The 55,313-nt window shown below is 52.3% G+C and carries 68 protein-coding genes and 2 tRNA genes (1 of these 70 running past the window's edge); 67 read left to right on the top strand and 3 right to left on the bottom strand.

Features of this window, described 5'->3' with window-relative positions:
• From WMO44_RS08985 to WMO44_RS08695, 60 genes are all read left to right on the top strand, one after another.
• Positions 1–173: the final stretch of a SprT-like domain-containing protein gene (locus WMO44_RS08985; protein WP_349152362.1), read on the top strand. 352 nt of this gene lie to the left of the window's left edge; the window shows 173 of its 525 coding nt (coding positions 353–525); its start codon lies beyond the left edge, outside the window; it ends in the stop codon at positions 171–173.
• A gap of 103 nt (positions 174–276) precedes the next feature.
• A complete protein-coding gene (locus tag WMO44_RS08980) occupies positions 277–1,122 on the top strand; it encodes a phosphoadenosine phosphosulfate reductase domain-containing protein (protein WP_349136505.1) in 846 nt (281 codons plus the stop codon).
• 14 nt (positions 1,123–1,136) lie between these two features.
• Positions 1,137–1,565, top strand: coding sequence for a helix-turn-helix domain-containing protein (locus WMO44_RS08975; protein WP_187031804.1), 429 nt, complete (start codon positions 1,137–1,139; stop codon positions 1,563–1,565).
• Positions 1,566–1,588: 23 nt separating this feature from the next.
• Positions 1,589–1,957 (top strand): hypothetical protein, encoded by a 369-nt coding sequence (locus WMO44_RS08970; protein ID WP_349136504.1) that lies wholly within the window; start codon positions 1,589–1,591, stop codon positions 1,955–1,957.
• On the top strand, positions 1,954–3,312 hold the full coding sequence (locus WMO44_RS08965; protein WP_349136503.1) for an SNF2-related protein: 1,359 nt from the start codon (positions 1,954–1,956) through the stop codon (positions 3,310–3,312). Before WMO44_RS08970 ends, WMO44_RS08965 begins: the two co-directional genes overlap by 4 nt.
• On the top strand, positions 3,260–3,841 hold the full coding sequence (locus tag WMO44_RS08960; RefSeq protein ID WP_349136502.1) for a 3D domain-containing protein: 582 nt from the start codon (positions 3,260–3,262) through the stop codon (positions 3,839–3,841). Before WMO44_RS08965 ends, WMO44_RS08960 begins: the two co-directional genes overlap by 53 nt.
• Positions 3,838–4,284 (top strand): siphovirus Gp157 family protein, encoded by a 447-nt coding sequence (locus tag WMO44_RS08955; RefSeq protein ID WP_349136501.1) that lies wholly within the window; start codon positions 3,838–3,840, stop codon positions 4,282–4,284. Before WMO44_RS08960 ends, WMO44_RS08955 begins: the two co-directional genes overlap by 4 nt.
• Complete coding sequence (locus tag WMO44_RS08950) at positions 4,281–4,688, top strand: hypothetical protein (protein ID WP_349136500.1); 408 nt, start codon at positions 4,281–4,283, stop codon at positions 4,686–4,688. Before WMO44_RS08955 ends, WMO44_RS08950 begins: the two co-directional genes overlap by 4 nt.
• Complete coding sequence (locus tag WMO44_RS08945) at positions 4,675–4,950, top strand: hypothetical protein (RefSeq protein WP_349136499.1); 276 nt, start codon at positions 4,675–4,677, stop codon at positions 4,948–4,950. The genes WMO44_RS08950 and WMO44_RS08945 overlap by 14 nt, the downstream gene beginning before the upstream one ends.
• Positions 4,951–4,954: 4 nt before the next feature.
• Positions 4,955–5,371 carry a VRR-NUC domain-containing protein gene (locus WMO44_RS08940; RefSeq protein WP_349136498.1) on the top strand — a complete coding sequence of 139 codons (417 nt, stop codon included), beginning with the start codon at positions 4,955–4,957 and terminating at the stop codon, positions 5,369–5,371.
• Complete coding sequence (locus tag WMO44_RS08935) at positions 5,293–7,278, top strand: AAA family ATPase (RefSeq protein ID WP_349136497.1); 1,986 nt, start codon at positions 5,293–5,295, stop codon at positions 7,276–7,278. The genes WMO44_RS08940 and WMO44_RS08935 overlap by 79 nt, the downstream gene beginning before the upstream one ends.
• Positions 7,278–7,613, top strand: coding sequence for a hypothetical protein (locus tag WMO44_RS08930; RefSeq protein WP_187031822.1), 336 nt, complete (start codon positions 7,278–7,280; stop codon positions 7,611–7,613). Before WMO44_RS08935 ends, WMO44_RS08930 begins: the two co-directional genes overlap by 1 nt.
• 13 nt (positions 7,614–7,626) lie before the next feature.
• Positions 7,627–8,013 (top strand): hypothetical protein, encoded by a 387-nt coding sequence (locus WMO44_RS08925; protein ID WP_187031824.1) that lies wholly within the window; start codon positions 7,627–7,629, stop codon positions 8,011–8,013.
• A 28-nt stretch (positions 8,014–8,041) separates the two neighbouring features.
• Positions 8,042–8,512, top strand: coding sequence for a DUF669 domain-containing protein (locus WMO44_RS08920; protein ID WP_349136496.1), 471 nt, complete (start codon positions 8,042–8,044; stop codon positions 8,510–8,512).
• A 172-nt stretch (positions 8,513–8,684) separates the two neighbouring features.
• On the top strand, positions 8,685–10,487 hold the full coding sequence (locus WMO44_RS08915; RefSeq protein WP_349136495.1) for a hypothetical protein: 1,803 nt from the start codon (positions 8,685–8,687) through the stop codon (positions 10,485–10,487).
• Between the two features lie 36 nt (positions 10,488–10,523).
• Complete coding sequence (locus WMO44_RS08910; protein WP_349136494.1) at positions 10,524–12,413, top strand: phage/plasmid primase, P4 family; 1,890 nt, start codon at positions 10,524–10,526, stop codon at positions 12,411–12,413.
• A gap of 3 nt (positions 12,414–12,416) precedes the next feature.
• Positions 12,417–13,199 carry a DNA-methyltransferase gene (locus WMO44_RS08905; protein ID WP_349136493.1) on the top strand — a complete coding sequence of 261 codons (783 nt, stop codon included), beginning with the start codon at positions 12,417–12,419 and terminating at the stop codon, positions 13,197–13,199.
• Positions 13,189–13,494 carry a DUF1599 domain-containing protein gene (locus WMO44_RS08900; RefSeq protein ID WP_349136492.1) on the top strand — a complete coding sequence of 102 codons (306 nt, stop codon included), beginning with the start codon at positions 13,189–13,191 and terminating at the stop codon, positions 13,492–13,494. The genes WMO44_RS08905 and WMO44_RS08900 overlap by 11 nt, the downstream gene beginning before the upstream one ends.
• Positions 13,484–13,816, top strand: a complete 333-nt coding sequence (locus WMO44_RS08895; protein WP_349136491.1) for a nucleoside triphosphate pyrophosphohydrolase family protein — start codon at positions 13,484–13,486, stop codon at positions 13,814–13,816. The genes WMO44_RS08900 and WMO44_RS08895 overlap by 11 nt, the downstream gene beginning before the upstream one ends.
• 5 nt (positions 13,817–13,821) lie before the next feature.
• The gene (gene thyX, locus WMO44_RS08890) at positions 13,822–14,463 is read left to right on the top strand and encodes an FAD-dependent thymidylate synthase (protein ID WP_349136490.1); all 642 of its coding nucleotides are present in this window, start codon (positions 13,822–13,824) and stop codon (positions 14,461–14,463) included.
• The gene (locus WMO44_RS08885; RefSeq protein ID WP_349136489.1) at positions 14,450–14,797 is read left to right on the top strand and encodes a hypothetical protein; all 348 of its coding nucleotides are present in this window, start codon (positions 14,450–14,452) and stop codon (positions 14,795–14,797) included. Before thyX ends, WMO44_RS08885 begins: the two co-directional genes overlap by 14 nt.
• Positions 14,790–14,996: a hypothetical protein gene (locus WMO44_RS08880; protein ID WP_216572464.1), complete on the top strand. Its 207-nt coding sequence runs from the start codon at positions 14,790–14,792 to the stop codon at positions 14,994–14,996. The genes WMO44_RS08885 and WMO44_RS08880 overlap by 8 nt, the downstream gene beginning before the upstream one ends.
• Positions 14,993–15,181, top strand: a complete 189-nt coding sequence (locus WMO44_RS08875; RefSeq protein WP_097791508.1) for a hypothetical protein — start codon at positions 14,993–14,995, stop codon at positions 15,179–15,181. Before WMO44_RS08880 ends, WMO44_RS08875 begins: the two co-directional genes overlap by 4 nt.
• Before the next feature lie 290 nt (positions 15,182–15,471).
• A complete protein-coding gene (locus WMO44_RS08870; protein ID WP_179859467.1) occupies positions 15,472–15,969 on the top strand; it encodes a DUF1492 domain-containing protein in 498 nt (165 codons plus the stop codon).
• 69 nt (positions 15,970–16,038) lie between these two features.
• Entirely contained in the window at positions 16,039–16,461 is a 423-nt protein-coding gene (locus WMO44_RS08865; protein WP_097791510.1) for a terminase small subunit, read from the top strand.
• Positions 16,442–17,773, top strand: a complete 1,332-nt coding sequence (locus tag WMO44_RS08860) for a PBSX family phage terminase large subunit (RefSeq protein ID WP_178849064.1) — start codon at positions 16,442–16,444, stop codon at positions 17,771–17,773. The genes WMO44_RS08865 and WMO44_RS08860 overlap by 20 nt, the downstream gene beginning before the upstream one ends.
• An 87-nt stretch (positions 17,774–17,860) precedes the next feature.
• Positions 17,861–19,345 (top strand): phage portal protein, encoded by a 1,485-nt coding sequence (locus WMO44_RS08855; protein ID WP_349136488.1) that lies wholly within the window; start codon positions 17,861–17,863, stop codon positions 19,343–19,345.
• Between the two features lie 102 nt (positions 19,346–19,447).
• Positions 19,448–19,522: transfer RNA gene (locus tag WMO44_RS08850), tRNA-Glu, on the top strand.
• Positions 19,523–19,589: 67 nt separating this feature from the next.
• Positions 19,590–19,675: transfer RNA gene (locus tag WMO44_RS08845), tRNA-Leu, on the top strand.
• A 25-nt stretch (positions 19,676–19,700) separates the two neighbouring features.
• Positions 19,701–21,590, top strand: coding sequence for a minor capsid protein (locus WMO44_RS08840; protein WP_349136487.1), 1,890 nt, complete (start codon positions 19,701–19,703; stop codon positions 21,588–21,590).
• A 14-nt stretch (positions 21,591–21,604) separates the two neighbouring features.
• Positions 21,605–21,769 (top strand): hypothetical protein, encoded by a 165-nt coding sequence (locus WMO44_RS08835; RefSeq protein ID WP_349136486.1) that lies wholly within the window; start codon positions 21,605–21,607, stop codon positions 21,767–21,769.
• 138 nt (positions 21,770–21,907) lie between these two features.
• A complete protein-coding gene (locus WMO44_RS08830) occupies positions 21,908–22,534 on the top strand; it encodes a phage scaffolding protein (protein ID WP_349136485.1) in 627 nt (208 codons plus the stop codon).
• The gene (locus tag WMO44_RS08825; protein WP_349136484.1) at positions 22,534–23,454 is read left to right on the top strand and encodes a hypothetical protein; all 921 of its coding nucleotides are present in this window, start codon (positions 22,534–22,536) and stop codon (positions 23,452–23,454) included. Before WMO44_RS08830 ends, WMO44_RS08825 begins: the two co-directional genes overlap by 1 nt.
• 18 nt (positions 23,455–23,472) lie before the next feature.
• Positions 23,473–23,853 carry a head-tail connector protein gene (locus WMO44_RS08820; protein ID WP_349136483.1) on the top strand — a complete coding sequence of 127 codons (381 nt, stop codon included), beginning with the start codon at positions 23,473–23,475 and terminating at the stop codon, positions 23,851–23,853.
• Positions 23,847–24,218, top strand: a complete 372-nt coding sequence (locus WMO44_RS08815; protein WP_349136482.1) for a hypothetical protein — start codon at positions 23,847–23,849, stop codon at positions 24,216–24,218. The genes WMO44_RS08820 and WMO44_RS08815 overlap by 7 nt, the downstream gene beginning before the upstream one ends.
• Positions 24,218–24,712: an HK97 gp10 family phage protein gene (locus tag WMO44_RS08810; RefSeq protein WP_349136481.1), complete on the top strand. Its 495-nt coding sequence runs from the start codon at positions 24,218–24,220 to the stop codon at positions 24,710–24,712. The genes WMO44_RS08815 and WMO44_RS08810 overlap by 1 nt, the downstream gene beginning before the upstream one ends.
• Positions 24,709–25,137: a phage tail terminator family protein gene (locus WMO44_RS08805; protein WP_349136480.1), complete on the top strand. Its 429-nt coding sequence runs from the start codon at positions 24,709–24,711 to the stop codon at positions 25,135–25,137. Before WMO44_RS08810 ends, WMO44_RS08805 begins: the two co-directional genes overlap by 4 nt.
• A gap of 4 nt (positions 25,138–25,141) precedes the next feature.
• Positions 25,142–25,336 (top strand): hypothetical protein, encoded by a 195-nt coding sequence (locus WMO44_RS08800; RefSeq protein WP_349136479.1) that lies wholly within the window; start codon positions 25,142–25,144, stop codon positions 25,334–25,336.
• Positions 25,337–25,347: 11 nt separating this feature from the next.
• Complete coding sequence (locus tag WMO44_RS08795) at positions 25,348–26,664, top strand: phage tail sheath C-terminal domain-containing protein (protein WP_349136478.1); 1,317 nt, start codon at positions 25,348–25,350, stop codon at positions 26,662–26,664.
• A 15-nt stretch (positions 26,665–26,679) separates the two neighbouring features.
• On the top strand, positions 26,680–27,156 hold the full coding sequence (locus WMO44_RS08790) for a phage tail tube protein (protein WP_187031852.1): 477 nt from the start codon (positions 26,680–26,682) through the stop codon (positions 27,154–27,156).
• A 72-nt stretch (positions 27,157–27,228) separates the two neighbouring features.
• A complete protein-coding gene (locus WMO44_RS08785; protein WP_097791524.1) occupies positions 27,229–27,654 on the top strand; it encodes a phage tail assembly chaperone in 426 nt (141 codons plus the stop codon).
• Positions 27,655–27,884: 230 nt separating this feature from the next.
• The gene (locus WMO44_RS08780) at positions 27,885–30,017 is read left to right on the top strand and encodes a tape measure protein (RefSeq protein WP_349136477.1); all 2,133 of its coding nucleotides are present in this window, start codon (positions 27,885–27,887) and stop codon (positions 30,015–30,017) included.
• Positions 30,017–30,688, top strand: coding sequence for a LysM peptidoglycan-binding domain-containing protein (locus WMO44_RS08775; protein ID WP_349136476.1), 672 nt, complete (start codon positions 30,017–30,019; stop codon positions 30,686–30,688). The genes WMO44_RS08780 and WMO44_RS08775 overlap by 1 nt, the downstream gene beginning before the upstream one ends.
• Positions 30,689–30,703: 15 nt before the next feature.
• Entirely contained in the window at positions 30,704–31,663 is a 960-nt protein-coding gene (locus WMO44_RS08770) for an XkdQ/YqbQ family protein (RefSeq protein WP_349136475.1), read from the top strand.
• Positions 31,656–32,036: a DUF2577 domain-containing protein gene (locus WMO44_RS08765; protein ID WP_349136474.1), complete on the top strand. Its 381-nt coding sequence runs from the start codon at positions 31,656–31,658 to the stop codon at positions 32,034–32,036. The genes WMO44_RS08770 and WMO44_RS08765 overlap by 8 nt, the downstream gene beginning before the upstream one ends.
• Positions 32,036–32,440, top strand: a complete 405-nt coding sequence (locus WMO44_RS08760; RefSeq protein ID WP_349136473.1) for a DUF2634 domain-containing protein — start codon at positions 32,036–32,038, stop codon at positions 32,438–32,440. The genes WMO44_RS08765 and WMO44_RS08760 overlap by 1 nt, the downstream gene beginning before the upstream one ends.
• Complete coding sequence (locus WMO44_RS08755; protein ID WP_349152361.1) at positions 32,440–33,672, top strand: baseplate J/gp47 family protein; 1,233 nt, start codon at positions 32,440–32,442, stop codon at positions 33,670–33,672. The genes WMO44_RS08760 and WMO44_RS08755 overlap by 1 nt, the downstream gene beginning before the upstream one ends.
• A gap of 13 nt (positions 33,673–33,685) precedes the next feature.
• Positions 33,686–34,237: a putative phage tail protein gene (locus WMO44_RS08750; protein ID WP_187031862.1), complete on the top strand. Its 552-nt coding sequence runs from the start codon at positions 33,686–33,688 to the stop codon at positions 34,235–34,237.
• Positions 34,227–36,077 (top strand): DUF6273 domain-containing protein, encoded by a 1,851-nt coding sequence (locus tag WMO44_RS08745; protein ID WP_349152360.1) that lies wholly within the window; start codon positions 34,227–34,229, stop codon positions 36,075–36,077. The genes WMO44_RS08750 and WMO44_RS08745 overlap by 11 nt, the downstream gene beginning before the upstream one ends.
• A gap of 219 nt (positions 36,078–36,296) precedes the next feature.
• Positions 36,297–36,485 carry a hypothetical protein gene (locus WMO44_RS08740; protein WP_349136470.1) on the top strand — a complete coding sequence of 63 codons (189 nt, stop codon included), beginning with the start codon at positions 36,297–36,299 and terminating at the stop codon, positions 36,483–36,485.
• Positions 36,486–36,491: 6 nt separating this feature from the next.
• Complete coding sequence (locus WMO44_RS08735) at positions 36,492–36,953, top strand: hypothetical protein (RefSeq protein ID WP_097791535.1); 462 nt, start codon at positions 36,492–36,494, stop codon at positions 36,951–36,953.
• 25 nt (positions 36,954–36,978) lie between these two features.
• The gene (locus tag WMO44_RS15115) at positions 36,979–37,167 is read left to right on the top strand and encodes a DUF6273 domain-containing protein (protein WP_353963853.1); all 189 of its coding nucleotides are present in this window, start codon (positions 36,979–36,981) and stop codon (positions 37,165–37,167) included.
• A gap of 186 nt (positions 37,168–37,353) precedes the next feature.
• Positions 37,354–38,526, top strand: coding sequence for a reverse transcriptase domain-containing protein (locus WMO44_RS08730; protein ID WP_349136469.1), 1,173 nt, complete (start codon positions 37,354–37,356; stop codon positions 38,524–38,526).
• Positions 38,487–39,104 carry a carbohydrate-binding protein gene (locus WMO44_RS08725; RefSeq protein ID WP_349136468.1) on the top strand — a complete coding sequence of 206 codons (618 nt, stop codon included), beginning with the start codon at positions 38,487–38,489 and terminating at the stop codon, positions 39,102–39,104. Before WMO44_RS08730 ends, WMO44_RS08725 begins: the two co-directional genes overlap by 40 nt.
• The gene (locus WMO44_RS08720; RefSeq protein ID WP_349136467.1) at positions 39,094–39,492 is read left to right on the top strand and encodes an isoaspartyl peptidase; all 399 of its coding nucleotides are present in this window, start codon (positions 39,094–39,096) and stop codon (positions 39,490–39,492) included. Before WMO44_RS08725 ends, WMO44_RS08720 begins: the two co-directional genes overlap by 11 nt.
• Before the next feature lie 12 nt (positions 39,493–39,504).
• A complete protein-coding gene (locus WMO44_RS08715) occupies positions 39,505–39,801 on the top strand; it encodes a hypothetical protein (protein ID WP_097791539.1) in 297 nt (98 codons plus the stop codon).
• Positions 39,798–40,070 (top strand): hypothetical protein, encoded by a 273-nt coding sequence (locus WMO44_RS08710; RefSeq protein WP_097791540.1) that lies wholly within the window; start codon positions 39,798–39,800, stop codon positions 40,068–40,070. The genes WMO44_RS08715 and WMO44_RS08710 overlap by 4 nt, the downstream gene beginning before the upstream one ends.
• Before the next feature lie 3 nt (positions 40,071–40,073).
• Positions 40,074–40,457 (top strand): hypothetical protein, encoded by a 384-nt coding sequence (locus WMO44_RS08705; protein ID WP_349136466.1) that lies wholly within the window; start codon positions 40,074–40,076, stop codon positions 40,455–40,457.
• Positions 40,450–41,253 carry an N-acetylmuramoyl-L-alanine amidase gene (locus WMO44_RS08700; protein ID WP_349136465.1) on the top strand — a complete coding sequence of 268 codons (804 nt, stop codon included), beginning with the start codon at positions 40,450–40,452 and terminating at the stop codon, positions 41,251–41,253. Before WMO44_RS08705 ends, WMO44_RS08700 begins: the two co-directional genes overlap by 8 nt.
• A 206-nt stretch (positions 41,254–41,459) precedes the next feature.
• Positions 41,460–42,608: an acyltransferase family protein gene (locus tag WMO44_RS08695; protein ID WP_349152359.1), complete on the top strand. Its 1,149-nt coding sequence runs from the start codon at positions 41,460–41,462 to the stop codon at positions 42,606–42,608.
• 90 nt (positions 42,609–42,698) lie between these two features.
• Here WMO44_RS08695 and WMO44_RS08690 read toward each other — a convergent pair whose 3' ends face one another.
• The 3 genes from WMO44_RS08690 to WMO44_RS08680 form a co-directional block, all read right to left on the bottom strand.
• A complete protein-coding gene (locus WMO44_RS08690; RefSeq protein WP_349152358.1) occupies positions 42,699–43,283 on the bottom strand; it encodes a flavin reductase family protein in 585 nt (194 codons plus the stop codon).
• The gene (locus tag WMO44_RS08685) at positions 43,280–44,260 is read right to left on the bottom strand and encodes a glycosyltransferase family 2 protein (RefSeq protein WP_055186158.1); all 981 of its coding nucleotides are present in this window, start codon (positions 44,258–44,260) and stop codon (positions 43,280–43,282) included. Before WMO44_RS08685 ends, WMO44_RS08690 begins: the two co-directional genes overlap by 4 nt.
• 189 nt (positions 44,261–44,449) lie before the next feature.
• The gene (locus WMO44_RS08680) at positions 44,450–45,130 is read right to left on the bottom strand and encodes a Crp/Fnr family transcriptional regulator (protein WP_349152357.1); all 681 of its coding nucleotides are present in this window, start codon (positions 45,128–45,130) and stop codon (positions 44,450–44,452) included.
• Positions 45,131–45,317: 187 nt separating this feature from the next.
• Between WMO44_RS08680 and WMO44_RS08675 the strand changes: the two genes are divergently transcribed.
• From WMO44_RS08675 to WMO44_RS08645, 7 genes are all read left to right on the top strand, one after another.
• A complete protein-coding gene (locus tag WMO44_RS08675) occupies positions 45,318–46,370 on the top strand; it encodes an ABC transporter substrate-binding protein (protein ID WP_349152356.1) in 1,053 nt (350 codons plus the stop codon).
• 132 nt (positions 46,371–46,502) lie between these two features.
• A complete protein-coding gene (locus WMO44_RS08670; RefSeq protein ID WP_349152355.1) occupies positions 46,503–47,987 on the top strand; it encodes a C69 family dipeptidase in 1,485 nt (494 codons plus the stop codon).
• Between the two features lie 285 nt (positions 47,988–48,272).
• Positions 48,273–49,028 (top strand): DeoR/GlpR family DNA-binding transcription regulator, encoded by a 756-nt coding sequence (locus WMO44_RS08665; protein WP_349152354.1) that lies wholly within the window; start codon positions 48,273–48,275, stop codon positions 49,026–49,028.
• Positions 49,025–49,930: a 1-phosphofructokinase gene (gene pfkB / locus WMO44_RS08660; RefSeq protein ID WP_349152353.1), complete on the top strand. Its 906-nt coding sequence runs from the start codon at positions 49,025–49,027 to the stop codon at positions 49,928–49,930. The genes WMO44_RS08665 and pfkB overlap by 4 nt, the downstream gene beginning before the upstream one ends.
• Before the next feature lie 30 nt (positions 49,931–49,960).
• The gene (locus tag WMO44_RS08655; protein WP_349152352.1) at positions 49,961–51,889 is read left to right on the top strand and encodes a PTS fructose transporter subunit IIABC; all 1,929 of its coding nucleotides are present in this window, start codon (positions 49,961–49,963) and stop codon (positions 51,887–51,889) included.
• Positions 51,890–52,104: 215 nt separating this feature from the next.
• Positions 52,105–53,601, top strand: coding sequence for an MFS transporter (locus WMO44_RS08650; RefSeq protein ID WP_349152351.1), 1,497 nt, complete (start codon positions 52,105–52,107; stop codon positions 53,599–53,601).
• Positions 53,602–53,780: 179 nt separating this feature from the next.
• On the top strand, positions 53,781–55,274 hold the full coding sequence (locus tag WMO44_RS08645; RefSeq protein WP_349152350.1) for a DUF1846 domain-containing protein: 1,494 nt from the start codon (positions 53,781–53,783) through the stop codon (positions 55,272–55,274).
• Positions 55,275–55,313: the final 39 nt, after the last annotated feature.

Raw genomic sequence — 55,313 nt, 5'->3', positions numbered from 1 at the left:
CCCACGGGCTGACCGTGGAGAAAGGCGAAAAGTATGGATGGCACAAAACCACCCTAAACCCGCAAGCTGAAGCCTTTGTGAAATCCCTTGGTAAGTCCGGGTTCTGTCTGGTTCGGCCCCGTACCAATCCGCTGAAGGGTTCCCGAAAGGGGGGGGGGATCAAGTTCCCGTAAGTATGTTTGCCCCTGTTGCGGAACCATCATCCGGGCCACCAAGGAAGTTCATGTTCTCTGTGGAGAATGTGAAGTGGCCTTTGAAGAACAGGAGTGATAACCAATGAATGAAATAAACCCGAAACCCGAATATTGGGTTCTATCCCTTTCGGGTGGTAAGGATTCCACCGCCCTTGGCCTTGAATGGCTGGCCCGACACAAGACCGATCCTGTCACATATCCCCTTCATGAAGTGGTGTACTGTGACACATGGATGGAGTTCCCGGCCATGATGGAGCATATCAACCAGCTTGAAAAAATCTTCATGGATGCGGGAATCAAGTTCACACGGGTTCAAAATCCAAAATCTTTTGATTGGTTTATGTTTGAATACCAACCCAAGCGCCACAACCCTGAATTGCAAGATAAAAAAGGTCAAAGCTGGCCGGGGCCGCAAGCCCGTTGGTGTACTGCTGAATTGAAAACCAGAATCATCAATAGGTATCTCGCCCATCTTCGTGAAGAATACACCGTTATTCAGTTGATTGGCCTTGCGGCTGATGAAGAATACCGGTTGGAACGGGAACACAATCAGAACCCCGAACACCGTCACCCATTGGCGGAATGGGGTTGGACGGAAGCCGATTGTTTGAAATACTGCTATTCCCACGGTTTTGATTGGGGTGGCTTGTATGAGATTTTCCACCGGGTTTCCTGTTGGTGCTGTCCGTTGCAGAGCCTTGAAGAATTACGGAACTTGCGAAAACATTTTCCCGATCTGTGGGCAAAGCTGTTGGACATGGAACACCGGACTTGGCGAACCTTCCGGGCTGATTATTCAGTTGATCAACTGGAAATCCGTTTTGCTTTTGAAGATGAACGCCTTGCCGCTGGCCTTCCGATCAACCGAACCCGTGAATTTATGACCGAACTTCGGAAGCGGCTTGCAGAAGCCGAACCACAAAAATGAAAGGAGTACGCACAATGACCACCTTTGCAGAGCGTTTGAAGAACGCCATGGAACAGGCCAATATGAGCCAATCCGCCCTGTCTGAACAGGCCGGGGCTTCCAAGGCCGCTATCAGCCAATACCTTTCCGGGAAGAACACCCCCGGCCCTGACCGTATCAAGGCCCTTGCCGATGCAACCGGCGTTTCCTTTGATTACCTGATGGGTTATGGAGCCGCCCCGGTTGCGGAACCGCCCATCAAGAAGATCAGCGTGAAGGAAGCCGCCCGGTGCATGGGCAAATCTGATCAGTTTGTCAGAATCGGCCTTCAGCGTGGCCTTCTTCCCTTCGGGAACGCTGTTCCCGGAACCGGCGCTTGCTGGAATTACTACATCAACCCCACCAAGTTCCGTGATTATGTGGGTGCTGATCAGTTCAATTCTTTCTTCGGCCTTACGGCCTGATTTTTAGAAAAGGAGTAAAAGCAATGAAAACCAGATTTGATGGAACCTTGTGGATTGGAGCCGGTGGACAGGCTTTCCGCCCCGCAGAAATGGGAACCGATCACCTGTTGAACACGGTGAAGATGCTGAAGAACCGCCCCGGCGTGGTGGTGGCTATGGTGGTTCGTGACATTGAAGCCACCCCTGACTGTTGCCCTTTTGACCCCTTCGGTGGCGGTCATTCCGAGTTGGTGAAACAGTCCTTGTTTAACATCACTTCCCTTTCCCCGGAGCAGGTGAGTGATTACGCCCTGAACAGCCCCTTGGGAATGGCTATGAAGGCCGAACTTCTTTCCCGTGGTGTGAATGTGGAAAATTACCTTTCCATGATTGAAGGCCCTGAAACCCTATGATCACGCTGTTCCAGCACCAACAACAGGCCCTTGACGAAACCGAGGGGAAGAACCGGGTGGCCTATTACCTTGATATGGGCCTTGGGAAAACCTTTGTTGGTTCCGAAAAAATGATGAAGCTGAACAAGCGGATCAATCTGGTGGTGTGTCAATGTTCAAAGGTTCAAGACTGGATTGAACATTTTCAAGATTACTACACCCGGAATTGTGTATTCGATCTGACCAACCCCAAAACCTTCAAATGGTTCTTTGAACAGGTTCAGCATGAAGTTCCAACCCTGATGATTGGCGTGATCAACTACGAACTGACTTTCAGGCGGAATGTGCTGAAAACCCTGACCGGCTTCACGCTGATGTTGGATGAAAGTTCCCTGATCCAGAACGAGAACGCCAAACGGTCAAAGTTCATTCTTGGGCTGAAACCGGATAATGTGATCCTTCTGTCAGGCACCCCCACGGGCGGCAAGTATGAAAACCTGTGGAGCCAATGCCAACTGTTGGGGTGGAAGATTTCAAAGGAACTGTTCTGGAAGCAGTACATTCAAACGGAATGGGTTGAAACCGATGGATTTTGGCGGCAACAGATTACCGGCTATAAGAATGTTGACCGGCTGAAGATGAAGCTGGCCGAACATGGGGCCGTTTTCATGACTACCGAACAGGCCGGGATCAGCCTTCCAAAACGGAACTGGATCAAGGTCAAAACCCGCCCTTCACCCCTTTATTGGAAGTTCTGGAATGATCGCTATATTGCGATTGACAGCGCCAACCTTGGTGAATTTGAACTGGATGCGGATTTCTACGGTTCCAATGCCCATTGTGAACGGGAATTGATCGGTGATACCAGTTTGACCCGCCGCCTTTACGCCCGTCAGCTTTGCGGCCTATATAACCCGGCCCGTTATGAAGCCTTCCGGGATTTGGTGAACAGCACGGAAGATCGCTTGATTGTGTTCTATAACTTCACGGAAGAAATGGAACGCCTGAAGGGGATTGCCAAGGGCCTGAACCGGCCTGTGTCTGTTCTTTCCGGTGAAGAAAAGAACTTGGATGCTTACCGCTACCAGCACAACAGCATTACCTTCATTCAGTATCAGGCCGGTGCAATGGGCGGCAACTTCCAGCTTGCCAACAAAATCATTTATTTCAGCCTTCCCCAAGGTTCGGAACTGTGGGAGCAATCCCAAAAGCGTATTCACCGCCTTGGGCAAGAACGGCCCTGCTTCTATTACCTGATGATCTGTCCGGGAACGGTTGAAGAAGATATTCTTTCTACTTTGGAAATGAGAAAGGACTATACCGATGAACTATTCAGAAAGTATGAGCAAGCGGCAACAGCGCCGCAAAGCCCTTAACCAGCGGTTCAGGCGGATGTTCCTTGTGGCCCTTCTGATGGGCCTTGCAATGGGGTTTGTATTTGGGCGCTGTTCTGCTGTCAACAGCAAGGCCCCGGATGCCCCCATTGAACCGGATCAGCTTACCGCCGTGATCCCGGATGTGACCTTGGAGCCGGTGGAAACCCCGCTGGTGGAAGAACCCGCCGAACCTGAACCGGTGCTGTTGGGCAGTTTCAGAATTACCGCCTATTGTTCCTGTGAAAAGTGTTGCGGCGAATGGGCCAAGAACCGGCCCAACGGCATTGTGTATGGTGCCGCTGGTGTGGAACTGAAGGCTGGTGTTTCCTGTGCTTCCCCGCTTCCTTTGGGAACCGTGGTGGAAGTGGAAGGCTTGGGTGAATACATCGTTCAGGATCGCCCCGCCCAATGGGTGATTGACAAATACGGTGAAAACCAGATCGACATTTATTTTGACAACCATGAAGCCGCTTCCGCTTTCGGCCTGAAGCAGTTGAATGTTTATCTGAAAGGAGAACCCGAAAAATGATCAAATGTGAAAATGCTTGCCCCCGTGGAAAATTTGATGGGTGTTGCCACAAATGCCCGGAGTTCCACACTTGCCCTGATTCCTGTCAGGAAAACCCGAACGCCTGTGGTTCGGCCACCTTCGATGAAGAAACGGCCCTTCAGGAGTTCAAGAACACCCAGCTTGCCACCCTGAACGCCATTGCTTCCTTGACCGCCCACAAGAAGGCCATTGAGGATCAGGAAAAGGAAATGAAGGCCAAGCTGTATGAAGCAATGGTGAAGTTCGGCGTGGATAAGTTTGAATCCGATGTTCTGAACCTTACCCTTGTGAAGCCCACCAATGCCACCAGCATTGATTCCGCCAAGCTGAAGAAGAAATACCCGGACATTGCTTCCGAGTGTTCCAAGACCACCGCCAAGGCCGGTTATGTGAAGATCACCCTGAAAGGGGATAAGTCATGAGTTGCCGGGGCTTTGAACCTGTTTGCACCAATAATGAACTTCGGGAGTATTTCAGCGCCAAGGGCCTGACCTATGACGGCATTGATGAAGGTGATATTTTGATCCTTTGTATGATGCTTCAGAAGGAATTGAAGAAATCCAATAAGGCCGGTGAAACTTCCGTCACCATGACTTTGAGCAAACGGGTTGACATGAAGAAGGCCACCAACGGCCACATTACCGAGTGTTACATCTACATGAACGCCCACTATTTCACCCGGCGTGAATGTATCAGCTTCAACCGGGATGGGTGGATTGGCTTTGCAGGATGGGCCGATGATGGCAACACTAACCCGTTGCGCCGTGCCTTCCTTGCATGGTGTGACTATTTGGCGGAAGGTGGTGGGGCCGATGGCAAGGGATGAAGTGTGGGATGCCCTAAAAAATCATGCCAAACAGGTTCATTCAGAACGGGTTGCAAAGAACCCCGACCGGATCGCCTATGCCATTCAGCAGTTTGAAGCCCACGGCATTGAATATCAACTGAAGAATGAGCAAACCGGACATTTCCATTGTTGGCGGAAGTCTGATGATAAACTGTTCCAATTCTACGCTGGAACGGGTAAAATTCAGGGCTTCACCCAAGTCAGAGGTATTCACAGCCTGATTCAGATGTTGGAGGGGTGAGCCGATGGCCGGTGAAAAAAACTTTGAAAATCGCCTGAAGAAATGGCTGGAAGCTGAAGGGATATATCCCTTGGGTGAACCTGTTGACCGCATGAGCGCCCCGCCCTGTGGCTTCTATGAAAAGCGTTGGGGTGGAAGCCGGTATGTGAAAAGCGGCCTTCCCGATATGCGGATCACCGTGAAGGGCATTGCCCTTGAAGTGGAGCTGAAGGCCACCGATGGAACCCCATCTGTGCTTCAGAAGCGTAATTTGGCCCAAATCAACGGTTCACAGGGGTTCGGGTTCATCCTTTACCCGGAAGGCTTTGAAGCCTTCAAGACTATTGTGAAAGGGGTGAAACAATGCGAGTTTCCCACAGCCGGGTTGAAGTCTTTGATAGATGCCCATACAAATACCGCTTGCGATATGTGGAAGGGATAGACACGATCCCGAACACGGATGCAGACAACGCCCTGATCCTTGGCACCGCCCTTCACACCGGCATTGAAGAAGGGGTTGAACAAGCCCTTGACTTCTACAAGAACAGCTTCCCGGTTCTGACGGATGATCACATTCATGAAATGATGAAGCTGGAAGCAATGATCCCCAAGGCAAAGGCCATGTTGCCACCGGGCGGAACCTTTGAATTGCCTATTGGGAACGCTGATTTCATCGGCTTCATGGATTATCTGGTTCCCGTGGGGAAGGGCCTGAAGCTGGATGGGCTGATCACCGGTGAAGATTTGGATGAATTTGAAGCGTTTGATTTGTACGATTTCAAGTATTCTAACAACGCCAAGAACTACGCCGTTTCCGGTCAGCTTCACGAATACAAGTATTGGTATGAACTGACCCATCCCGGCCACCGGATCAGAAATATGTATTTCCTGATTGTTCCAAAGCCCAAGATCAGGCAGAAAAGCACCGAAACCCTTTCCCAATTCCGTGACCGCTTGCAAGCGGCCTTGAAAGATGCTGAACCAACGCTGATGCCGGTTCAGTACAACCCCATGAAGATTGTGGACTTCCTGACCGATGTGAAGCACATGGTTGAAGCCACAGACTTTCCCAAGAACCCAAACCATTTTTGTGGATGGTGTGAGTATGAAGAATATTGTCAGAAAGGATGGGATTATATGTTACTTCCCAAGAATGAACGCCGTGATCTGAACGCCACCAAGAAGAAGGTTGTGTGGCTTTACGGCGCACCCTTCAGCGGCAAAACCTTCTTTGCCAATCAGTTCCCCGATCCCCTGATGTTGAACACGGATGGCAACATCAAGTTTGTGGATGCCCCCTATATCGCCATTCGTGACACCGTTACGGTGGAAGGCCGTATCACCAAGCGCAAGTTGGCCTATGAAGTGTTCATGGATGCCGTGGCCGAACTGGAAAAGAAACAGAACGATTTCCGAACCATCGTGGTTGACCTTCTGGAAGATGTTTATGAATCGTGCCGGGTTTACATCTGTGACCGTCAGGGCTGGAAGCATGAATCTGATGATTCCTTCCGTGCGTGGGATATGGTCAGAAGTGAGTTCCTGAACACCCTGAAGCGGCTTGTGAATCTGGACTATGAAAACATCATCCTGATCAGCCATGAGGACAGAAGCCGTGACCTGACCCGCAAGGGCGGCGATAAGATCAGTTCCATCAAGCCGAACCTTCAGGATAAGGTGGCAAACAAGGTGGCCGGTATGGTTGATCTGGTGGCCCGTATCGTGGCGGACGATGATGAACGGGTGCTGTCTTTCAAGACTTCTGAAGTGATCTTCGGCGGTGGCCGTTTGACTGTCCGTGATAAGGAAATCCCGCTGACCTATGACGCTTTCTGTGAAGTCTACGAGGAAGCCAACCAGAAGGCCGCAGGAGCCGTGAAGCGTGGCGGCAATACCCCGGCTACCCCCGCACCTGAAATCACCGACACGCCCACCACAGCGCCCAGCAGAAGGGGCAGAAAGGTCAAGACTGTAACCCCGCCTCCGGCTGGTAACTATGATCCGGCTGAAGATGCGGCAAAGGCGGCTTGTGGTGATCCTGATGGAACTTGGACACCGGGCGGCGGTGAAAAGGATGATTCTGTTCCTGTTGATGAACCGGCCACCGGTGACACCCCGCCTTGGAACGATCTTCCCAAATGCCCGGACGGTGAACGCATTTTCAGACAGCACGATCAGAACCCGGAAATCCCCCTTTGTCCGTCCATTGACGCTGGCCACCGTTGCCACAAGGAAGGCGGCCCCGATGGTTGCCCCCTGTGGGATCGCCCCAAGGCACAGGCAGAGGAACCCGCACCCAAGACGGATGCTAACCCGCCCCGCCGTACCCGGAAGAAGCGTGAAGAATAATGGCTGATGTGCTGATGATTGCCGGGAAGCCTGAAACCATCTTCAAGGCCCGTGATTTTGAATATCTGGTTGAAAAATACATGGGTTATGAAGCGGCCAAGTATTTCCGGGAATACGCTGAAAAGGCTGATGAAGAAGTCAGATCGGCCAAGGCCGGTGAGAACACAGACCTTGCTTCCTATGAAGCTGACCTTGAAAGCAATCACAGAGCCTTTCAGGACATTCAGACGGAAGCCGCAGTTATCACGGGTGTTCTTCAAGAAAAACGGATAAACCGTGAGAAGATCGCCCATGCAGTCAGGGAAATTGGAAAGATAATTTCCAACCAAATATAAGGAGGAACCCAAAATGAAAAACGATGCCCTGAACCATTTCAAAGAGGAAATGAACAAGCGTGGCCTGTTCCGCAAGATTCAGGTGTGCGCCAACCTGATCCCCCCCCCGCCCGGTGCTGATGGTGAAGCCCTGATCGAACTTCATCGTTCCGCCGCCAAGATCGCCATTCGGAATTACGCTGAACATCATGAAGATTTTTGTGATGTGATGGCGGATGCGGCCCTTGATCATCTGCTGAACACCGTTCTTCCTGATGATCTGTTCATTCCTGATGGTGGTTTTTCCCCTACGAAAGAAGAAGTTGACAACATGAACAGGGCCAAGGAAACGGCTGACAAAGCGGCCAAGGTGCTTGATACCCTGTTTGGTGGGTTGGCTGATCTTCTGAAAACCATTTAATAAATACATTTTTTGGAGGTAAAAAACTATGGCTATTGATTTTGACAAGATTGATCGTTCTGTTGATCTGAAGGGCCTTCAGGCTGATGTGGAGGATGCCAAGAAGAATGGCGGCGGTGATTTCCCCACCATCCCCGCTGGCAAGTATGAAGTGAAGCTGGAAAGCATGGAGATCAAAGGCACCAAGGCCGATCCCAACCGTCCCATGCTGGCCGTGTCCTTCAAAATCCTGTCCGGTGAGTTCAAGAACCAGCGCCTTTTCATGAACCGTGTCCTTTACGGCACCAAGAATGACAAAAACATGATCGCTTCCGCTATGGGCTTCCTTGAAAAGCTGGATTCCGGTGTTCCTGTCAGCTTCACCAGCTACAAGCAGTTTTCCCAGCTTGTTCTTGATGTGGCGGAAGCCATTGATGGAAACTTGGAATATGCGGTGGACTACGATGATTCCCGCTTCAATTCCATCACCGTTGAAGAAGTTTTCGAGGTTGAAAACTGACCCAAAATTTTTTACAATGGAAGTGTCTTTTAGGACACCAACCATTTTTGAAAGTTCACTTTCAAGCCGGGGCGAAAGCCCCGGAGTGGCCCCAAGTGAAAGCCTTCCCGTGGCGGGGCTGATAAGGCGGAAACGCTGACCGATTTCACAAAAGCTGAAAGGATGTGAGTTGATGATCTTCTATGATTTTGAGGTTTTCCGGTATGACTGGCTGGTTGTCCTGATCGACCTGAACGCCCGAAAAGAAACCGTGATTATCAACGATCCCGACAAGCTGAAACGCTTCTATGAGGAACACAAGGGTGTGATTTGGGCCGGTTACAATTCCCGGAACTATGATCAGTACATCCTGAAGGCCATTCTGTGTGGGTTTGATCCAAAGCCTGTGAATGATTGGATCATTGCAGAGGATAAACCCGGTTACAGATATTCAAGCCTGTTCAGGGAATACCCGCTGATCAATTATGATGTGATGCCGAACCCGCCAATCAGCCTAAAGGCGCTGGAAGCGTTCATGGGCCATTCCATTAAAGAAACTTCTGTTCCCTTCGACATTGACCGGCCTTTGACTGAAGCAGAGTTGGCCGAAACGGTCAAATATTGCCGCCATGATGTGGAACAGACGGTGGAAGTGTGGTTACGGCGGAAGGAAGATGAATTTGATGCCCAAATGTCACTTGTGAAGGCGTTCCACCTTCCCATTTCTGACATTGGCCGCACCAAAGCACAGCTTTCCGCCAAAATCCTTGGGGCCGTTCAACGGGAACACAATGATGAATTTGAAATTGAGTTCCCGCCCAGCTTGCGGATCGAAAAATACACGGAAGTTTTGAATTGGTACAAGAACCCCTTGAACCGTGATTATTCCAAAACCCTTGAACTGGATGTGGCCGGGGTTCCCCATGTGTTCGCTTGGGGTGGCCTTCACGGGGCCATTCCCAAATATCACGGGGAAGGTTGGTTTGTCAATGTGGATGTGGCTTCCTATTACCCGTCTTTGATGCTGGTTTATAAGTGGCTTTCCCGCAATGTTCACGATCCTTCCAAGTATGCGGAAATCTACCACACCCGCCTGAAGCTGAAGGCGGAAAAGAACCCCATGCAACAGCCTTACAAGATTGTTCTGAACAGCACCTATGGAGCTATGAAGGATAAGCACAATGCCATGTATGACCCCCGGCAAGCCAACAATGTTTGTGTGGGCGGTCAGCTTCTTCTTCTGGATTTGATTGAACGGCTGGAAGATCATTGTGAAATCATCCAGAGCAACACGGATGGTATTTTGGTCAAACTTCGCCGGTATGAAGATTTTGAAATGCTGGACGATCTGTGTTGGGAGTGGGAGCAAAGAACCGGGATGCGCCTTGAATTTGATGAATTTCAAAAGGTGTATCAGAAGGATGTGAACAATTACATCATTGTTCCTTCCGGGCCGCTTCGTGACGAAAAAGGGAAACCCCGCTGGAAGTGCAAGGGTGCCTATGTCAAAAAGCTGTCTGATCTGGATTATGACCTTCCCATTGTCAACCGGGCCATTGTGAACTATTTCCTTCAGGGGATCAGCCCGGAAACAACCATCATGGAATGTTCCGATCTTCGAGATTTTCAGAAGGTTGTGAAGGTGTCCAGCAAGTACAAATATGCCCTTTATTCCCCGGTGATTACGGAAGCCAAGATCAGGGATGAAAAAGGCCGTTCCAAGAAAATTACCCGCTTCAGCGGCGGTGAGGTTCAGACGGATAAAACCTTCCGGGTGTTCGCTTCCAAAGATCAGAGCAAGGGCGGAATCTTCAAGGTTTCCGGGAAAATCGTCAAGGGCCGGGAAAAGAACCCTGAAAAGTTCGGCAACACCCCGGATCATTGTTTCTTCATCAATGATGATGTGACCAACCTTCCTATCCCGGATGAACTGGACAAGCAATATTACATTGATGTTGCTTGGGATCGGTTGAAAGATTTCGGGGTGGAGCGATGAACAATAAAACCTTTCAGGGGGGGGGAGCGTTGAAGCATGGAACTGTTTAGGGGCTATGTGCCTACCAGAAACAAACAATGCCTTGAAAAGTTCAAAGGCGTTGAAAAACTGAAAACCCGTTCTGAAGTCCAAAACCTTGATGAATACGCCGGTATTCTTGGGGAAGAAACCATCCTGATTGATGTGGACGATGCGGAAACATCTGAACTTTTGTTCAGAATTGTTCAGGATTTAGAACTGAAGTGCAGAGTGTACGCCACCACACGGGGAAAACACTTCTTGTTCAAGAACTGTGGTGTTAAAAAAAGCTGGACGAAATGCACCTTGGCCGTGGGTATCACCACGGATGGAAAGGTTGGAGCCAATAACAGCTATGAAATCTTGAAGTCCGGTGGCGTGGAACGGCCCATTCTGTATGACTTCCCTGAAGGGGAGATTCAGGAACTTCCCAAGTGGCTGACCCCAGTGAAAAGCAACTATGATTTCCCGAACCTTGGGGAAGGTGATGGGCGGAACCAAACCCTGTTCAACTACATTCTGACCCTTCAGAGTGACGATTTCACCAAGGAAGAAGCCCGTGAATGTATCAGGCTGATTAACCGTTATGTGCTGAAGAAGCCCCTTTCCGACAAGGAACTTGATGTGATCCTTCGGGATGATGCTTTCAAGAAAACATCCTTCTTCCGGGATAAAACCTTCCTGTTTGATAAGTTCGCCACCTACCTGAAGAACAACAACCATATTGTGAAGATCAATAACCAGCTTCACATTTACAAGGATGGTATCTATGTTTCCGGTGCCGGTGAGATTGAAGGGGCCATGATCAAGTTGATCAGCAACCTGAAACGGGCATGGCGTTCGGAAGTCCTGTCCTATCTGGAAATCATGATTGAGGAAAACACCAAGGCCACCAACCCGAATATCATTGCTTTCAGCAACGGCCTTTACAATATCCGGGATGGTTCCTTCAAAGAGTTCACCCCGGATGTGGTCATTACAAACAAAATCCCGTGGCCGTACAACCCCGCCGCCCATGATGATCTGTTGGATCATACCCTGAACCGGCTGGCCTGTGATGATCCTGAAGTTCGGGCCTTGCTGGAAGAAATGGTGGGCTATTGTATGTACCGCCGCAACGAACTTGGCAAAGCCTTCATCCTGATTGGCGATAAGAGCAACGGCAAATCCACCTTCCTTCATGTGGTGAAGAACCTTCTTGGAGATCAGAACATTGCTTCCCTTGACCTGAAGGAATTGGGTGATAGGTTCAAAACCGCTGAACTGTTCGGCAAGCTGGCGAACATCGGTGATGATATTGGTGATGAATTTATTGCCAATGCTTCTGTGTTCAAAAAACTGGTCACAGGTGATCGGGTGAATGTGGAGCGCAAGGGCCAAGACCCCTTTGAGTTCAACAATTATTCCAAGTTCCTGTTCAGCGCCAACAATATTCCCCGTATCAAGGACAAAACCGGAGCCGTTCAGCGGCGTTTGGTGATTGTTCCCTTCGATGCCAAGTTTACCCCCAACGATGCTGACTTCCGCCCGTTCATCAAGGATGAACTGTGTGAACAGGGTTCAATGGAATATCTGGCCTTGCTTGGCCTTCAGGGGTTGAAGCGGGTTCTTGGGAACGCACAGTTCACCACATCCAGCAGAGTTCAGGGGCAGTTGGACGAATACGAGGAAAACAACAATCCCATTATTGGGTTCATCAAAGAAATTGGGCTGGATTGCATTGTGAATGAGCCTACCAAGACGGTTTACCGGAAGTATAAGGAATATTGCATTGCAAACAACTTCCAAGCCCTTTCCAACATCGAGTTTTCCAGACAGATCACCAAGCGTTGTGGGTTGGTGATTGTGGATAAGTGGATCAGCCGCCTTGGGAAATGCCGGGTGTTTGTAGAAGAAAGTGAGGAATAACCAATGGATACTAAAATTGAACTGTACCATGATAATTTTCAAAATTTCAAAAGGTACAATATTCCCAAAGCCCAACTTGTCATTGCTGATATTCCCTATAATATCGGGGTTGATGCTTACGCAAGTAATCCTATGTGGTATCAGGGCGGCGACAACAAGAACGGGGAAAGTAAGTTGGCAAAATCCAGCTTCTTTCATACGGATGGCACCTTCAAGATTGCGGAATATATGCACTTCTGCAACCGCCTTCTTCGGAAGGAACCAAAGGAGAAAGGACAGGCCCCGGCTATGATTGTGTTCTGTGCCTTTGAGCAGATGCAAACCGTCATTGACTACGGGAAGAAATATGGGTTTGAAAAGTCTTACCCGCTGTTCTTTACAAAGAACTATTCCGCCCAAGTTCTGAAGGCCAACATGAAGATTGTTGGTGCCACAGAATTTGCGGTGGTGCTGTATCGGGATAAACTTCCCAAGTTCCGAAACATTGGCCCTGACGGAAACAAGCACATGGTTTTCAACTGGTTCACTTGGGAACGGGACAACCGGAAGGAGTATCCCAAAATCCACCCCACCCAAAAGCCGGTTGGTGTGCTGAAGCGGTTGATTGAAGTGTTTACCGATCCGGGGGATGTGGTTATTGATCCTGTTGCCGGAAGCGGAACAACCCTTCGTGCCGCTTATGAATTAGGCCGAAACGCCTATGGGTTTGAAGTGGATAAAAACTTCTACATAGCCGCCAAGGAAAAAATGATTCCGAACAGAAAGGATGATTTCAATGTTACCTAAAACCAAAACGGAACGCCATGCCGATATTTGCAAGGAAATCAATGCCTTGTATGCCATGAAAAATCATGACTATGGCGATAGCTTTCACCAGACCTTCACGGAAGAAGGAATGGCAATGCCCCGGATCAGACTTGGGGATAAGCTGGCCCGGTTTAAGAGCCTGACCAAATCCGGGGTTCAGGAAGTAAAGGATGAATCTATCCGTGATACCCTGATTGACCTTGCCAATTACGCCATTATGACCGTTCTTGAATTGGACGATCAGAAAGCGGAGGAACACGCCGATGAACGCTAACCGTTATATGCGGGATTCCTTGCGAACCGCTGACCGTTCCAACATGGATCGGCTGAAGCTGGAATGTGCCTTGGGCCTTTGCGGTGAAGCCGGTGAAGTGGCCGAACAGGTGAAGAAGCATTTCTTCCACGGCCATGAACTGGATAAGCGCCACATGATTGAAGAACTTGGTGATGTGGCTTGGTATTTGGCCGTTCTGTGTGATGCTATTGGTTCTGACCTTGATACGGTCATGGAAGAAAACTTGAAAAAGCTGGAACAGCGTTACCCTGAAGGGTTCGATCCTTACCGGTCACAGCACCGGAATGAATTGGGAGGTTGAAGAAAATGAAAATTATCAAGCCTGATGTGCAGTTCATCACCCCGATTGATGGGGCCACTATTCTGAAGCGGCTGGAACAATGTGGCCGTGTCTGCTACAAGTCCGAGGACAAAATCACGGAAGGTTCCGCTGAAAAGTTCGTTGCCGGGATCATCAAGCGTGGGCATGAAGCGGTTTTGGAACATTGTTCCTTCACGGTGAAGTTCATTTGTGATCGTGGGGTTTCTCATGAGATCGTCCGCCACCGGATGGCTTCTTACTGTCAGGAATCCACCCGCTATTGCAACTACGGCAAGGGCAAGTTCGGTGAGGAAATCACGGTGATTGAACCTTGCTTCTGGCCTGAAGGTTCTGATTTGTATTGGGCATGGAAAAACGCTTGTCTGATCTCTGAACAATGCTATTTTTCTTTGTTGAAATCAGGAGCCACCCCGCAAGAAGCCCGTTCCGTTCTGCCCAACAGCCTGAAAACGGAAGTGGTCATGACGGCCAACATTCGTGAATGGCGGCATTTCCTGAAGTTGCGCTGTTCACCCGCCGCACACCCGCAGATGCGGGAAGTGGCCCTGATCCTGTTGGACAAGGTTCACGCCCTGATTCCGGTTTGCTTCGATGATATTTGGAGTGAATACCATGCCGATGTTTAAGAAGTCCGGTGGTAAAATCTTCGCCGTTCAGTTCAACAAAGCTGAAGAACGGGCCTTGGATCAGGAAATCAAGAAACAGATTGTGGAAAATGATCGGGCCTTTGACATGGACAAAGAATCATCCATCCTGTGGATGCTTCACACCCAATTTGGCTTTGGCCCAAAGCGCCTGAAGCTGGCGTGGAAGCTGTTCTATGCCGAAACCTTGAAGCTACGGGAACATTACCTGATGGAACAAGCCGATGATGGGTGGTTGGCCCGTAAAAAGCTGAAGGACATTGGGTGTGACATTGAAGAATGGTACAGAGAAGAAGGAGGGAAAACCGATGCCTAAACCTTGGGAAAATGCTGAAGGGTATCACGATCCGACAGCCTACCACGGCACAAAGAATATCATCCGTGACGAGGATGAACAGCAGAAGCGGGTGAACACCCTGATCTTCGTCCTGAAGTACATCACCCGTTTGGCGGGGTTTGAACTTCTGAACCGCATTGAAATCAAAGACCGTAAGACCGGGAGGGAATACCGATGAAAAATAAGCCGTGTCCTTTTTGCGGGGCTGATTTGGTTCAGGAAAACCGGCTGAACCCGCTTGCAAAGAAATATGCGGATATTCCGTTCAGAACTTTCTATGTTCACCCTAAGAACGGTTGCTTCTTGGAAGCGTTGGCGTTGAGGGGTGAGCAGTTGGAGAAGTGGAACAACCGGAACGCCTGAACAGGTGCTTCTTCAGTAGGGGTTGGAATAGCGGCCTTCAATAATATGTGGAATGATGTTGAAGGCCCTGAAACCCTTGCAATACCTTGATTTTCTGTGAAATCCTTCAACATTCAACATTCAACAGATTACTTCAATTATTTAGAAGAAAAAATATATAGTATATGAAGAATGTAATAATAGTGAAGAAGGCATTTCTGATCTTGAATGTTGAAGGATTTTCCGAAAGCCCTTGAAATACCGGCGTTTGATGCCCTTCAACATTTATTCCAGAAAGGATGTGTTACATAGTGAATGACAAAGACCTTTCCCAACAGGCCAAAGAATACTTTGCCCAAATCAGGAAAACGGATCGTTTGATCCATCGGCTTGATAGTACCATTGCAACCTTGCGTTCCAGCTTGACTTCTACCGGAAGCCAACTGAAACAGGACAAGGTTCAGACTTCAGGCCCCAAGAATACCCTTGAAGAAACCATCACCAAGATTATTGATCTTGAAGCCAAGATCAATGCCCGGATTGATGAACTTGTGAGCATGAAACAGGAAGCGTTCACCATGATCAACCGGATTCCTGACCTTGATCAGCAAAATATTCTGATCGGGCGCTATATTCAGTTGAAAAAATGGGAAGATATTTCTGAAGAACTGAATTATTCTATGCAATGGGTTTTTGAACTTCACGGAAAGGGTTTACTTGCTTTTGCCAAGGCAAACAGCGACTTTCTAAACAACCGAGAAAACCAGAGTGCCACCGGTTCCAAACAGAGTAAAGAATCGGTAGAATAGTAAATAAGAAATTGCGCCTACGGGAAACCGGGGCGCTTTTTCTATGCCTGATGAAAGGGGTGAATACCTGTGACACCAAGACAGCGGAAGTTCTGTGATGAATACCTGATCAGCGGCAATGCTACGGATGCGGCAATCAAGGCGGGGTATTCGCCCAAGACCGCAAAGCAAACGGGTTCTGAAAACCTTGCAAAACCTGACTTGAAAGCGTACATCGAAACTGAACTTGAAAAACTTCATTCGGCCAAGATCGCTGACGCTGAAGAAGTCATGAAATACCTGACTTCGGTGATGCGGGGTGAACATACTGAAGAAATCCCGATTCTTTGCGGTGACGGTTGCCAAGAGTTGACACAGAAAGAGGTTGGAGCCAAGGAAAGGCTGAAGGCCGCTGAACTGATTGGCAAGCGTTATGGTATGTTCACGGACAAGGTAGGTGTGGAAAGGGCCGTTCCGGTGATTATCACGGGGGATGATCAACTTGAAGATTAGCCCACAGGCCAAGCGGGTTCACCTTCCTGAAGTGGTTGGTAAGGGTTACGGAACCTTCTGGAACTTCAAAGGCCGTTACCGGGTGTGTAAGGGAAGCCGTGCTTCCAAGAAATCCAAGACAACGGCCCTGAACATCATCAAACGGATGATGCAATACCCGGAAGCCAATACCCTTGTGGTTCGCAAGGTGTTCAGAACCTTGAAAGATTCCTGTTTCACCGAACTGAAATGGGCAATCAACCGCCTTGGGGTTTCAGCCTATTGGGAAATCAAAGAAAGCCCCCTTGAAATGACCTACCTTCCCACCGGTCAGAAGATTTACTTTCGGGGCCTTGATGATCCCCTGAAGGTTACTTCAATTACGGTTGAAATAGGGTTTTTGTGCTGGTGCTGGATTGAAGAAGCATACGAAATCATGAATGAAGCTGATTTTGATATGCTGGATGAATCCATTCGTGGTGCTATCCCGGAAGAAACCGGCCTGTTCAAGCAAATCACGCTGACATTCAACCCGTGGAACGAAAAGCATTGGATCAGGAAACGCTTCTTCGGGGAGATCACCGGCAAGGATGCCCAAGGGAACCCCACATACAAGTTTCATGATAGCTGGATCAGCCCGGATGGGCAGATTTACGCCACAACCACCAATTACCTGTGTAATGAATGGCTGGACACGGCGGATTTGAAGGTGTTCAACACCATGAAGGAAAACAACCCCCGCCGTTACAAGGTGGCTGGCCTTGGGGGTTGGGGCATTGTGGATGGCCTGATTTTCGATAATTGGCGGGAAGAAGCCTTTGATTATCTGGCTATTTCCAAGAAGCCTGATGTGAAAAGCGCCTTCGGCCTTGACTTCGGTTATACCAACGATCCCACGGCCCTGTTCTGTGGGCTGGTGAGTGAGAAGGAAAGAACCATTTGGGTTTTTGATGAACTGTATGAAAAGGCTCTGACAAACCGGGCAATCTGTGACCGGATCACCGGCATGGGCTACGGCAAGGAACGGATCAAGGCCGATTGTGCCGAACCCAAGAGCATTGATGAATTGCGGGATGCTGGCCTTCATCGTATCAGAGCCGCCCGGAAGGGCAAGGACAGCGTGAACAACGGAATCCAGTACATTCAGGGTTACACCATCATTGTTCATCCCCGATGCGTGAACTTCATCACAGAGATTTCAAACTACACATGGGCAGAAGATAAGTTCGGGGCCAAGATCAATGTTCCCATTGATGATTTCAACCACCTTATGGACGCTATGCGTTACGGGCTGGAAGATATGTTGGTTGGCCCCGCCTTCAGCTTCGACTAATAACATGATAGTAACAAAACACACGAAAAACGCACGGTTTCCGTGTGTTTGCGTTTATTAAGCAATGAAGAAAGGCGGTAAGTGAATATGTTTCTGGATAACGCTATGGAGCGTATCAACCGCCTGATCCTTCAGGGTGGGCGAACCGGCATGACTGAAAATCAGTTCTTCGCCGCTGAAATCAAGGAATGGAAGAATAGTCAGCGCCGCAAGGATCAGGTTATAGGTGATCTGTACTATGAAGGACAGCATGACATTCTTCAGCGTCAGCGCACAATCATTGGTGAAAACGGTCAACTTCAGGTGGTGACGAACCTTCCGAACAACCGCCTGATTGATAACCAATATGCCCTGATGGTGGATCAGAAAACCAACTACCTTGTGGGCAAGCCCTTCACCCTGAACTGTCAGGATAAGGGTTACACGGATGCTTTGGGCAAGGTTTTCAACAAACGGTTTTACCGGCTTCTGAAATATGTTTGTGAAGATGCCCTGAACGGTGGCCTTGGTTGGCTTTATCCTTACTACAATGAAGCTGGTGAATTGTCCTTCAAGCATTTCCCGGCCTATGACATTCTTCCTTTTTGGGCTGACGATGATCACACCATCCTTGATTGTGCGATTCGTTACTACACCCAAGAAGTGTGGAACGGCTACCAGAAGGAAAAGGTGGAGAAGGTGGAAATCTTCAAAGCCGATGGCATTTACCGGTATATCTATCAAAATGATATGCTGATTGCCGATGTGGAAGCCGGTGAACACGAAAACTATTTCATGGTTGAGGAAGAAGGCCAAGAACCCAAGGGGTTCAACTGGACAAGGATTCCGCTGGTTCCCTTCAAGTATAACAAACAGGAAATCCCCCTGATCCGCCGTGTGAAAACCCTTCAGGACGGAATCAACACCATGATTTCCGACTTTGAAAACAATATGCAAGAGGACGCACGGAACACCATTCTGGTTCTGAAGAACTATGATGGTGAAAATCTTGGTGAGTTCCGCCACAACCTTTCCACCTATGGAGCCGTGAAGGTTCGTGAGGATGGCGGGGTTGAAACCCTTCAGGTTGAAATCAATGCAGAGAACTACAAGGGCATTTTGGAACTTCTGAAGAAGTCCTTGATTGAAAATGCCCGTGGTTACGATGCCAAGGATGATCGTTTGAGTGGCAACCCCAATCAAATGAACATTCAATCCATGTATTCTGACATTGACCTTGACGCAAACGGCATGGAAACCGAGTTCCAAGCGGCCTTTGAAGAACTGTTGTGGTTCATCAATCAGGATTTCAGCAACAGGGGCTTGGGCGATTATGAAGGCGCTGAACTTCAGATCGTGTTCAACCGTGACATTCTAATCAATGAAACGGAATCCATTGAAAACTGTTCCAAGTCCGTTGGTATTCTGTCCACGGAAACCATTGTGGAACAGCACCCGTGGGTTACGGATGTTGAAGTGGAGCTGGCCCGGTTGCGTAAGGAAAAGGATGAAGCAATGGAACAGGCACAGGAATACGCCGGGGCCTTCCAGACCGACAACCAGAACAAAGGTGACAATGGCGAGGGTGAATAACCCCCGCCGTTTCACAATATATGCCGGGGCAGACCTTGAGTGTGGCGGGGTGCTATTACTCCTACCCGCCAAAGGGTGAAATTCCCTTCCCCGGCCCATCATGGCCCGTTAGTCAAGCGGTTAAGACACCGCCCTTTCACGGCGGTAACGCCGGTTCGATCCCGGCACGGGCTACCATGCTTCCCTGTTGGACTTGGCTGAAAATGCTTGCGGGGCCTTCAGCCCTGATGGGGAAGTCTTATTTGCTGAAGTGGATGGAATAGGCAGACACGGCGGATTCAAAATCCGTTGCCGCAAGGCGTGTGGGTTCAAATCCCACCTTCAGCACCATTTTTCAGGATTGGAGGAACGGCCCATGAGAAATGCGGATTATTGGCGTGGGCGGTTTTCCATCTTGGAGGACAGCGCCCACAGAGAAGCCCAAAAGACTATTCAGGGCATGGAAGAATTGTATTTGGATGCACAGCGTTCCGTTCAGAAGGAAATTGAAAGCTGGTATGCCCGTTTTGCGGTGAACAACCAAATCAGCCTGACCGATGCCCGGAAATGGCTGACCGCTGGACAGCTTGAAGAATTTCATTGGAGCGTTGAACAGTATATCAAGATCGGTGAACAGGCCGGGTTGGATGCGGCATGGCTGAAGAAGCTGGAAAATGCGTCTGCCCGGTTCCACATTTCCCGCCTTGAAGCTGTTCAGACAGGTATTCAGCAACAGCTTGAATTGCTGTACGGCAATCAGGTTGATAGTCTGGATGCCCTATTGAAGAAGGTTGTGGGCAATGGCTATACCCACACGGCTTTTGAGGTTCAGAAGGGTGTGGGCCTTGGTTGGGATATTACCGGGCTGGATCAGAAGAAACTTGAAACCTTGCTTTCAAAGCCTTGGACAACGGACGGGCGAACCTTCCGGGATCGCTGTTGGCTGAACAAGAATGATCTGGTGGGTTCGGTCAGTAAGAGCCTGACGCAAGGGCTTCTTCGGGGTGATTCCCCATCCAAGATCACCACAGCCATTCAGAAGCAGTTCGGGGTTCATCGGTATAAGGCGGGGCGGTTGGTTAATACTGAAACCACCTATTTCAACGCCGTTGCCACCAAGGAATGTTACAAGGATTTGGATGTTGAAATGGTGGAAATCATTGAAACGCTGGATTCCCATACCTGTTCCATTTGTGGTGGGCTTGATGGTAAGGTGATCCCCATTTCCCAATATGAACCCGGTGTGACCGTGCCGCCGTTCCATCCCAACTGTCGAGGAACTACGGCCCCGGCCATTGATCCCAAGTATGCCGGAGAAAGAGCCGCCCGGAACGCTGATGGGGATGTGTACTATGTTCCCGCCAACATGAAATATGCTGATTGGGTTCAGACCTTCGTGAACGGCGGTTCCAAGGCTGGCTTGACCGTTGCAACCGGGGCCGGTGTTGCCAAAACGCTTCGTGACTACAACACCGAGTTTGGAAAGAAGTTCGGCAAAGACCATTATGATCAGATTCGTGATCGTGTGGACGCTTGCCAAAGTTCTGACCTTCAGGCCGCTTGGGATAAGTATGAAAACCAAATCAAGGTTGCAAAGGCTGACCATCAAGGCGGCGCATATTGCCAAGGCAAAAATATTTATGTGAATATTGATGCCGATTCTAAAGGCCGTTCTTGGAGCGCCCCTTACGCAACCACCTTCCATGAAAGCGGCCATGCTATTGATGGGCTTGCGGCACAGCTTGGAACCCCGAATGGTCAATGGCATTTTTCTTCTACTTACAAGGGCGGGGCTTTTCCCCAAACCATCAAGGATGAAGTGAATGATTGGGTGGATCGGGTTCTTGCTGACATGAAGGCCCATAAAGATGATTTCCCGTATTGGGTACAAAAAGGCTGGATGTCGCAAACTACCGCTGATTATTACATCAAGTATGGTGGGTTCAAGGCAAAAAAATCTTATGCCTATGCCGCCGTTCAAGCGGAAGTGAAGGCATTGACCCCATTGCAGTACGGTGATCTTTCTGATATATTGGAAGGGGCCACCCGTGGAAAAATCCGCTGTGGCATTGGTCATGGTGGTGGTTCCTACTGGACAACCCGAACTTACAACGGGATTGATTGGGGCCTTGGAACTGAAGCCTTTGCGGAAATGACTTCCGCAACCATGACTTCCCCGGAAAGTTTGGCAACAATCAAGAAATATCTTCCCAAGTCCTATGCCATGTATGAAGATATGTTGAAGGTGATTGCAAATCAGCCGTGAAAGGGGTGTTGAAAATGGCTGAACTGATTGAACAATATCTTGAACGATTTCATGAGAACTTCCCCCTGTTCGCCCTGATGGGTGTCGAGGAAGCGGAAGTGGAAGCCATTATTCAAGATTGTTTGGATAAGGGAACCCCTTACCGACCACCTGAACTGGATGAAAAATCCCTATATTGATGATCTGACCACCCCGGCCTTTGGCCGGTGGTGGTTTTTTCATACCATCGCCGTTTTGGATTTGTGGGCGGTAAACAGAAATCTAAATGAAATCGTGGTTCCTAACCCACGGTAAAAAAGGATTTGGAGGTTATCACTATGACAAAGGAAAAACTGCTGGAATGGGGCTTGACCGAGGAACAGGCCAACAAGGTCATGGAGGGCCTAAACGGTTCCTTCGTCACCAAAAGCCGCTTCAATGAGGTCAACACCGAACTGACCAACGCAAAGAACACGATCAAAGAGCGTGACACCCAGCTTGAAACGCTGAAGAAGTCCACAGGCGACACCAAGGCGCTTCAGGATCAGATTACCCAGCTTCAGACCGATAACGCCAACCAGAAGAAGGCCCATGAAGCCGAAATGAAGGCATTGAAGATTGGCAACGCCGTTGATATGGCATTGACCGGAGCCAAGGCCAAGAACAACACCGCTGTTAAGGCGCTGTTGGTTGATTTCATCGGTAAGGCTGAATTGGCGGAGGATGGAACCGTCAAGGGCCTTGATGATGAAGTCAAGAAGCTGGTGGAAGGCAAGGACACGGCTTTTCTTTTTGAGAAGTCCACCGGCACCAAGTTCAAGGGGGCCAAATCCGCTGAAAAGGGTGATGGCGCTGAAGGCGGCATGACCCTTGAAAAGCTGAAGGCCATGACCCCTATTGACCGCTACAATTATTCCGTCAACCATCCTGACGAATACAAAGAACTTTATGGAGGTAATGAGTAATGGCAAACACTTGCTACGATAACTTTTTCCTGTCCAACGAAATTGAAGATCAGTACCAGAGCCACCTTGATCTTCAGCAGTTTTGCACCGTGGACAACAACCTGACCGGCGTTGCTGGTATGGTTCGCAAGATTCACAAGTACAAGGCCACCGATGGCACCGAAAAGCTGGCTATGGGTGTTGGCAACACCAAGACCATTGAAGCCGGTTACACCGAAAAGGAATACCGGATTCAGATGGCACAGAACCGCTTCCAGTATTATGACGAGGAAGCCATGACCGATCCCATGGTGATCACCACCGGCACCCGTCACGCTGGTACGGATATGTTCAACACCGTGAACGCTGACATTTTCGGCGCTTTCAACGAGGCCACCATGACCATCGTGACCACCGCCCTTGGCTTTGATGCCTTTGTGGATGGTGCGGCCATGCTGAATCTGGAAAACCTTGAAGGTGTGACCATCTTCGGCTTCGTCAACCCCGCTGATATGGCGAAACTTCGTAAGGCCCTGAAGGACGATCTGAAGTATGTGGAAGCATACGCCAAGCAGGGCTATGTTGGCACCGTGGGCGGTATCAACATCTACACCAAGAAGAACGCCGAAACCGGCAAGGTGGTCATTGCCACCAAGGAAGCTGTTACCCTGTTCAATAAGAAGGGTACGGAAGTGGAACAGGAGCGTGAAGGCAACATCCGCCGCAACACGGTTTATTCCCGCAAGTATTACCTTGCGGCTATGACCAATGAAGCCAAGGCGGTGAAGATCATCACCGGTTCCGCCGCTGTCACCGCTGACACCACGGTTTCCAGCGACAAGACCTATTACGCCGCTTCCGGTATCGGCTATGTGAAGGTCACGCCCGGTTCCGGTGACAACCCCAAGACCAAGGGTTGGTACGAAATCACGGCGGCGTAAGAAAGGCGGTGAACCCCGTTGCGTGATAAAGCGGTTGCAATGCTAACGGCCCTTGGCGTGGCGGGGGCCGCTGATGATCCGTTGTTGGATATGGTTTTGACCAATGTTCAATGGCGGATCAAAAATCTTTCCAACCTTTCCGAAATCCCGGAGGGGTTGGAAAGTCTGGCCGTTTCTATGGCCGTGGGCGAATACCTGAACATGAAGAAGTGTTCTGGACAGCTTGAAGGGTTTGATTTGGATGCGGCGGTGAAATCCATTCAGGAAGGTGACACCAACATTACCTTTGCCCTTGGTGAAGGTAGTTCAACCCCTGAACAGAGGTTGAACAGCCTGATTGATTATCTGATCAACGGGCGCATTGGTGAAATCTACCGTTATAGGCGGTTGGTATGGTGAATAAGGCCGTGCGAACCGCCTTGGAACGGTTGTGGAAGGATCGGTGTTCTATCTTCATTCGTGAGGAAGTCACCGATCCTGTCACCCACCTGACGGATTCTGAAGAAAAGCCGCTTCTTCAGGATCAGCCGTGCAAGTTGTCTTTTGAAACATTAACTTCAACCAATGGGGATGAAGTGGCAACCGCCCAACAGGTGGTGAAGCTGTTCCTTTCCCCGGATGTGAAGGTTCCCGCAGGATGCAAGATCATTGTCACCCGGCCAAATGATGTGGAACGAACCTTCACCTATTCCCGTTCCGGTGAACCGGGCGTTTTCTCCAACCATCAAGAAATCATGCTTGAACCCTTCAGGGGGTGGGCTTGATGGCAAGATGGGGCCGGTGTGATTACCGGGAACTGAAGAAGCTGGATGAACGCCTTCAACAGCTTTCGGAAGTTGACATGGATCGGCTTTGCCGGGATGCCGCCAAGAAGGTTGCCCAAATTCTTCTGAACAAGGTGAAGAAAAGAACCCCGGTTGGCGTGGTTCCGTCCTATGCCACGGATGAAGCCAAGCAGGAATATTGGGCCGGTTACAGCGGGGGTTCCTTGCGTGATGCGTGGACGATCCTTCCCATTGAAAAACATGGGGATCAGTACACCGTGACCATCATCAACAACTTGGAATATGCGTCCTATGTGGAATACGGCCACCGGCAAACGCCGGGGCGCTATGTTCCCGCCTTGGGTAAGACCCTGAAGGCAAGTTGGGTGAAGGGGCGGTTCATGCTGACGATTTCCGAACAGGAAGTGAAAACCTTGGCCCCGTCCATCCTGAATGATATGTTGTATGAAGCCTTGAAGGGGGTGTTCAGTTGATCAATGAAATCATCAAAGGTGTTTCCATGAAGCTGAACGCCACCTTTGGGGCCGGGTACAAAATCTATCAGAATGATGTGGAACAGGGCTTCAAAGAACCCTGTTTTTTCATTGCCGTTCTGAAGCCTGACATTTCCCCGTTGCAAAAGAACCGGTTCATGAACCGGAATCCGCTGGATGTTCACTATTTTCCCACCAGCGGGAGAAACAACGCTGAATTGTTCACTATGGCCGGGAATTTGATGGAATGTTTGGAGTTCATCACCCTTCCCAATGGGGATGTGCTTCACGGAACTTCCATGAGTTATGAAGTTGAAGATGGGGTTCTTCACTTCTTCGTCAACTTCAATCTGACACTATCCCGCCCGTCCGAGGAAACCCCAATGGAAACCTTGGATGTGGATGTGGAGCCAAAGAAAGGGTGATTGAATGGCTACCAGAAAGAAAGCCACCACCGCACAGGAACCGCCCATCACGGCCCCGGTGGTATTCCCCAAAGAAAAAGTGTTGACCTTCAGGCGTTACGCCAACCGGCGTGATCTGCTGTCTATCCTTTTGGAAGATGGGAAGGAATACACCCATGATCAGATTGATGGGCTGATCAAAGATTTTTATGAAAGGTAAGGTGAACTAATATGGCCCTTGGCGGCGGCACCTTCTTGGTGCAGAACAAGGTTCTGCCCGGTGCATATATCAACTTCATTTCTGTGGCGCAGGCAAGCGCCACCCTTTCTGACCGTGGCATTGTCACCATCCCCCTTGCCATGAATTGGGGGCCTGAAGGCAAGATTTTCACGGTGGAACAGGCTGACTTCATCAAGAACAGTCAGAAGATTTTCGGCTATGCGTACACGGCGGATGAACTGAAGCCCATGCGTGAAATCTTCCTTCACGCCAAGACCGTTCATTTCTTCCGCCTTGGTTCCAGCGGCGTGAAAGCGTCCAACACCTACGCAACGGCCAAATACCCCGGCACCCGTGGCAATGATCTTCGGGTTGTGATCACGGCCAATGAAAACAGCACCGAACAGAAGCCCCTGTTCGATGTGGAAACCTTCTTGGGAACCGTTCAGGTTGATCTTCAGGAAGGTGTGGCCGCTATCACCGGCCTGAAGGCCAATGACTATCTGGATTGGAAGTCCAGCGGAACCCTTTCCTTGACCGCTTCCTTGCCCCTGACGGGCGGCACCAATGGCACCGTGGCCGATTCCGACTATCAGACCTATCTTGATCAGGCGGAAGCGTACACCTTCAACGCTATGGGTTGCACCGAGAGCAAGGCCACCATCACCGCCCTGTTTGCGGCTTTCGCAAAGCGTATGCGTGATGATGTGGGCAAGAAGTTTCAGGTGGTTCTTTTCCGCAAGCTGGCCGACTATGAAGGCGTTGTGAGCGTCAAGAACGGCCTGACTTCCGACAAGACTTCCACCGCCCTGATCCCTTGGGTTACGGGTGTGATCGGCGGCACGGCGGTCAATAAGAGCGCCACCAACATGACCTATGATGGTGAATACGATGTGGACACCGATTTCACGCAGACCCAGCTTGAAAACGGGATCAAGGAAGGTTCCTTCATGTTCCATCGTGTGGATGAAGCGGTGTGTGTCCTGACTGACATTAACAGCTTCATTTCCATCACGGATGAAAAGTCCAGCGATTTTTCCAGCAACCAGACGATCCGAGTTTTGGATCAGATCGCCAATGATATTGCCGTTCTGTTCGGCAAGAAGTATCTTGGCAAGGTTCCCAATGATGCCGCTGGCCGGATTTCCCTTTGGAACGATATTGTGAAGCACCACACGGAACTTCAGGATATTCGGGCCATTGAGAACTTCAGCGGCGAAAATGTGACGGTTGAAAAGGGCGATACCAAGAAATCCGTGGTGGTTACTGATTATGTGACCCCCGTGAACGCTATGGAACAGCTTTATATGACCGTCTATGTTCAGTAAGGAGGTACAACCATCATGGCAGATAGAACCATCATGAACGCCAAGGATGCTGTTTCCGCTTCCTTGGCTGAATGTTTCGTGACCATCGGGGATAACCGTTACAACTTCATGCAGGCTATCAACCTTGAAGCCAACTTTGAGAAGAACAAAACGGAAGTTCCCATTTTGGGCAAGACCGGCAAGGGCAATAAGGCCACCGGCTGGAAGGGTACGGGTTCCGCCACCTTCCACTATAACACTTCCATCTTCCGTGAGCTGATGAAGCGTTATAAGGACACCGGCGAGGATGTCTATTTTGACATTCAGGTGACAAATGAAGATCCCACTTCTTCCGTGGGCCGTCAGACCGTGATCCTGAAGGATTGCAATATGGATGGCGGCTTGCTTGCCAAGTTTGATGCTGATGCGGAATACTTGGATGAAGATATGGACTTCACCTTTGAAGATTTCGAGATGCCCGAAACCTTCAGCCTTTTGGCCGGTATGCAGTAAGCAGAGCGCCCCGGCCTTACTTCGGTAGGGGCCGGGGCCTTTTTTCGTATCAAAATATAGGAGGAAAAAACAATGAGCCTGTCCGCTTTTTTGGCTGAAAACGCCGTTCCCGTTGAGAACATCAAGTTTGTTGCTTCCAAACGCTTCTTGGGTGAGGATGGCAACCCCATTCCTTGGGAGATCAAGACCATCACCGGCACTGAGGATGAAGCCCTTCGGAAGTCCTGTGCCAAGCGTGTTCCGGTTCCCGGCAAGAAGAACCAGTATCAGAAGGAAACCGACTATGATCTTTACCTTGGCAAGCTGGCCGTGGCTTGTACCGTGTTCCCCAATCTGAATGATAAGGAACTTCAGGACAGCTACAAGGTCATGGGCGCTGATGCCCTTCTGAAAACCATGCTGACCCCCGGCGAATATGCCGAATACCTGACCAAGATTCAGGAAGTGTGTGGTTTTGATACCACCATGCAGGATGAGGTTGATGAAGCAAAAAACTAATCTGTGAAGGTGATGGTGAAGCGAACATTGCTTACTATTGCCTTCACGAACTTCATTTGACACCTTCCGCCTTTTATGCTTTGCCCCGCCGTGAACGGGCCTTCATCATTGCGGCCATTGATGTTCGGGTGGAAGCTGAAAAGAAGAAGCAGAAGGAAATTGAACGCAAACAGCGCCGGGGCCGACACCATTAAGGCCCCGGCCATTCTCCAAGAAAGGTGGTGATCCCTGTGGGAACTATCCGAACCGCTATTGCCCTTTATGATGGTGTTACCAGCCCCCTTCAGAGTATGCACAAGGCTATGGGTGTTGTGCTGAACACCTTTGAATCCATGCAACAGGCTTCCGGTAGAGCCGTTGACACGGCGGCAATCCGGGAAGCCCGTGAAGAATGGGCGAAAGCGGGAACCGCCTTTGATGCCATTGAAGAAAATATCAGGAACGCCAATAATGAACAGCAAAAGTTCAATAATTCCATTCGTGGGGGTAACAATTCCGCCAATGGACTTCTGTCCACCATCAAGAAAATTGCCGTTGCCGCTGGTGGTATCGTCGGGATCAATAAGGTGCAGAACATTTCGGATAAATTGGCAAGCACCAAGGCCCGGTTGAATCTGCTGGTGGATGATGGCGGTTCCGTGGATGTGTTGGAACAGAAGATCATGGCTTCCGCCCAGCGTTCCCGATCCGTTTACTTTGATACCGCTTCCGCCGTTGCGAAACTTGGCCTGAACGCTGGTAACGCCTTCGGTGGTAATATGGATCAGGTCATTGCCTTCATGGAGCAGGTGAACAAGCAGTTTGTTATTGGCGGCGCTACGGCCCAAGAGCAAAGCAACGCCATGATCCAGCTTACACAGGCAATGGCGGCGGGTGCGCTTCGTGGTGAAGAACTGAACTCCATTCTGGACGGTGCGCCGGGTATCGCAAGAGCTATTGAAAAGTATATGGGGATTGCAGAAGGTTCCATCAAGACGGTTGCACAGGAAGGCAAGGTAACGGCTGAAGTGGTGAAGAACGCCATGTTTGCTATGGCGGATGAAACCAACGCAAAGTTCGATTCCATGCCCAAGACTTGGGCGCAGATTTGGGCCGGGATGAAAAATAAAGCCCTTTCCATGTTCGCCCCGATCCTGACCAAGATCAACCAGATTGCCAATAGCACCAAGTTCCAGCAAGTTACCACGGCCCTGATCAATGGGCTTGCGGGGGTTGCAAATGTGGCTTCTTCGCTATTGGATATTCTGATTTCCGTTGCTTCGGTGATTGTTGATAATTGGAGTTGGATTCAGCCTATCATCATGGGTATTGTGGCCGCTATGCTGATTTATAACGGTGTGGCGCTGGTGACAAATGCCATTATGGGTATTCAGGCAACGGCCAAGGCCGTTCATGCGGCGGCAACTGCTATGGAAGCGGGAGCCACTTTCACCGCTACGGTAGCCCAGCAGGGTCTAAATGCGGCGCTTTTGGCTTGCCCCCTTACATGGATCATCCTTCTGATTATCGCCGTCATTGCGGCTATCTATGCGGCGTGTGCGGCAGTTGCCAAGTTCACCGGAATTGCAAATAGCGGCTTCGGTGTGATTTGCGGGGGAATCATGGTTGTGATTTCCTTCTTCAAAAACCTTGGCCTGTCCGTGGCGAATATTGCCTTGGGTATCTGGAACGCTTTGGGGGCTTGTGCTTCCAATATCGGAACCGCCTTCCATAATGTCATTTCCAATGTTCAGGGATGGTTTTATAACCTTCTTTCTACGGCCCTTACAGTTGTGGCCGGTATTTGTGAAGCCCTGAACAAGTTGCCCTTCGTTGAGTTCGACTATTCCGGGATCACCAGCAAAGCAAGCGAATATGCGGCCAAGTCCGCTGAAGCCTATGGGAATGTTGAGGAATATAAAAGCGTTGCCGATGCCTTCAATGAAGGAATGTCTACCTTTGACACCTTCCAAGATGGTTGGGCCGCTGATGCTTTTGCTTCCGGTGCCGCTTGGGGTGATGGTGTGGCCGATAAGGTTTCCGGTATGTTTGATTTTTCCGCCTTGGATTCTATGGGGGCTGATTCTTTGGATGCCTTCAACCTTGGCAATGATCTTGATAGCATTTACGGGAACACCGGCGATATTGCAAACAACACAGCGGCCACCGCTGATGCCTTGGATATTGCTGAAGAAGATTTGGCCTATCTTCGTGACATTGCGGAGCGTGAAGCAATCAACCGGTTCACTACCGCTGAAATCAAGGTTGAACAGCACAATGAAAACCACATTTCCAAAGATGCTGATTTGGATGGGATCATGGATGCTTGGGCCAATGACTTTGCTGAAAAGCTGGAAGTTTCTGAAGAAGGGGTGCATGAGTAATGGCGTATAAACTGTATATGGCGGGAACGCTTATGCCCATCACCCCTTCCAAGGTGACGGTGAAGATCAATAACCAGAACAAGACCATGACCCTGATCAACGGGGAAGAAATCAACATTCTGAAGGCCGCTGGCCTTTCGGATGTGTCCTTTGAATTGGTTCTTCCCCAAGTGTCCTATCCCTTCAGCAACGGTGGGGCGCAAAGCGCCGCCTATTACCTATCCTTGTTTGAACGGCTGAAGGTGAGCAAGACCCCGTTCCAATTCATCCTGAACCGGCAGAAGCCCGGTGGCGGGATGTTCCATTACACCAATTTGACCGTTGGCCTTGAAACCTATGAAATCACCGATGATGCCGGTGAAGGCTTTGATGTGAAGGTGAAGATCAACCTGAAACAGTACAGAGCCTATGGCACCAAGACCGTGGCCGTGCAACCGGCCAAAACTTCCGGGGGAACCGCCACCGCAACGGTTAAGGCGGCACCCCGGCCCACCACAACGGCCCCGAAAGCCGCCACCTATACGGTGAAATCTGGTGATTGCCTTTGGAACATTGCCAAGAAGCAGTTGGGCAACGGGGCCGATTACACGAAAATCTATAATCTGAACAAGGACAAAATCAAGAACCCGAACCTGATCTATCCCGGTCAGGTTCTTACTTTGCCTTCCTGAAAGGGGTGATTCCGTTTGGCAGTTGAATTGTTCATCCAGCATAACAGCACCATTCAATTCCCCGTTGTCGAGGAAGGCGCAAAGTTGACCTTGGAACGCAAGGGAACCCCCGGCAAGTTAGAGTTCACCGTTGTCAAGGGGCCGGGGCTGAACTTTGCTGAAGGTGATCCGGTGAAGCTGACTGTGAACGGAACCGCCATGTTCTATGGGTTTGTGTTCAAGAAAAAGCGTGACAAGGGCGGCACCATTGATGTTGTGGCCTATGATCAGTTGCGCTATCTGAAGAACAAGGACACCATCACGGAAGAAGGGCTGAAGGCTTCCGACCTTCTGAAGCGCATTGCAACAGATTTCCGGTTGAACCTTGGCACGGTGGAAGATACCGGTTATACCCTTGAAACCATCGTGGAAGAAAACCAAACCCTGTTTGATATGATCCAGAGCGCCCTTGATGAAACCCTGATGAATACCAAACAGCTTTATGTTCTGTATGACGATGCCGGGAAGCTGACCCTGAAGAACATCAATACCATGAAGCTGAACCTTCTGATTGATGAAGAAACCGGGGAAAACTTCAGCTATGAATCCAGCATTGATGAACAGACCTATAACAAGATCAAGCTGGCCTATAACGATGAAAAAACCGGTAAGCGGGAATTGTTCATTGCACAGGACGGGGCGAAAATGAACCAATGGGGTGTTCTTCAGTATTTTGAAGAAGTTCAGACCAAAACGGGCGCTTCCGCCAAGGCGGATGCCCTGTTGAAGCTGTACGATCAGAAAACCCGCAAGCTGACCATTCAGAACGCTTTCGGTGATGTGCGGGTTCGTGCTGGAAGCGCCGTGGTGGTGGCCCTGAACCTTGGCGATATTGTCACCAACAATTACATGGTGGTGAACAAAGTCACCCATACCTTCAGGGGTGATGAACACATGATGGAACTTGACCTGATCGGGGGTGAATTTATTGCCTAATCCTGTTGAAGTGGTAAAACGGGCGGCGGTGGAAGCTGTGGAAGCCGGGAAACCGGTGAACATCCTGTTTGGAACTGTCCTTTCCGCTTCACCCTTGAAAATTCAGGTGGATCAGAAATCCATCTACACTTCCAAAATGCTGATCCTGACCCGGAATGTGACTGATTTTGAAGTTGATATGACGGTGAACCACAGCACCGAGGACAAAGGCGGTGGTTCCGGTGCGGCGGCTTATGAAGCCCACAAACACGCCTATGTTGGCAAGAAAACCTTCAAGGTTCACAACGCTTTGAAGGTCGGTGAAAAGGTGCTTCTGATCCGGGTTCAGCAAGGAAAGAAATTCGTGGTTATTGACCGAGTAAAGGGGGCTTGATGATGATTCCGCAAGTGCAGGATGATATTAAACAGGATTTCACCATTGAAACCCTTCCAAGCCGTACTTTCAGGATGAACCACAACAACCTGACCATCATCGGCACCATTGATGAAATCCAAGCTGTGGAACAGGCGGTTTTTCTGATCCTGAACACAGAACGCTATGAATGGTTGATCCATTCTTGGGATTATGGGGTTGAACTTCATAATCTGATCGGGAAAGATGTGGAATACTGTATTCCCGAAATTGAACGCCGGGTTCGTGAAGCCTTGCTTCAGGATGATAGGATCACGGCGGTTCAGAACTTTGAATTTACGGTGAACAAAAAGAAAGTGCTGACTACCTTCACGGTGGTCAGCATTTTTGGCGAAATCAATGCAGAATTGGGGGTTGAAATCTGATGTATGAAGCACAGACCTATGAAGCAATCCTTTCCCGGATGCTTCAGAAGGCGCTTTCTATCAATGGCAATTTGGACACCCGTGAAGGTTCGTTGGTTTGGTGCGGTGATGCCCCCGCCGCCGTGGAATTGCAGAATCTTTATATTGCCCTTGATACGGTGCTGAATGAAACCTTTGCAGACACCGCAACCCGCCCTTATCTCATTTTGAGGGCGGCAGAAAGGGGGCTGAAACCGCAACCGGCAAGCTCCGCCGTGTTGCAGTTGAGCATTACACCAACCACCTTGCACCTTCCCATGAACACCCGCTTTTCCATTGGAGAACTGAACTATTATGTTTCGGCTGACCGTGGAAGTGGTAAGTATGAAATCACCTGTGAAACCGCTGGTGAAGCCGGTAATGACTACACCGGAACGGTGATTCCCATTGAGTATGTGGACGGGCTTGAAACCTGTTCCATTTCCGCCGTGGTGATCCCCGGTGAGGATGAAGAAGATACCGAGATTTTCAGACAGCGTTACATGGATAGCCTGAACGCCCAAGCCTTCGGCGGCAACCGTGCGGATTATCTGGAAAAGGTGAACGCCATTCCCGGCGTGGGCGGTGTGAAGGTATATCGGGTTTGGAACAGCGATTTGAACCCGGCCAAGCTGATCCCGCCCACGGGAACCGACACTTGGATCAGCGGCCTTTCTGGTGTGTCCGAGGAAATCAAGGCGTGGTTGAATGCCGTGTATGCGGCGGGAGCCAATAGCAAGCTAACCGTGGGCGGAACCGTGAAGCTGGTGATCATCAACAGTTCCTTCAAGAAGCCTTCGGAAGCCCTTGTGGATCAGGTGCAGACCGCAGTTGACCCACTTCAGAACGCCGGTGAAGGTGTGGGCATTGCCCCCATCGGCCATGTGGTGAGGGTTGAAGGCGTGGGTGAAGATACCATCAACCTTTCCTTCGATTTGTACTATCAGCGGGAATGGAGTTGGGATGATGTTTCCGCCTATGTCACGGAAGCAATCAACGGTTACTTCTTGGAACTGGCCCAAAGTTGGGCAGACCAGAATGAAGCCCTTGTGGTTCGTATCAGTCAGGTGGAAAGCCGCCTGTTGGGAATCACCGGTATTCTGGATATTGCCAACACCAAGATCAACGGTGAAGCGGCGAACTGTACCCTGACCCTTGACCACATCCCGGTTTTGGGAACCATTGAGCCGGGAACCATCGTGATCAACGGATAAGGGGGGCGGGAGCATGGAACGCAAACTGATTGATTATCTTCCCTATGTCATTCGTGATTATGCGGAGTTTCAGGGGATCATGGGGAGCGAACAGCCGGAAATTGAAAAGGCGTGGAACACCACGGATGATCTTCTTGATAACCAGTTCATTCCCACCGCTGGAAACATGGGCCTTTCCCGATGGGAAAAGATTTTGGGAATTACGCCCAAAGGAACAGACAGCCTTGAAGATCGCCGGTTCCGTATTCTGACCCGGATCAATGAAGAACTTCCGTACACCTTGCCCCAGCTTCGGAACATCCTTGAAACGCTGTGCGGGAAGGGTAACTATTCCGCTGATGTGGAAGAAGGCACCTATCAGCTTCTTGTGAAAATCGGGTTGGCCGCAAAGAACAACTTCAATGATGTTGAATCTTTGCTGAACCGGGTTGTTCCCCAAAACATGGTTGTGACCTTGCTTCAGCTTTATAACACCCATGCGGAACTTGGGCGGTTCACCCATGCCCAGCTTGCCGCCTATACCCATAATCAGTTGAGAAACGAGGTTTTGAAGAATGGCGAATAAAACAACCAACTACAAGCTGACTAAACCCCTTGAATCTGAATTTTATGATGTAGGGGTTCAGAATGAAAACATGGATAAGATTGATACCCAAATGAAGGCCAATGCGGATGCCGTTGAAGCCCTTCAGAAAGGTCAATCCGGGAAGGCTGATCTGGTGGATGGTAAGGTTCCCGCCGAACAGCTTCCCAGCATGAACTATGATCCCAAAGGTACGGCCCAAAACAAGGTGAGCGAACACAACCTTGATCAGACCGCCCACCCGTATCTGTTGAACCAGATCGGAACCTGTGTGGAAGCCGCACAGAACGCACAGGATGCCGCAAATGCGGCCTTGGATGCTGTGTCCGGTATCGTCTATACCATCAATGTTCTTCCTTCGCAGAATGGCACCCTGACCTATAACGGACAGGCCCAAAGCCCTTCTTGGAACGCTTATAACCCCGATGCGCTGACCTTGGGCGGCGTGACTACCGGCACCAATGCTGGAACCTACACGGCCACTTTCACCCCTAAAGGGAAGTATAAGTGGGCAGACGGTACGCAGACCGCCAAGGAAGTGACTTGGACGATCAACGCCGCCACCATGACGATCCCCACGCAGAGCAACAGCCTTACTTATACCGGTTCGGCCCAAAGCCCCGCTTGGAACAACTATGACAGCGGGAAAATGACGCTTGGAGGAACTACCAGCGGCACGAACGCTGGTTCCTACAATGCCACCTTCACGCCGAAAACGAACTACAAGTGGGCTGATGGAAGCACCGGGGCCAAAACGGTTGCTTGGAGCATTGCCAAGGCCGCTGGTAGTTTGTCTTTGAATAAGACTTCCATCAAACTGACCGCCGCAAAGACCACGGACACCATCACCGTGACAAGGGCGGGTGATGGTAAGATTACGGCCACTTCCAGCGCCCCCACGGTGGCTTCTGTGAGTGTTTCCGGTTCGGTGGTAACTGTTACCGCAAAGGCCAAAGGAAGCGCCACAATCACCGTCAGCGTGGCCGCTGGCACCAACCACACGGCCCCGGCCAATAAGACCTGTTCCGTTGAAGTGACATTGCCCACCAAGGTTCTGAACGATAACAGTTGGGCAACCATCCGGGAAGTCAGTTCCGCAGGTTTGGGGGCCAACTATTGGGCCGTTGGTGATGTGAAATCCATCGTTCTGAATGGCACCGTGAGGAATTACACTTTCAGCAACTTGACCGTGAACGCCTTTATTTTGGGCTTCAACCACAATTCCGCCAAGGAAGGTGCGAACAAGATTCACTTCCAGATCGGGAAGATCGGTTCCACGGCAGTTGCTTTGTGTGATAGCAATTATAACAACACCGGTGATGGTTTCCGCATGAATACCAGTCAGACGAACAGCGGCGGTTGGAACGCTTCACACATGAGAAAAACTGTATTGGGCAACAGTAACACCCCCACAAGCCCGTTGGCGAATAGCTTGATGGCGGCGCTTCCCGCCGATTTGAGGGCGGTTATGCAACCCGTGACCAAGTACACCGATAATACCGCCAACGGTGGCGGCAATGTTCAGACTTATGTAACGGCCACCACCGATTACTTGTTCTTGCTTGCTGAATTTGAAGTGTTCGGAACAAGAAGCTATGCAAATAGCTATGAACAGAATTATCAGGCACAATACGATTACTACAAAGCCGGTAATAGTAGAGTAGCCTATAATCATTCCGCCGTGTCCACGGCGGTGTGGTGGTGGCTTCGTTCCCCTCGTTGCAACACCAACTATCGTTTCCAGTGTGTCAACACGGATGGCAACGGCAACAATCGCAGTGCCAGTTACTGTGCTGGTGTGCGGCCCGGCTTTGCCGCCTAATCCCCCGCAGGATGATCCCGCCCTCATCCCGCCGCCGCAAGGCGGCGGTTCCGGGAGGGAACCCCAAATAAAAATAATAATGGCGGCGTAAGCCGCCCGACGATTTTTTGAAAATGGGGGTTTTCCGGCAAAGTGCTATCATTTGACTGTCTTTTGAGTGCATACACCGGACAAAATCAGCCATACAATATCCATAAGCCTGTTTGAAGGGGGTATTGTATGGCAACAAACAAGCGTGTTTTCACCTTGCGCCTATCTGATGAAGTCTTTGACAAGATCGGGGCGCTTGCAACCCGTGAACACCGATCCATTACCAATTACATTGAATTTGTTCTTCTGAAACACTTGGAAGAAGTGGAAAAGGCGGAAGGAACGATCAGTGTCGATAATTCACCCAAAGGGGTATAACTGAAAATGTCTGTCCTGAAGCAAAAGAGAACCACAAGCAAGGCCGAGTTCATCAACACGGCCAATCAGATTTATGTTGAAACCCTGAACTTCCTGACCCGTCTTTCAGCCCGGTATTCCCGGTTGATTGCGGAGCCGGTGGCAAAGCTGGCCGGTGAGATCATCGACCATGCGGAGAAGGCCAATAGTATCTTTCCTTCGGACAACCAGCGCATTGAAATGAGGAAGGCCCATCTTCTTGAAGCACGGGCTTCCCTGATGGCGCTGGATGTTCGCTTGACCCATGTTTACCTGATTCTGAACCAGAACCCGGAAGGGGCCTTTACCACTTCCAAGGGGAACCCGGTGAAGTCACAGGATGCAATGGAAAAACTGGATAAGATGGCCCAAAACTTGGGTGAACTGATCGACAAAGAAAACGAACTTCTGAAAGGGGCGATCAAAAATGTAACAGCAAAACAGAAATAATTTCCCATTAGGTGTGCAACTGATAATGAGCCTGTTGGCGGTGTGGTGGTGGCTTCGTTCCCCTAATTACAACAACAACAATAATTTCCAGAATGTCAACACGGATGGCAACAACAACAATAACAATGCCAATTACTGTGCTGGTGTGCGGCCCGGATTTTGCAAATATACACGGTCAAATGTAGTAACAGAAGGCAAACGGCTTTTCAGGTGAAAGACGACCGATGTAAAAGGAGTTGTACTTCCTTGGGTTTCAATCCCTAAAACTGCCCTTTGATGCCCTTACACGGACGCTTCTTGCATGGTGGGTGAATGTGCCTTATCCCATTTCATGTGTGAGGGCAAAGCAATTTAGACGGCACCCTACAAGATATTTGTACGAGGGGCGAATACTTTTATTATGACAAGCCAAGAACGGCATGAAGCAAGGTTCCAGCGCCGCAAAGCAAAGCGGTTGGAACGGAAACAGGCCCGGTGTAATAGCCTTGGGCCGATGAATAAAGTCTTTTCCTACCGGAAGATGTTCTTCTATGGGAAAAAGTGCTGTAACGGGGTGCGGTGGAAGCAAAGTGTTCAAAACTTTGAAGGCCACCTGTTTTCTGGTACGGCAACACGGCGGCGAACGGTATTGGAACAGCAATGGAAACCCAAAGCCTGTTCCCATTTCATCCTTCGGGAACGGGGCAAAATCCGCCCGATAGATGCCCCACATATTACGGATCGACAAATCCACAAAACCCTTTGCAATGAAGTTCTGATCCCGCTATATTCACCTTCCATGATCTATGACAACGGGGCAAGCCAAAAAGGAAAGGGCCTTCATTGGCAGTTCAAACGGATCAAACAACAGCTTGGATGGCATTACCGGCGCTATGGCCGGGAAGGTGCTGTGTTGCTGTTGGATTTGAAAGGGTTCTTTCCAAACGCTTCCCACGCCCTATTATATCAGCGGCACCGGGAATTGATTTTGAATCCTGAACTTCAAAACTTGGCTGATACTGTAATCCAGTATTCCCCATGCCCGACACCGGGCCGGGGGATGCCTTTGGGCGTGGAGCCTTCCCAACAGGAAATGGTGGCGTTACCAAGTAAAATTGACCAATGGATCAAGTGTCAGGCCCGTGTTCATTGCGCCGGTCATTACATGGATGATTACTATGCTTTCTTTCCCACGGTGGATGAAGCAAAGCTGATGGGCCATGAAATTGTAAGGCGATTTGAAGCCGCTGGAATCCGAGTGAACAAGCGTAAGTGTAAGGTGATCCCGCTTACAAAGCCATTCCGGTTCTGTAAAGCACGGTTCACCCTTACCGAAACCGGCAAGATCAAGGTGAATGGAAGCCGGGATGGAGTGAAACGGGCAAGGCGAAAGCTGAAGCTGTTTCACAAAGAGTTCAAAGAGGGAAAACGATCCTTCTTTGACATAGAACAATACATGGAGTGCCAAAGCGCCTATTACCGGAACTTCAACGATCATGGACGGTTGTTAAGGTTGCGGCGGCTTTACCATGCAATCTTTTTCGGAGGTGGACAATGTTTAGAATCATCAAAGCCGGGGCCGGTATCGGCCTGACCGAGAACCTGAACTACATCAAAAAAGCCGAAAATGGTTGCTATGTCCTTTGCCCGGAGCCTGACGCTTCGGGCATTGTTTTTGAGGGTGTAGCTTACCATTTGTTGGGCCGTGCCGCTATGGATGAACTGGAAACGGTGAGTTTGGAACAGACGGACGCAGGAAGCGAGATCACCAAGGCCACGGAAGCCGGTGGAATCGTCTTTGTAACCTTGGCGGAAGCCGGGAGCATTGACGCTGAAACGGCGGCGGAACACGCTGATTTGTTCGCTGAATGGGCTTTCCCTGTTGGCTACACGGTGGGGCAGATTCGCCGGTATAACGGAACCCTTTACAAGTGCGTTCAGGCCCATACTTCCCAAGCGGATTGGACACCGGACACGGCTTCCAGCCTGTGGAGCAAAACGAGTGATCCCGCTGAAGAATGGCCCGAATGGAGCCAACCGGTGGGAGCGCATGACGCTTATTCCAAGGGGGCAAAGGTGAGCCATAAGGAAAAGCATTGGATTTCCACGGTGGATTCCAATGTGTGGGAACCCGGTGTGTACGGGTGGGAGGAAAGCACGGATGGAGTATAAAACCTATGTTTGCCGTAAACGGGCAAGGTTCAAGGCGATTTGCGGACAAGTGAACATTCCGTATGGAACCACCCTGAATGGTCAGGGTGGTTTTTTGATCCTGAATGATCTTCCGGTGTGTTCGGCCACCAGCCAAAACGCCTATGACTTCTTCACACAGAATGATGATGGCATGGGGCAGGAACGGGGCGAACTGTTGAACCGGATCATTCCCAAGCTGGAAAAGCGTGATGCCGGGTATCAGGCCCGGTGGGGGAAGATTTGGGAAGATGCCCTTTGTCAGAAGTACAAGCGCCCGGAACAGGAAGATCATTGGATTTGGAATCATGACTTCTACAACGGCCCTGTTGAGGATTTGCGCTATATTGCCGCCCTGATCGGGGCCTGATAGGAGGTAAACATGACGCTTGAATTGTCTATTGTAATTTCTGTTCTTTCGGTTTCCTTTGCCTTGTATTCCGGTATTTCCAACCTGAAGCGCAACGATAAGAAAGACACCGCCGAGGAAACCGCCCAGCTTACCACCGTGATTGTGAAGCTGGAAAACATCGGGGATGGAGTGTCCGAAATCAAATCTGACATGAAGAATGTCAAGGGTGAAGTTCAGGAATTGCGGGAACGCCTTGTGGCCGTGGAACAGTCCGCCAAATCCGCCCACCACCGCCTTGATGGGCTTGCAGGTGGTGTTGATGCGTGAGCCGCCGAACATCCCGAAAGCAAAAGATTGAGTTTTCCAAGCTGATCCTGTATGTGGTGGGGGCCGTAACCGTTGGGGTTACGGCCTTCACCCTTATCATGGTTTGGAAAACTGAAAACCTTGAACCGCTGGCCTATTTGATCCCCGCCATATTTGCTGAATTGGCAACCGCAACCGGGTTTTACTATTCCAAAGCCAAGGCCGAAAACCGGATTAAACTTCGGAAACTGTACGGCCCTGAAATTTATAACGATGCAAAGGAGATTTGAACCATGCTGAACGCTGTTTTGAACAACCTGATCAATATTGGGTGGGCCATGCTGATCTTCCTGTGTGCGTACCTGTCCAATGTGGCCTTTTCCCTTTACTACAACATCAAGGTTTTGCTTCAGCCTTTCGACAAACAGAAGATGATCAATTCCGGGCTGAAGGTTGCCACCTTCGTTGTGGGCCTGACCTTGCTGTGTGTGGCAATCACCACCCTTCCCATTTATGCTGATCAGCTTGGGTGGGCAATCCCGGAGGAATACACAGAAATTTTTGCAGACTTGGTTATTGTGGGCGCTGTCCTGATGGTTTCTTGCAAATACATTGGTGAAGCCTTCACCAAGTTCAAAGCCATTCTTCAAGTGAAAGGAGATACCGAAAATGAGTAATTCCAGCCTTGCAACCTATACCCGGATCACGAAAAACAAAACCAGCCCCCGGAACCACGCCATTGACACCATCACGATTCATTGTATCGTTGGGCAATGGACAGCAAAACAGGGGTGTGATTATTTCGCCACCACAGACCGGCAATGTTCCGCCAACTATGTTGTTGGTAAGGATGGTTCCATTGGCCTTTCCGTGGATGAAAAGGATCGTTCTTGGTGTTCCAGCAACGGCACCAATGACAACCGGGCAATCACCATTGAAGTTGCTTCCGACACCACCCACCCTTACGCCGTCACCGCCAAGGCTTATGCGGCCCTGTTGGATTTGGTAACGGATATTTGCAAGCGGAACGGGATCAAGAAGTTGGTATGGAGTACGAACAAGAATGACCGTGTGAACCATCGGAACGGATGCAACATGACCGTTCATCGTGACTTCGCCAACAAAGCCTGTCCGGGGGAATATCTTTATTCCAGACACGGGGAGATTGCCGCAGAAGTCAACAGAAGGCTTCAGGGCGCTTCCAATGGTGGTGGGGTAGTAGTTACACCCCCAACCGCAGAAAAGCCCACAGGCGGCACCACAGGGGCCACCGTGACCCCTTATCTTGTGCGGGTGAAGATCACCAACCTGAATATCCGTAAAGGCCCCGGCACAAACTACGGTGCAACCGGCTACATCCAGCCCGGTATTTATACCATCGTGGCTGAAAGCACCGGCAAAGGTGCGGCCAAGTGGGGCAAACTGAAAAGCGGTGCTGGCTGGATTTCCCTTGACTACGCCGCCAAAACCTAACCATGACAAAGGCCCTTCCGGTTCAAGCTGGAAGGGCCTTTTTTGCGTGTTTCTACTATGTTACTAATAACCCCGATTTCACCGAACTTCAAAGGGCTGAAATGTTCAGTATTTGGGTGCTTCAGAGCGTTGCAGAGTAGAAATATTTATGGTAAAATAAAATACATAAATCGCCTGAAAAAGGCGAAAACAGAAAGGGTGAGATCATGGAACAAAAAGTTTTTGCGGACAAAAGCAGAATGCGGGATTCCGGCGTTGAGCTTTTAAAGATCATTGCGGTCATTCTGATCGTAATCAGCCATGTGGTGCTGACACTGATAACAGAAAATGAATATATTCCGTATAGCGACTACCTTCTGGATTGTACCCATGCAACGACCAACGTAACAGTTCTGCTTTTAGCGGTCATGCGGCATTTTGGCGCGCTGGGGAACTGGATCTTCTTCGTTGCTTCTGCATGGTTTTTGCTGGACAACACAAAAGCGTCCGGCAAGAAAATGATGGGAATGCTGCTGGATATCTGGGTGATCTCCGTCCTGTTCCTTGGAATAACGCTTTTGCTCCGGGGTGAGGTAAGCGGTAAACTTTTCATTTTTTCGCTTTTCCCAACGCTCTTTGCAAATAACTGGTATCTGACCTGCTATCTGCTATTCTATCCCATCCATCCGTATTTGAACCGTCTGATCGCCGCGATGACGCAAAAAGAACATCTGAAGGTGGTTTCTGTATTGGCGGTACTGTATATCGGCTTTAACTTTATAGAAAGCAGGTTTTTCTTTCCGAATATGCTGCTTCTCTGGATCAGCGTATATCTGATCGTTGCCTACATCAAGCGCTATTGCATGAAACTGTATTCCAGTACAAAAGTGAATAGCATCCTGCTGCTGTGCGGTGCGGCGGGGGCAGTGGGCATCGTGATTCTGACCGACCTGCTTGGATTGAAGATCGCTGCGCTGTCGGATCAGCTTTTGCGATGGGTGAGCAATTTTAATCTTTTTTTGATCCTGATCGCCATTGCGGCGTTTGGGCTGGCCAGAAAGAACCACTTTAAAAATAAAAGGGTAAATCACATTGCAAAGTGTTCCATGCTGATCTATATCATCCATGAAAACATTTTGCTGCGAACCTATACAAGACCCTATCTCTGGCACTGCATTTTTAACCGGTATGGGTATGCCCATCTGTTTTTATGGGTCTTTTTGTACGCAGCTGGCTGGCTGCTTGCGGCACTTGCGCTCAGCCTGCTTTACGAAAAGAGTATTCAAAAGATAACAGCAAGGGTAAGTGAAAAAATACTGAAATGGATGGGCAGCTGGTATCAAAAATATGAGGCTGCCATGCTGAAGCTGCATTGATAAAGCCGCGGCCTGCCCGGACTTGATCCCGTAAAAAAGGAACCCTCTCAAAGCAAAAACTTTGCAGAGGGTTCCTTTTTGCATGATGGATTATTTTTTGTGCTTTGCGGGCTTTTTCTTCCGCACGCTGTAACCAAAGGTGCCCAGTTTTTTGCCAAGCGCCAGATACTCCCCGTGGCTGTACACAATGAGGTTTGCCTTGTCCAGACACAGCTTGCCTTTTTCGTCCAGCAGGCTCTCGTCCACATCGCAGGCCACCACCTCGGCTAAAAACAGGTCGTGGCTGCCCAGCGGGATGCGCTGGGTGATGCGGCATTCCAGATTGACCGGGCTTTCCTCCAGCACCGGGCAGTCGGCCAGCACGCTGCCGGGTGCTGCGTGCAGGCCGCAGGCGGCAAACTTGTCCACGTCGCGGCCGCTCTTCACACCGCACCAGTCGATGGCGCGCACCAGCTTTTCGGTGGGCAGGTTGATGGCGAACTGCCCGCGTTCACACAACAGCTGATGACTGTACCGCTCCGGGCGCACGCTGATGGATACCATGCTGGGCTGGGTGCAGATGGTGCCTGTCCAGCCGATGGTGATAAGGTTGGGCTTCTCCAGCCCACCGCAGGATACCAGTACCGGCGGCTCCGGGTTCAGAAGGGTGCTGCCCTTCCAGCTTTGCTTACTCATCCGTGATATTTCCTTTCGTAGGGAGCCCATGTGCGCTCCGAGATGATATAGCGCGGGCGGGCTTTGGTCTCCATATAAATCTTGCCGATATACTCGCCGATCACGCCCAGACACACCAGCTGCACGCCGCCCATAAAGCAGACGATGCAGACGGTGGAGGCCCAGCCTGCCACGCTGCTGCCCATGGCAGCGCACACGATGGCCCAGATGACCCCGATAAAGCTGACAAGGCTCACCACGATGCCCGCTCCAGTGATGATGCGGATAGGCTTGTTGGAAAGGCTGGTAATGCCGTCAAAGGCCAGCGCCAGCATCTTGCTCAGGGGGTAGTGGCTCTCACCGGCCAGACGTTCGTGGCGCTCGTAGGTGACCACATCGTGGGCAAAGCCCACCAGCGGCACCATGCCGCGTAAAAAGATGTTGACCTCCTTGTAATCCGCAAAGCTTTCCAGCACGCGGGTGCTGATCAGGCGGTAGTCTGCGTGATTGAACACGATATCCGCGCCCAAGGCGTTCATCACATGATAAAAGCCTTCGGCGGTGAACCGTTTAAAGAAGGTGTCGGTGTCCCGGCGGCTGCGCACGCCGTACACCACCTCGGCACCGTCCAGATATTTTTTCACCATCTCGTCCATGGCGTTGATGTCGTCCTGACCGTCGCAGTCAATGGAGATGGTAATGTCGCAGCTGTCGCTGTGCAGCGCCTCCATCAGCCCCGCCAGCACGGCGTTCTGGTGGCCGCGGTTGCGGCTTTGGGAGATGCCGATATAGTGCTCGTCCTGTGCGGCAAAGCCTTGGATCAGCTCCCACGTTTTGTCGCGGGAGCCATCGTTGACAAAGAGCACCCGGCTTTTATCGCTGACCAGCCCCTGTGCGGTCAGACTGTGGATCTTTTCCAGAAACATGGGTGCTGTAATGGGCAGCACCTGCTCCTCGTTGTAGCAGGGGATCACGATCCAGAGAACAGGCTTGGACATTGCTTTATCGCTCCTTATTGATAAAATAACCCTCTCAGTCATCGCTGTGCGATGCCAGCTCCCCCGAAAGGGGGAGCTTTTCTCGGCAGAGGGGAACACTTGCTCTTCTGCCGGAGAAGGCAGACTGTTCTGAAAACTTGCATAAAGCTCCCCCCTCGGGGGAGCTGGCGCGAAGCGCCTGAGAGGGTTTTATTGCACCATCTGCTGCAGGGCGTCCGGCTCCAGCAGCTTGAAGCTGCTGCGGTAGGTATCGATGAGCCCTTCCCTCTGCATGGTGCTCAGCTCCCGGGAAAGGGCGCTGCGGTCGCAGTTGAGGTAGTCCGCCAGCTGGATGCGGGAGAAGGGGATGCTGAAGGTCAGGCTGTGGGCGCGGGCGGCCTCGCTGAGCAGATAAGCCGCCACCTTGGCGCGCAGGCTCTTCATCACCAGCAGGTCGATGCGGTGGGAGAGGGAAAAATACTTATCGCTGATGGTGCGAACAAGGTTCTGCACCACCCGTTGGTGGGCGGGGCTGCCGTCCGAGAGCAGTAGCCGCTCGTAGGGCAGCAGCAGTACCTCACATGGGGCAGCAGCCAGCACGGTGACCGGGCTGGACAGACTGGAACCGCCCAGCACGTCCCCGAACACCCCGCCCGGCTCTACCCGGGCAATGGGGATGCGCACCCCGCCCGGTGCCGGGCGGTAGGCCTCCAGCTCACCGGACAGCACGATGCCTACCCGGCGGCTGGGTTCCCCCGCCAGCACAAGGGCTTCGCCCTTGCCGTAGCTGCGCACACTTGCCCCCAGCCGGGACAGCAGCGTGCTGAGCTCCGCAGCGGAAAGACCCGCAAACAGCGTGGTGGTTTGTAACAGCGGCAGATAATTATTCATCGCAACTCCGCAGAGAAAATAGTGTTCTCCGCAGCCTCCTGCAATTGCGTTGCACACGCAACGGTATTTTTACCCCTATTATAGTAAACTGGAACGCGCAAAGCAAATGATTTTGCAAAATTTTTCAAAAAAAGACCGGTTTCCGCTTCCCGTACCGGGGCGTGCCGGGTGTGAAAAGGAGTATTTCATGAAAAAAATCCTGTCCTTACTGCTGGCGTTCAGCCTTGCACTGAGCCTTGCAGCCTGCGGCGGCAGCGCAAGCTCTGCCGCTTCCAGCACGGCGGTGTCCGAGGCTGCTTCCTCTGCGGCTGCTTCCGAGGAAGAGACCGCCGCGCCGCTGTCTGCCACCGAGCCGCTGCGCATTGCGGGCCTGAAGGGCCCCACCACCATGGGGCTGGTCAACCTGCTCTCGATGGAGCAGGCCGGTACCGCCGCCATGGACTACGATTTGCAGCTCTACGGCGCTGCGGATGAGATCGTGCCGCTGCTCATCAAGGGCGAGCTGGACATGGCTGCCATCCCGGCTAATCTGGCGGCGACTCTGTACCAGAAAACAAATGGCGGCATTCAGGCCGTGGCGGTGAACACCTTGGGCGTTTTGTATGTGGTGGAGCAGGGCGACACCGTCCACAGCATGGCAGACCTCAAGGGCCGCACCATCCTGTCCACCGGCAAGGGCACTACCCCGGAGTATGTGCTGCGCTATCTGCTTACCGCCAACGGCATTGACCCGGACAAGGATGTGGACATCCAGTATTATAGCGAGGCTACCGAGGTGACCGCCCAGATGGCCGCTACGCAGGACGCCATTGCCGTTTTGCCCCAGCCCTATGTGACCGCTGCCGGGCTGAAGGATGACACCCTGCGGGTAGCCCTTGACCTGACCGCCGAGTGGGACAAGGTGGCAGACACCCAGCTGATCACCGGTGTGACCGTGGTGCGTAAGGCCTACGCTGAGGAGCACCCGGATGTGGTAGCTGCTTTTCTGGCAGACTATGCCCAGAGCGTGAACGCCGCCAACACCGATCTGGACGGCACCGCCGCTCTGTGCGAGGAGCAGGGGGTGGTGGCAAAAGCCGCCATCGCCAAAAAGGCACTGCCCAATTGCAACATCGTCTGCCTGACCGGCGAGGAACTGAAGGCAGACGTCTCCGGTTACCTGCAGGTGCTCTACGATGCCGACCCTGCCGCCGTGGGCGGTACGCTGCCCGGCGAGGACTTCTACTGGACAGCCCAGTAACAGCCTGAAATAGCATTCCATCTCCCGCCGCTCTGCCGTGGTACGCAGCGCGGCGGTTTTTGTTTCCCGGTTGCAATTCCGCTGCAAAAGTTCTACAATAGAGGCACATTATAGAATATGGAGGGAAAACCTATGGCTTGCACTACCATTCTGGTCGGCAAGGCAGCATCGTACGATGGCTCTACCATGATTGCCCGCAACGATGACTCCGGCTCCGGCCATTTCACCGCTAAAAAATTTACCGTGATCCACCCGGAGGACCTTCCCAAGACCTACCGCAGCGTCCTCTCCCATGTGGAGATCCCCCTGCCGGAGGGCGCACTGCGGTTTACCGCCATGCCCAACGCTGTGGAGGGTAAGGGCATCTGGGCAGCCTCCGGTGTCAACGCCGCCAATGTGGGCATGACCGCCACCGAGACCATCACCTCCAACCCCCGCGTGCTGGGCGCAGACCCGCTGGTGGAGTATCAGCCCGCCAAGGGCGAAAAGCCCGAGGTGCCCGGCGGCATCGGCGAGGAGGATATCGTCTATCTGGTGCTGCCCTATATCCACTCTGCCCGCGAGGGCGTGCTGCGTCTGGGCAGTCTGCTGGAGCAGTACGGTACTTACGAGATGAACGGCATCGCTTTTCAGGATGTAAACGAGATCTGGTGGCTGGAGAGCATCGGCGGTCACCATTGGATCGCCCGCCGCGTGCCGGACGATGTGTATGTGGTCATGCCCAACCAGCTGGGCATCGACACCTTTGATCTGGACGATGCCTTCGGCGCACAGGAAAACTACCTCTGTTCTGCCGACCTGCGGGAGTTCATTGCCAAGAATCACCTCGACCTCTCTTTGGACGGCGCACTGAACCCCCGGGACGCCTTTGGCAGCCACGATGACGCCGACCACGTTTACAACACCCCCCGCGCATGGTACATGCTGCGCTACCTTAACCCCCGCACATGGGTGTGGGAGGGCGCTGACGCCGACTACACTCCTATGTCCGACGACCTGCCGTGGTGCATGGTGCCGGAGCGCAAGGTGACCCCGGAGGACATCAAGTATATGCTGTCCAGCCACTATCAGGGTACCCCCTACGACCCCTACCTGAGCTACGGCGACAAGTCCGCAAAGGGCGCGTACCGTTCCATCGGCATCAACCGCAACGACTTTATGGCCCTGTTGCAGATGCGTCCCGACCAGCCGGAGGAATCCCGCGCAGTGGAGTGGGTGGCCTATGCCTCCAATGCCTTCAACAGCATGGTGCCCTTCTACGCCAATGTGGAGCGCACCCCGGAGTATCTGGCAAACACCACCGGCACCGTGTCCACCGATAACTTCTACTGGACCAGCCGCCTGATCGCCGCCATGGCAGATGCTTCCTATAATAAGTCCCTGTTCCACCTCGAGCGCTACGAGGAAGCCGTGCTCTCCGCTGCCCGCGCCCTAGTGAATCAGTACGACGCAAAGCTTGCTGCCGAGCCGGACGCTGCCCGCCGCGCCGCCCTGCGGGAGGAAGCCAACACCGCCATCGCTGCCATGCTGCAGGAGAAGGCCGCTGACACGCTGGATAAAGTTCTGTTTGAACTGAGCAGCCAGATGAAGAACGCCTACTCCCGCTCGGATGCCTGAGGCAAACCAGCCTGAGCACCAAAAACGGTCACGACCGGTCATATAAACGCAGAAAAGGCCACCGCATACACAAGTGCGGTGGTCTTTTTTTGGCGCAAAAGCGCTCTTGTATCCCAGATGCTGGCAACGGTGCACAAAAATCGAAGATATTTTTTGTGCACGAAAATGACTGAAACTGATTGATTTTGACAGAATTTTTGCTATAATAAAGATGCAAACAACCAAAACACGCCAAGACCGTGCAAAACCGGTCAGGCGTGGGAAGGAAAGAAGGGGACAGACACCATGCTGGCAGAGGAACGTTTTGCATTGATCTTAGAACAGCTGAACGAGAAACGCACCGTGACGGTGCAGCAGCTGTGCGAGGCGCTGCACACCAGCGAGTCCACCATCCGGCGCGATTTGACCGAGCTGGACCGGCAGGGAAGGCTGACCAAGGTGCACGGAGGGGCTACCCTGCCGGACAGCCGCTTTCTGGCAGACGAGCCTACCATGGAAGCCAAGGAGACACTGGCTGTGGCAGAAAAGCGCAGCATTGCCGCAGCCGCCGCAGCGCTCATCACCGCTGAGGATTTTGTGTTCATTGATGCAGGCACCACCACGCTGGAGCTGGTGCGGGTGCTGACGGGTGCGGCGCTCAAGGCCACCTATGTGACCAACGGCGTGGCGCACGCCCGGATGCTGGCGCAGAAGGGTTGCCGGGTGTATCTGCCCGGCGGGCTGCTGCGTCCCCAGACCGAGGCCATCGTGGGCGCCCCGGCAGTCAGCAGCATCCAGCAGTATAACTTCACCAAGGCATTTATGGGAGCCAATGGTGTGGCGCTGGAGGCGGGCTTTACCACCCCGGATCCCGAGGAAGCCGCCGTAAAGGCAGCAGCAGTCCACCGTGCAAGGGAAAGCTGGTTCCTTGTGGACGACGCCAAGTTTGCCAAAATTTATCCGGCGGTCATCACGGATCTGCACAGCGGTGCTATCCTGACCAACCGCTGCCCGAACCCCAAGTATAAGCAGCAAACATTTGTAAAGGAGGCAGAAGTATGATTTACACTGTTACTTTTAATCCGGCCATCGACTATGTTGTGCGTCTGGACGCACCGCTGGAGGTGGGCGAAGTGAACCGCGCCCAAGGTGAGGACTGCGTGCTGGGCGGCAAGGGCATCAACGTGTCCGGCGTGCTGGCGCAGCTGGGCTGCGAGAGCGTGGCGCTGGGCTTTGTGGCCGGTGAGACCGGCGCATGGCTGGAGCGCGGTCTGGCGGCACAGGGGCTTAAGACCGACTTTGTGCATCTGGAAAGCGGCATGACCCGCATCAACGTCAAGATCAAGGCAGGGCAGGAGACCGAGCTGAACGGCGCAGGCCCGGCCATCCCAGAAAGTGCGTTGCAGCAGCTGGAAGCCCAACTGGACAAGCTGACTGAGGGGGATATCCTCATTCTGGCGGGCAGCATCCCGGCAAGCCTGCCGCAAAGCGTCTACGAACGGCTGCTGGTGCGGCTGCAGGGCAGGGGCGTGCGCGCCGTGGTAGATGCCACCCGCGACCTGCTGGTGAACGTGCTGCCCTACCACCCCTTCCTCATCAAGCCCAACAACCATGAGCTGGGCGAGATCGTGGGCAAGGTGCTGACCAGTGACGCCGAGATCGTGGCCGCTGCCCGCACCCTGCAGGAAAAGGGCGCGCGCAACGTGCTGGTAAGCATGGCCGGGGACGGTGCGCTGCTGCTGGACGAGCAGGGACAGGTGCACCGCATCGGCTGCCCCAAGGGCAAAGTGGTCAACAGCGTGGGCGCAGGCGACAGCATGGTGGCCGGTTTTGTGGCCGGGTATCTGCAAAGCGGCAGCTACGCGCAGGCGCTGCGTCTGGGCACCGCCTGCGGCAGCGCAACGGCGTTCAGCCTTGGGCTTGCCACAAAGGAGAAGATCGACGAGCTGCTGGCGCAGCTTTGATAGGATAAAAGGAAAAAAGGAGGAAATTTTATGCGCATCACCGAGTTATTCACCGCACAGTCCATTGCGCTGGACGAGGCGCTGCAAACGCAGGAGGAGATCCTGAGCCGACTGGTGGAACTGCAGGCTACCCACGGCAATATTACCGACAAGGAAGCCTACAAAAAGGCACTCTACGCCCGCGAGGCCGAGGGCTCTACCTATGTGGACAACGGCATCACTGTGCCCCACGCCAAGACCAATGTGGTCACCCGCCCCAGTCTGGCCGCCCTGCGGCTGAGCACCCCGGTGCAGTACAACGCCGAGGATGACGGCACCACCGACCTGCTGTTTGCCATTGCCGCTCCGGAAAACGGCAGCTTGCACGTTGATATGCTGGCGCGTATGATGCAGATGCTGATGAACGAGGACTTTGTGGAAAAGCTCAAAGCCGCCAAGACCCCCAAGGAGTTTTTGGAGTGCATCGACGCGCAGGAGGAAGCACAGTTCGGCGCAGAGAGCTTTACCCAGCAGGTCATCCCGCAGGACGGCTACCGCATTCTGGCTGTGACCGCCTGCGTCAACGGCATCGCCCACACCTACATGGCGGCAGAAGCGCTGACCAAGGCCGGTGACAAGCTGGGTCTGCCCACCAAGGTGGAGACCAATGGCTCGGACGGCGCAAAGAACATTCTGACCCGCGCCGAGATCGCCGCCTGTGACGGCATCATCGTGGCAGCGGAGAAAAAGGTGGAAACCGCCCGCTTCGACGGCAAGCCGGTGCTGTTCACCCGCGTGGACGACGGCATCCATAAGCCGGAGGAGCTGATCAAAAAGATCGCCCATGGCGAGGTGCCTGTGTACCACGCCGAGGGCGGCGCAGCAGCCGAGGATGACAGCTCCACTAAGGACAGCTTCGGCCGCAGCCTGTACAAGAACCTGATGAACGGCGTTTCCCACATGCTGCCCTTCGTGGTGGGCGGCGGCATCATGATCGCGCTGGCCTTCCTGCTGGATGATTACAGCATCAACCCCGCAAACTTCGGCATGAACACCCCCGTTGCCGCCTTCTTCAAGACGGTGGGCGGCGCAGCCTTTGGCTACATGCTGCCCATTCTGGCAGGCTTCATTGCCATGTCCATCGCCGACCGTCCGGGCCTTGCCGTAGGCTTTGCCGGCGGTGTGCTGGCCATGAACGGCACTAACTTCACCGACCTTGCCGCAGGCAGCACCACCGGCATCTCCGGCGGCTTCCTTGCAGCGCTGCTGGCCGGTTTTGCGGCGGGCTACATCGTGCAGTTCCTTAAAAAGATCACCGAAAAGCTGCCCGCCAGCCTGAACGGTATCCGCCCCATGCTCATCTACCCGCTGGGCGGCATTCTCATCGTAGGCGCGATGATGTGCGCTGTGAACCCGGTGATGGGCATGATCAACACCGCTATGACCGACTGGCTGAACGCACTGGGCGGCAGCTCCAAGGTGCTGCTGGGCGCCATCGTGGCCGGTATGATGAGCGTGGATATGGGCGGCCCGGTCAACAAGGCAGCCTACGTCTTTGGCACCGCAGCTCTTGCCTCCGGTAACTACGAGGTGATGGCCGCCGTCATGGTGGGCGGCATGGTGCCTCCCATCGCTATTGCCCTGTCCACCACCTTCTGCCCACGCAAGTGGACCCCGGACGAGCGCCGCAACGGCATCGTGAACTACGTCATGGGTCTGTGCTTCGTGTCTGAGGGCGCTATTCCCTATGCAGCAGCCGATCCGCTGCGTGTTCTGCCCAGCTGCGTTGTCGGCTCTGCTGTTGCCGGTGCACTCTCCATGACCTTCGGCTGCGCACTGCGCGCACCCCACGGCGGTATCTTCGTATTCCCGGTGGTGGATCACGCTGCGCTGTACTGCGTGGCGCTGGCTGTGGGCAGTGCGCTGGGTGCAGTGATCCTGAGCCTTGTCAAAAAGACCCAGCCTGCTGAGGCAAAGTAACAAGCCATTTTCTTTCTCCATACGGATAGTTCTTCATAAGAGCAAAGGGGACTGCCGCACACTGCGGCGGTCCTTTTTGCGTTTTCCGACCGTCTGCGGTAAAAAGATGTTTTTTGCACCGGACAGTTCCCCGGCGGTGGAAAATGTGCTATCATAGAAATGATAGGAATGTGTAAGACCCCGCACTTGCGGGGAGAAAGGAAACGATCCGTTCCATGCACAGACAAAGCTTCTGGAACCACCGGTTCACTCGCACCCGGATCAAAAGCGAGAAGGTCCAGCTGCCGGAGATGCTCTTCGGCTATATTCTGGGTCCCATGGGTGCTTCCATTTCAGGCAGTATTTTCGGCAGCATCCTGCAAAGCTACTTCACCGATGTGCTCCGGCTGGATCTGCGGTTCCTCAGCCGGTTGCAGCTGGTGTCCACTGTGCTCATCGTGGCGGCAAACCTTCTGGTAGGGCAGCTGATCGAGCGCACCCGCGCCACAGCGGGCAAGGCAAGGCCGTGGCTGCTGCTTTCGGTGTTTACCTTTTCCTCTGCCAGCGTGCTCATGTTCATCGTGCCATTTCAGGGCATTGCGCGCATGGTGTGGATCGCTGTGGCGTACAACCTGTACTACTCGTTTGCATCCCCCATTTACAGCACAGCCAGCAGCATCATGATCTCAGTGTCCACTCGGGACAGCCGTCAGCGCGGGCTGCTGGCCTCTATCAACAGCATGGTGGGTCTGGGCGTGATGGGCACTTGCAGCATGGTGTTCCCCATGCTGGTGTCCTTTTTCCTCCGGGAAAATATCCACCGCTGGTTTTTTACCATGCTGGGGGTGGCGGTGTTCACCGGGTTTACCATCTACTTGCAGTTTGCCTTTACCCGGGAGCGCGTTACCGAGGAACGCCGCATTCTGGAAGGCCTGTACGGGCCGGAGGATGAATTTGAAGCCGCCCGGCAGACAGAAACACCCCCGCCGGAGCCTGTACCGGTGCAGCGGGTCTCGCTGCGCCGCCAGCTGCGGGCGGTGGCTGCCGACCCCATGTGGTGGCTCATCATGGGTGTATGCGTTTTGTTCCAGTGGAGCGGCTCTTTAAAAAACAGCACCATGACCTACTATTGCAAGTGGGTGGTGGACAACACCTTTTTGGGCAGCGCCGGTGCATGGGGCGCATCTCAATCGCTGTTGACCATGATGGGTGCGCTGCCCATGGCGCTGGCCTCGGTGCTGCTGGTGCCGCTGACCGACCGGTTCGGCAAGCGCAAGGTGTGCGGCTGGTTTCTGCTGCTGGGCGCTGCGGGCGGCGTGATCGCGGGGCTGGGGCAGGGCAGACTGGTCCCTGTTGCCATTGGTGTTGCGCTCAAGTGCTTCGGCTCTGCGCCTACCTGCTGTCTGCTCCTTGCCATGGTGACCGATGTGGTGGACCATGTGGAGGGGCGCAGCGGCATCCGCACGGACGGACTTACCATGTCGGTGTACAGTTCCCTGTCCGTGGCGGGCGGCTCGGTGATGAGTGCGCTGTTCAACGGGGTGCTGGCGCGCACCGGCTATGACCAGTGCGCCAGCACGGCGCTGGGCACTGCTGCCCAGAATGCCGCTGTACGCCATGTGATCGCAGGCGGTTATATCTGGGTGGAAACGCTCAGCTATGTGGCGGCGGGGCTTTTGCTGCTGGCCTTCTGGAAGGTGGAAAAAGATCTTGCCGCCCGGCAAAAGACCTGACCCAAAACGGCATCTGCAACAAAAAACAGAACTTTGTACCGCCCAAAACGACCTATCCTGCCGGAATTGTGTTCGGCGCTTTGTTTTGCATTGCGCCCCACCCCGGGCTGTGGTATACTTATGCTTGTGATTTTAAAGTCCGGGTATGGTGTGCCCGGCCACCAGAGAGGAAACGAACGATGAAAATAGGATTTGACAACGACAAATATCTTGCGATGCAGTCTGAGCATATCCGCGATCGCATCAAGAAGTTTGACAATAAGCTGTATCTGGAATTCGGCGGCAAGCTGTTCGACGATTACCACGCTTCCCGCGTGCTGCCCGGCTTTCAGCCGGACTCCAAGCTGCAGATGCTGCTGCAGCTCAAGGAGCAGGCCGAGATCGTCATCGTCATCAGCGCCGAGGACATCATCAGCAGCAAGGTGCGCGGCGACTACGGCATTACCTACGATCTGGACGTGCTGCGCCTCATCGATGCCTTTCAGGAGATGGGGCTGTATGTGGGCAGTGTGTGCGTGACCAAGTACACCGCCGCCGCCGAGGTGGAAGCCTTTGAAAAGCGGCTGAACAGTCTGGGCATCCGCACCTTCCGCCACTACAAGATCCCCGGCTACCCCAACGATGTGGCCCGCATTGTCAGCGACGAGGGCTACGGCCGCAACGAGTACATTGAGACCGAGCGCCCGCTGGTGGTCATCACTGCGCCCGGCCCCGGCAGCGGAAAGATGGCCGTCTGCCTGTCCCAGCTGTATCATGAATATAAGCGGGGCGTCAAGGCCGGTTACGCCAAGTTCGAGACCTTCCCCATCTGGAACATTCCCCTGAAGCACCCGGTCAATCTGGCCTACGAGGCTGCTACCGCCGACCTGAACGATGTGAACATGATCGACCCCTTCCATCTGGAAGCCTACGGCGTGACCACCGTGAACTACAACCGCGACATCGAGATCTTCCCGGTGGTGAACGCGATGTTCGAGCTGATCGCAGGGCAGAGCCCCTACAAATCCCCCACGGACATGGGCGTGAACATGGCTGGCAACTGCATCGTGGACGATGCAGTCTGCTGCGAAGCCTCCCGCAAGGAGATCGTGCGCCGGTACTACAAGTGCCTGTGCGAGCAGAAGATCACCGGCACTGCCAAGGAGAGCGAGCGCTACAAGCTGGAGCTGCTGATGAATCAGGCCGGGCTGACCATGGGGGCCCGGGAAGTGGAAAAGCAGGCACACGCCCGCAGCGAAGCCACCGGCGGCGCACCGGCTGCTGCCATTGAGCTGAGCGACGGCACCGTCATCACCGGCAAGACCGGTCCGCTGCTGGGTGCTACCGCAAGTGCCCTGATCAACGCGCTCAAGTATCTGGCGGGCATCCCGCAGGAGACGGATCTGGTCAGCGCCGCTGCCATCGAGCCTATCCAGACCCTCAAGACCAACTATCTGGGCGGCAAGAACCCCCGTCTGCACACCGACGAGATCCTGATCGCCCTGTCCAGCTCTGCCGCTTCCAGCGAGCTTGCCGCAGCAGCTATGCACCAGCTGCCCAACCTCAAGGGCTGCGATGTGCACTCCACCGTGCTGCTTTCCAGCGTGGACAGCAGTACCCTGAACCGTCTGGGCATGTACCTGACCTGCGACCCCGTCTACGAGGAAGAGGACCGCAAGTACCATAAGCTGTAAAAACTGGTAAACACCCCGGTCAGCGCCTGACGGCGCTGA

The organism is Faecalibacterium tardum (assembly GCF_040096515.1).
In the GTDB taxonomy this organism is placed as follows: Bacteria; Bacillota; Clostridia; order Oscillospirales; family Ruminococcaceae; genus Faecalibacterium; species Faecalibacterium tardum.
The sequence above is the reverse complement of the archived record's forward strand: the minus strand, read 5'-3'. Positions and strand labels throughout refer to the sequence as shown.

Coding starts and splice junctions, on each gene's coding strand:
- WMO44_RS08815 (WP_349136482.1), top strand. CDS start 23,847: ATGGTGAATAAGGCCGTGCGAACCGCCTTGGAACGGTTGTGGAAGGAT.
- WMO44_RS08800 (WP_349136479.1), top strand. CDS start 25,142: ATGGCTACCAGAAAGAAAGCCACCACCGCACAGGAACCGCCCATCACG.
- WMO44_RS08940 (WP_349136498.1), top strand. CDS start 4,955: ATGGCCGGTGAAAAAAACTTTGAAAATCGCCTGAAGAAATGGCTGGAA.
- WMO44_RS08955 (WP_349136501.1), top strand. CDS start 3,838: ATGATCAAATGTGAAAATGCTTGCCCCCGTGGAAAATTTGATGGGTGT.
- WMO44_RS08650 (WP_349152351.1), top strand. CDS start 52,105: ATGCACAGACAAAGCTTCTGGAACCACCGGTTCACTCGCACCCGGATC.
- WMO44_RS08680 (WP_349152357.1), bottom strand. CDS start 45,130: ATGAATAATTATCTGCCGCTGTTACAAACCACCACGCTGTTTGCGGGT.
- WMO44_RS08980 (WP_349136505.1), top strand. CDS start 277: ATGAATGAAATAAACCCGAAACCCGAATATTGGGTTCTATCCCTTTCG.
- WMO44_RS08945 (WP_349136499.1), top strand. CDS start 4,675: ATGGCAAGGGATGAAGTGTGGGATGCCCTAAAAAATCATGCCAAACAG.
- WMO44_RS15115 (WP_353963853.1), top strand. CDS start 36,979: ATGAGCCTGTTGGCGGTGTGGTGGTGGCTTCGTTCCCCTAATTACAAC.
- WMO44_RS08705 (WP_349136466.1), top strand. CDS start 40,074: ATGCTGAACGCTGTTTTGAACAACCTGATCAATATTGGGTGGGCCATG.
- WMO44_RS08750 (WP_187031862.1), top strand. CDS start 33,686: ATGGAACGCAAACTGATTGATTATCTTCCCTATGTCATTCGTGATTAT.
- WMO44_RS08670 (WP_349152355.1), top strand. CDS start 46,503: ATGGCTTGCACTACCATTCTGGTCGGCAAGGCAGCATCGTACGATGGC.
- WMO44_RS08835 (WP_349136486.1), top strand. CDS start 21,605: ATGGCTGAACTGATTGAACAATATCTTGAACGATTTCATGAGAACTTC.
- WMO44_RS08860 (WP_178849064.1), top strand. CDS start 16,442: ATGATCAACTTGAAGATTAGCCCACAGGCCAAGCGGGTTCACCTTCCT.
- pfkB (WP_349152353.1), top strand. CDS start 49,025: ATGATTTACACTGTTACTTTTAATCCGGCCATCGACTATGTTGTGCGT.
- WMO44_RS08810 (WP_349136481.1), top strand. CDS start 24,218: ATGGCAAGATGGGGCCGGTGTGATTACCGGGAACTGAAGAAGCTGGAT.
- WMO44_RS08760 (WP_349136473.1), top strand. CDS start 32,036: ATGATGATTCCGCAAGTGCAGGATGATATTAAACAGGATTTCACCATT.
- WMO44_RS08665 (WP_349152354.1), top strand. CDS start 48,273: ATGCTGGCAGAGGAACGTTTTGCATTGATCTTAGAACAGCTGAACGAG.
- WMO44_RS08675 (WP_349152356.1), top strand. CDS start 45,318: ATGAAAAAAATCCTGTCCTTACTGCTGGCGTTCAGCCTTGCACTGAGC.
- WMO44_RS08740 (WP_349136470.1), top strand. CDS start 36,297: ATGGCAACAAACAAGCGTGTTTTCACCTTGCGCCTATCTGATGAAGTC.
- WMO44_RS08745 (WP_349152360.1), top strand. CDS start 34,227: ATGGCGAATAAAACAACCAACTACAAGCTGACTAAACCCCTTGAATCT.
- WMO44_RS08935 (WP_349136497.1), top strand. CDS start 5,293: ATGCGAGTTTCCCACAGCCGGGTTGAAGTCTTTGATAGATGCCCATAC.
- WMO44_RS08880 (WP_216572464.1), top strand. CDS start 14,790: ATGCCTAAACCTTGGGAAAATGCTGAAGGGTATCACGATCCGACAGCC.
- WMO44_RS08910 (WP_349136494.1), top strand. CDS start 10,524: ATGGAACTGTTTAGGGGCTATGTGCCTACCAGAAACAAACAATGCCTT.
- WMO44_RS08920 (WP_349136496.1), top strand. CDS start 8,042: ATGGCTATTGATTTTGACAAGATTGATCGTTCTGTTGATCTGAAGGGC.
- WMO44_RS08965 (WP_349136503.1), top strand. CDS start 1,954: ATGATCACGCTGTTCCAGCACCAACAACAGGCCCTTGACGAAACCGAG.
- WMO44_RS08795 (WP_349136478.1), top strand. CDS start 25,348: ATGGCCCTTGGCGGCGGCACCTTCTTGGTGCAGAACAAGGTTCTGCCC.
- WMO44_RS08685 (WP_055186158.1), bottom strand. CDS start 44,260: ATGTCCAAGCCTGTTCTCTGGATCGTGATCCCCTGCTACAACGAGGAG.
- WMO44_RS08900 (WP_349136492.1), top strand. CDS start 13,189: ATGTTACCTAAAACCAAAACGGAACGCCATGCCGATATTTGCAAGGAA.
- WMO44_RS08695 (WP_349152359.1), top strand. CDS start 41,460: ATGGAACAAAAAGTTTTTGCGGACAAAAGCAGAATGCGGGATTCCGGC.
- WMO44_RS08875 (WP_097791508.1), top strand. CDS start 14,993: ATGAAAAATAAGCCGTGTCCTTTTTGCGGGGCTGATTTGGTTCAGGAA.
- WMO44_RS08915 (WP_349136495.1), top strand. CDS start 8,685: ATGATCTTCTATGATTTTGAGGTTTTCCGGTATGACTGGCTGGTTGTC.
- WMO44_RS08715 (WP_097791539.1), top strand. CDS start 39,505: ATGACGCTTGAATTGTCTATTGTAATTTCTGTTCTTTCGGTTTCCTTT.
- WMO44_RS08775 (WP_349136476.1), top strand. CDS start 30,017: ATGGCGTATAAACTGTATATGGCGGGAACGCTTATGCCCATCACCCCT.
- WMO44_RS08825 (WP_349136484.1), top strand. CDS start 22,534: ATGGCAAACACTTGCTACGATAACTTTTTCCTGTCCAACGAAATTGAA.
- WMO44_RS08830 (WP_349136485.1), top strand. CDS start 21,908: ATGACAAAGGAAAAACTGCTGGAATGGGGCTTGACCGAGGAACAGGCC.
- WMO44_RS08975 (WP_187031804.1), top strand. CDS start 1,137: ATGACCACCTTTGCAGAGCGTTTGAAGAACGCCATGGAACAGGCCAAT.
- WMO44_RS08950 (WP_349136500.1), top strand. CDS start 4,281: ATGAGTTGCCGGGGCTTTGAACCTGTTTGCACCAATAATGAACTTCGG.
- WMO44_RS08970 (WP_349136504.1), top strand. CDS start 1,589: ATGAAAACCAGATTTGATGGAACCTTGTGGATTGGAGCCGGTGGACAG.
- WMO44_RS08790 (WP_187031852.1), top strand. CDS start 26,680: ATGGCAGATAGAACCATCATGAACGCCAAGGATGCTGTTTCCGCTTCC.
- thyX (WP_349136490.1), top strand. CDS start 13,822: ATGAAAATTATCAAGCCTGATGTGCAGTTCATCACCCCGATTGATGGG.
- WMO44_RS08840 (WP_349136487.1), top strand. CDS start 19,701: ATGAGAAATGCGGATTATTGGCGTGGGCGGTTTTCCATCTTGGAGGAC.
- WMO44_RS08755 (WP_349152361.1), top strand. CDS start 32,440: ATGTATGAAGCACAGACCTATGAAGCAATCCTTTCCCGGATGCTTCAG.
- WMO44_RS08885 (WP_349136489.1), top strand. CDS start 14,450: ATGCCGATGTTTAAGAAGTCCGGTGGTAAAATCTTCGCCGTTCAGTTC.
- WMO44_RS08730 (WP_349136469.1), top strand. CDS start 37,354: ATGACAAGCCAAGAACGGCATGAAGCAAGGTTCCAGCGCCGCAAAGCA.
- WMO44_RS08925 (WP_187031824.1), top strand. CDS start 7,627: ATGAAAAACGATGCCCTGAACCATTTCAAAGAGGAAATGAACAAGCGT.
- WMO44_RS08655 (WP_349152352.1), top strand. CDS start 49,961: ATGCGCATCACCGAGTTATTCACCGCACAGTCCATTGCGCTGGACGAG.
- WMO44_RS08700 (WP_349136465.1), top strand. CDS start 40,450: ATGAGTAATTCCAGCCTTGCAACCTATACCCGGATCACGAAAAACAAA.
- WMO44_RS08785 (WP_097791524.1), top strand. CDS start 27,229: ATGAGCCTGTCCGCTTTTTTGGCTGAAAACGCCGTTCCCGTTGAGAAC.
- WMO44_RS08930 (WP_187031822.1), top strand. CDS start 7,278: ATGGCTGATGTGCTGATGATTGCCGGGAAGCCTGAAACCATCTTCAAG.
- WMO44_RS08645 (WP_349152350.1), top strand. CDS start 53,781: ATGAAAATAGGATTTGACAACGACAAATATCTTGCGATGCAGTCTGAG.
- WMO44_RS08855 (WP_349136488.1), top strand. CDS start 17,861: ATGTTTCTGGATAACGCTATGGAGCGTATCAACCGCCTGATCCTTCAG.
- WMO44_RS08720 (WP_349136467.1), top strand. CDS start 39,094: ATGGAGTATAAAACCTATGTTTGCCGTAAACGGGCAAGGTTCAAGGCG.
- WMO44_RS08690 (WP_349152358.1), bottom strand. CDS start 43,283: ATGAGTAAGCAAAGCTGGAAGGGCAGCACCCTTCTGAACCCGGAGCCG.
- WMO44_RS08735 (WP_097791535.1), top strand. CDS start 36,492: ATGTCTGTCCTGAAGCAAAAGAGAACCACAAGCAAGGCCGAGTTCATC.
- WMO44_RS08960 (WP_349136502.1), top strand. CDS start 3,260: ATGAACTATTCAGAAAGTATGAGCAAGCGGCAACAGCGCCGCAAAGCC.
- WMO44_RS08725 (WP_349136468.1), top strand. CDS start 38,487: ATGTTTAGAATCATCAAAGCCGGGGCCGGTATCGGCCTGACCGAGAAC.
- WMO44_RS08905 (WP_349136493.1), top strand. CDS start 12,417: ATGGATACTAAAATTGAACTGTACCATGATAATTTTCAAAATTTCAAA.
- WMO44_RS08895 (WP_349136491.1), top strand. CDS start 13,484: ATGAACGCTAACCGTTATATGCGGGATTCCTTGCGAACCGCTGACCGT.